The following is a 55,002-nucleotide window of genomic DNA, read 5'->3' as shown; positions in this document are numbered from 1 at the left end:
GCGCGATCCTGATTGATTCGGCCCTGCGGCCTCATTTCGACCCCGCGCCTGCCCGGGTGCGCTGGTGCGAGGCCAGAGCGGCGGCGTGGTCGCCGTTCAGGCATCGCGGCAAAGCAATCAAGCTCTCCGCCAAGGGACCGCCATGCGCATCCTGATGGTCACCGATGCCTGGCGCCCGCAAGTCAACGGCGTCGTCCACACGCTGGAGCGCCTCTCGGAGACCTTGAAATCCTTCGATGTCGAGACGGACTTCCTGACGCCGAACATCTTTCGCACCCTGCCTCTGCCGACCTATCCCGACATCAGGCTGGCGCTGACGACGCCGCACCGCGTGGCGCAGCTGATCGAGGCACGCAAGGCGGATCACATCCATATCGTCACCGAAGGACCGCTCGGCATTATGGCGCGTCGCTACTGCCGCAACGCCGGCCGTCCGTTCACGACCAGCTATCACACACGTTTTCCGGAATATCTGAGCGCGCGTCTGCCGGTGCCAGAAGCATGGGCCTATCGCTGGCTGCGCGATTTCCATAATTCAGGACAGGGCACGCTGGTCGCCACCCAGTCGCTTGCCGACGATCTTGCGGCACGCGGCTTCACCAAGCTTCGGCCATGGACGCGTGGCGTCGATACCGATCATTTTCGGCCGGATAAAAGAAAGGACCTGGGGCTTCCGGGACCGATCTTCCTCTGCGTCGGCCGCGTCGCGATCGAGAAGAACCTGCCGGCTTTCCTCGACCTGGACCTGCCCGGCAGCAAGGTGGTTGTCGGCGAAGGGCCGGAATTGGCGAAGCTGAAGGCCAGATATCCCGATACCCATTTTCTCGGCCATCGCCCGAACGACGAACTGGCCGAGATCTACGCCTCGGCCGACGTCTTCGTCTTCCCCAGCCGCACCGACACATTCGGCAACGTCATTATCGAGTCGTTGGCCAGCGGCACGCCTGTCGCAGCCTATCCCGTCACCGGGCCGATCGATATTGTGGGCGACGGCATAGGCGGCGCAGTCTCGCAAGAGCTGAGGCAAGCAGCGCTCGCCGCGCTTCTCGTCGACCGCACCGAGGCGCGGCAACGTGCTATGCGCTACAGCTGGAAGGCCTGTGCAGAAATGTTCATGGAAACGGTCGAAGGAGCACTGGGTACCACGCGAAAACTGGCCGCCTGAGCAAACCGCAGTTAGAATAACCTGCCGCCGTCCGGCACCTTACGCTCGATCGCGCCGAGGACGACGGCGCCCTCTTCATCGGGAAAACCGAGCGTCAGCACTTCCGACATGAATGGCCCGATTTGACGCGGCGGGAAATTGACCACCGCGAACACCTGCCGGCCGATCAGGCTTTCAGGTGTATAGTATTTCGTGATCTGGGCCGAGGATTTCTTCACCCCGATCACGGGACCGAAATCGATTTTCAACTTGATCGCCGGCTTGCGCGCCTCGGGAAAAGGCTCGGCCTCGACGATCGTGCCGGCGCGGATGTCGACGCGGTCGAAATCGGCGAAGCTGATCTCGGGTTTTCTCGCGTTGCTCGAACTCATCGATGATCAGGCGTTTCCGTAGGTTTCGAACAGCACGCCGGCGAGCGCGTCCTTGGCCGAAGTCCCCGACCAGACGACGAACTGGAAGGCCTGAAAATAGCATTCGCAGGCTTCCAGCGCCGACGACAGCAGCACCTCGACCTGCTGGCTCGACGGCTCAACCCCACCGGCCAGCAGCAGCGACTGGCGGAACATGATGGCGCCTTCCTGCTCCCAGAGGTCGAAATGGCCAAACAGCATCTGCTCGTTGATCAGCGAAAGCAGCCGCATCACCTCGAGCGCGCGCGCCTCAGGCACCTTGATGTCGAAAGCGCAGGCCAGGTGCAGCGCCTCGTAGTCCTCCATCCAGGAGAATGAAACGTGGTAGTCGGTCCAGCTTCCGGCAACCGAGATCGAGATCTCGTCGTCGCCGGCACGCTCGAAGGACCAGTCGTTGTTGTGGGCCACCTGCTCGATAACATCCACCGGATGGATTTCGCGGGAGAATTCGAGTTCGAGAAGTTCCATGAAATGCTTCCTGTCGTTCTGGGAGCGCCACCACACGCTCCGCGGGAGAGGCACACTCGAACAATTCTGCCTAGAACTCGGACGGCCAGGACTTCGTCAACGCAAAGACCCCGGACCGGACCCCACCGCCCGGCGCATGACCCTGCTCCGAATCATGCAACAAATTCAGTCTATTGATCGGGAGTCGCGTGACCAGCCCAATTTTTCGCACTGCGTCATTCGCATGTGGAAAGGCGCTGTCGGAAAGATCCACGCAGTACCGGTAAGCGATTCACGACAAAGCGCTTTTTGCGATCCGGCTTTGTGGAAAAGTTTAACGAATATTTTTATTATTTTTTTGCACGCGGCTTTGCCGAAGCCGCAGGCGCTGCCTGACCGGTCATTTCGGCAAGCTTGGCCTCGAGCGCTTCGATGCGAGCAGCGAGGCGGGTGTTTTCTTCCCTGGCCTTCGCCGCCATGTCGCGAGCGGCCTCGAATTCCTCGCGCTGCACGACGTCCATGGAGTTGAGTATCCGCTCGGCCTGGCCCCTGAAGGCGGTCTCCACCTCGCGCCGCACGCCTTGCGCGGCACCGGCTGCGTCGGTCATCAGCTTGGCGAATTCATCGAGAATGCGGTTCGGTCCGGTCGCCATGGCAAATCCTCGCTTGGTCGAATTGACGTAGTGGCGCACGATGCGGAATGCAAGCATATGCTCGCCTTGACCCTGCCAAAACCCTGCCGCATGGTCCGCGCCCGAACCTGACCGGAACCGGGAGACCCTGTTGAGCGAATATTTGCTGCCGCTGGCTGCCCTGCCCTTCCCCAACATCGATCCGGTCATCGTCCGGATCGGACCGCTGGCGGTGCATTGGTACGGCGTCGGCTACATCGTCGGCATCCTGTTCGCCTGGTGGTATGCCAAGCGCCTCGTCACCAACCCGAAACTCTGGCCCGACGGCACCCTGCCGATGAAGCCCGTGGATCTCGACGACTTCATCGTCTGGGCGGCCATCGGCGTGGTGCTCGGCGGACGCACCGGCTACGTGTTGTTCTACGACCTGCCGCGTTACATCGCCAATCCGCTCGATATCGTCGCCGTCTGGCAGGGCGGCATGTCGTTTCATGGCGGCCTGCTCGGCGTCATTCTCGCCATGACGCTGTTTTCCCGGTCGCGTGGTATCCGCACATGGTCGCTGTTCGACGTTGTTGCCGCCGGCGTGCCGGTGGGGCTTGGCCTCGTTCGCCTGGCAAACTTCATCAATTCCGAACTATGGGGCCGACCGACCGACGTTCCATGGGCATTCGAATTCCCCAATGGCGGCCCATTTGCGCGCCATCCGAGCCAGATCTACGAGGCGCTGCTCGAAGGGCTGGTGTTGTTCCTTGTCCTGCGCTTTCTCACTCATTCGCGGCTCAAGCTGAAGACGCCGCGCTTCGTCGGCGGCGCCTTCATTGCCGGCTATGGCGCCTCGCGCGTCTTCGTCGAATTCTTCCGCGAGCCCGACCAGCAGCTCGGCTATCTCCTTGGCACGAGCTGGCTCACCATGGGCATGGTGCTGTCGCTGCCGATGGTGCTGGCCGGCATCTGGGCGATGGCTACAGCCAAGCCGGTGACAAAACCGCAGCCCGCATGACGCCGCTGAAGACCCGCATCGCCGAGCTGATCGGTGCGGTGGGACCGATCCCCATCAGCGAATACATGGCGCTCTGCCTGTTCGATCCGCAGGACGGCTATTATACGACACGCGAGCCGTTCGGCGCCGCCGGCGACTTCGTCACCGCGCCGGAGATCAGCCAGATGTTTGGCGAGCTGGTCGCCGTCTGGCTCTACCAGGCATGGCTGGCGATCGGCCGGCCGACGCCGGTCGCCATCGCCGAAATAGGCCCCGGCCGCGGCACGCTGATGAGAGATATGCTGCGCACCCTTTCGCGGCTCGATCCGACGCTTACCGCCAGCGCATCATTCGTCTTGATCGAGACCAGTCCGCGGTTGACCGAGGTCCAGAAACGGACGCTTGCCGGGACGTCGGCCACCATCGCCTGGAATGAAACCATCGACACACTACCGCAGGGGCAGCTTCTGATTGTTGGCAACGAGCTGTTTGACGCGGTGCCTATTCGCCAGTTCGTCCGCGCCGGAGCCGGCTGGCGCGAACGGATGATCGGTCTCGACGATGCGAACCAGCTTCGCTTTTTCGTCGGCGCCGGCTCGCTCGACCCGATGCTGCTGCCGGAGGATGCCGAGAATGCGCCGCAAGGTGCGATCGTCGAGGTGGCGCCAGCCCGCGCCGCCCTGATGGCGGCCATCGCCGGGCGACTTGCCGGATTTGGCGGCGCCGGCCTGTTTCTCGACTACGGTCACCTCCAGCCCGGCATCGGCGACACCTTGCAGGCCTTGCGCAAGCACGGTCATGAGGACGTGCTGGCGAATCCGGGGGAGGCCGACCTCACCGCCCATGTCGATTTCGCTGCCCTCGCTGCAACCGTTCGGGCACACAGCCTCGATGCCCACCTCTCCACGCAAGGTGAATTCCTGCTCAAGATGGGGCTTCTCGAACGAGCTGGCCGGCTCGGCGCCAATGCCGATGAGGCAGCTCGTGAAAAGATCGCGGCCGACGTCGAGCGCCTCGCCGGTCAGCAGGCCATGGGCGAGCTCTTCAAGGTGCTTGCCATCCTTCCTCCCGGCATTGCCGTTCCGCCGTTCGCAAGCGCGGATTGACTTTTCGCTGTCGCCTCTACCACTCTCCCCTCTCCGGCTGCGCCCGACATCAACTGCACTCGCCTTCAACTGCGCCCGCCTTCAACTCGCCTACCTTCAACTTGCCTACCTTCAACTCGCCGCCTTCAACGCGCTTGACGAAATCGCCCATACGGACAACAAAGCCGCCATGCTGAATCAGACCAAACCGGATCCCGTTCGGTCGCCCTTGCTGGAAACGGCGCAAGGCATCCGCCACGGCTACTTCACACGCGTCGGCGGCATTTCCAGCGGCATCTACCGGGGCCTCAACATCGGCACCGGATCGAGCGACGACCAGACGCTGGTGCGCGAGAATCGCCGCCGCGTCGCCGAATGGATGGGCGTGGCGGCAAGCCATCTGCTGACTGCTCATCAGGTTCATTCGCCGGACGTCGTCATCGCCAGGGAACCTTTTGCCGGCGAGCGTCCCAAGGCCGACGCCATCGTCACCGACCGGCCGGGCATTGCCATCGGGGCCTCGACCGCCGATTGCGGACCGGTCCTCTTCGCTGACGCCGAGGCGTGCATTATCGGAGCCGCCCATGCCGGCTGGAAAGGCGCTTTCACGGGAGTGCTGGAAAACACCATCGCGGCAATGGAAAGCCTCGGCGCCCGGCGTGACCGCATCGTCGCAGTGCTCGGTCCTTCCATCGGCCCACAGAATTACGAAGTCGGACCGGAATTCGTCGCCCGCTTCGTCGACGCCGATGCCGGTAATGCCCGCTATTTCGCGCCCTCCGCAAATGCCGGACACGCGATGTTCGATCTCAACCGCTACACGGTCGACCGGCTGACCAAGGCTGGCGTCAATGCCGAAGGGCTCGGCCGCTGCACCTATGCCGAGGAAGAGCTTTTCTACTCCTATCGGCGCAGCACGCATCGCAACGAGCCCGACTACGGACGGCAGGTTTCGGCAATCGTTTTGGAGACTGACTGATGGCGCTGCATTTCGAACGCTCGGAATTCGACGCGCGGCGCGATCGACTGATGATCGAGATCGCCGAAAAGAAGCTCGACGCCGTCCTGCTGTTTGCGCAGGAAAGCATGTATTGGCTAACCGGCTACGACACGTTCGGCTTCTGCTTTTTCCAGTGCCTGGTGGTCAAGGCCGACGGCTCGATGGTACTGCTGACGCGTTCGGCCGATTTGCGCCAGGCACGCCACACCTCGATCATCGACAACATCGTTTTGTGGACGGATCGCAACGGCGCCAATCCGGCGGTCGACCTGCGCAATTTGCTCAACGAGCTTGACCTGCTCGGCGCCCGCATCGGCGTCGAATACGACACCCACGGCCTGACGGCATATAATGGCCGGCGCCTCGACGAGCAGTTGCAGACCTTCGGGCAGATCGCAGATGCCTCTGGCATTGTCAGCCGGCTGCGGCTGTTCAAGAGCCCGGCCGAAATCGCCAAGGCGGAAAAAGCCGCAAATCTGGCCGACGACGCGCTGGACGCAGCACTGCCGCTGATCAAGCAGGGCGGCGATGAGGCGCTGATCCTCGCCGCCATGCAAGGCGCGATCTTTGCCGGCGGCGGCGATTATCCGGCCAACGAGTTCATCATCGGCTCGGGCGTCGACGCCCTGCTCTGCCGCTACAAGGCCGGTCGCCGCAAGCTCACCAAGAACGACCAGCTGACACTCGAATGGGCCGGTGTCTTCCACCACTACCATGCGGCAATGATGCGCACGGTGTTGACCGGCAAGGTATCGAAACGCCACCAGGAATTGTTCGATGCCGCCCGCGCCGCGCTACTTGCAGTCGAGAAGGCGATGACACCTGGTAATACGTTCGGCGACGTGTTCGACGCCCATGCCCGCACACTCGAAGCCCACAATTTGACCAAGCACCGGCTCAATGCCTGCGGTTATTCGCTCGGCGCCCGCTTCACCCCGTCCTGGATGGATATGCCGATGTTCTATCAGGGTAATCCCGAACCGATTGCGCCGAACATGACGCTGTTCGCCCATATGATCATCATGGACTCCGAAACCGAAACGGCGATGACCCTTGGCCGCACCTACCTGACGACCGAATCCCAGCCGAAGCCGCTGTCCCGCCATGATCTCGACTTGATCGTGCAGTGAATCCATAATGGAAAAAGTGTGAGGGGCGTTCGTCGCCAAGGAGTTTTCAGGCTAATGAGACGATCGCATGTGACGACCGTGTCATTGCTCGCGGCGCTGGCGCTGGCGGCTTGCACCAATGCGAAGGACGTTCTCGAACCCTCGGCCATCGCCCCGCAATCGACCCAATCCCTGCCCGGAGCCGGCGGCGCCGCAACGCCCCCCTCAACTGCGGCGCCGTCTTCCGGCACCGCGCCAACTGCAGATACAGCGCAGCCTCCGGCGGCAGCAGCCGTGCCGCCCGCCAAAAGCGCCGCTGCCATTGCGCGAACCCGGCTGCAGGTGGCGCCGATCGTCGGCGCCTCGGTAGAAGCCGCGACACCGCTGACCGCCGAGCTTCAGACACGCGCCAGGCAGCGTGGCATCACCTTGGCCGGCAGCACCGACCAGACCCCAACGCACGTGCTCAAGGGCTATTTCTCGACCATGACGGAAGGCAAGGACACCACCGTCATCTATGTCTGGGACATCTATGACCCGGCCGGCAACCGGCTGCATCGCATCAACGGCCAGCAGAAGGCGCCCTCCGTCGGTGGCGGCGAAGGCTGGGCGGCGGTCGCGCCGGCGACCATGCAGGCGATTGCCGACCAGACAATCGACCAGTTCGCCACCTGGCTTGGCGGCGGCGCCGGCTGACCTGGAGCATGATTCCGAAAAGTGGAATCCGGTTTTCGGAAAAGAGCATGCTCAGACTGAAAGATAGAAGCTATCCCGATTCTGTCGGCATCGAAGTGGGCCTATCGCCGCATCGTCAAGCCGTAAGCGATTATTGAGATTAGCCGGCGGATTCCCATTCACGACGCTTGCAATACCGGCGCGGGCCGCTAAAAGCCCGACTAAGAGGCTGGAGTGCTATCGGAGTCTCTCAATCCTTCGCCAGGAACGGTGCATGAAGCTCTTCGCGGGCAATTCCAACAGGGTGCTGGCCGAATCAGTCGCCCGCTACCTCAACATTCCGCTGGGCAAGGCCAGCGTCAGGCGCTTCGCTGACCAGGAAATCTTCGTCGAGATCCAGGAGAACGTGCGAGGCGAGGACGTCTTCATCCTGCAGTCCACCTCGTTCCCAACCAACGATCATCTGATGGAACTGCTCATCATGATCGACGCCTTCATGCGCTCCTCGGCCAAGCGTATCACTGCGGTTATTCCTTATTTCGGCTATGCCAGGCAGGACCGCCGCGCCTCCGGCCGCACACCGATCTCGGCCAAGCTGGTAGCCAACATGATCACGCGGGCGGGCGTCAACCGGGTGCTGACGCTGGATCTGCATGCCGGGCAAATTCAGGGCTTCTTCGACATCCCGACCGACAATCTGTTTTCCGTGCCGGTGATGGCGCGTGACGTGAAGGCGAAATACAAGCAGCTCGCCAATGTCATGGTGGTGTCGCCGGATGTCGGCGGCGTGGTCCGCGCCCGTGCCCTCGCCAAGCGCATCGATGCCCAGTTGGCCATCGTCGACAAGCGTCGCGAGCGCCCCGGCGAATCGGAAGTCATGAACGTCATCGGTGACGTGCGCGGCAAGGATTGCCTGTTGATCGACGACATCATTGATTCGGGCGGCACGCTATGCAATGCGGCCGATGCGCTGCTTGCCGACGGCGCCACCAGTGTCACCGCCTATACTACCCATGGCGTTTTGTCCGGCGGCGCCATCGCCCGCATCGGCGCCTCGAAACTGCAGGAACTGGTCATCACCGATTCCATCCAGCCGACCCAGGCAGTGCTGGACGCCGCCAATATCCGCGTCATCTCCATCGCCGAACTGATGGGCGAGGCGATCTCCCGCACGGCAACCGAGGAATCGGTGTCGAGCCTGTTCGATTAATACATGTCGCGCAAAAGTGAGCAGCGGTTTTGCGACAACGACATGCATAAAACAAGACCCTAAAGCGCGTCGCATGAGACCGGTCGAACGCGACGCGCTTTAGGGCTGCGACTCAGGCCGAGCCGGACCGCTTATTCGCCGCACACCTTCACCAGCATCACGGGCGCCGAGCATGTAACCGCGTGGCGAGGCTCCCAGCATGCGCTTGAACATGGTGATGAACGCCGGCACGCTGTCATAGCCGAGATCGAGCGCCACCCTTGTGATCGGCTCGCCGTCGGCCAGCCGTGGCAGCGCCGCGAACAGACAGGCCTGCTGGCGCCAAGTCGACAGCGACAATCCGGTCTGGCGATGAAAGGCGCGGGTGAAAGAGCGGCGGCTCATGCCGACGATAGCGGCCCATTCATCGATCGTCGCGTGCGGTGACGGTGCCGAGACGAAGCGCCGGCACAGCGCTGCCAGCCTTGCGTCGGACGGGAACGGCAGTCCGAGTGGCCGTTGCGGCAGGTTCGGGATTTCGTGCAGCAGGAGCTTCATGATCAGCCCGCCCCGCCCCTCCAGCTCGGCGCCCTGCGGCAGCTTTTCCGATTCCACGATCAGGCTGTGCATCAGGTCGGTGATGCCGACGACGCGCAACCCGTCCGGCAGGCCGGGAATGGCCTCCGGCATCACATAGACGGAGCGCATGCTGACGTCGCCCAGCATCTCAACCGAGTGTTCGGTGCCGGCTGGGATCCACATCGCGTGGTTGGGGGGCACCATCCAGCGCCCATGCCGCGTCGTCACCAGCACGACACCGACCAGCGCGTGCAGCAACTGGCTGCGGCTGTGATGGTGCCGCGGCACGTGATAGCCGTCCGGATATTCGGTCGGCAGCGCCACCGCCGGCCCGACGGCCTGCTCCAGCCATTGCCAGCGACGCTCATGCAACAGCCCAAGATCGGTATCGCCCGCTCTGAACATTTCCCTGCCATGCGGCATCAGCTATGGCCCACTTGCGAAACTATTGGACCAAACCACGAAAGAAGTCGCGTGACAAGCAACGTATAAGGCAGCCGGCCCATAAGACCGCCTGCGGGAGCGCCCGCCAAAAAGACCACGGAGCCTGCCTTGACCGATACCACAGCAACCGCCGACGCCAAGCCGGCAGCGGCCAGCCACATTTCAGCTCAGGCGACGGCCTTCACCGTCATCCTGGCGGTGAGCTTCTGCCATTGCATCAACGACATCATGCAGTCGCTGCTGTCGGCGATCTATCCGCTGCTGAAGGACAATTACGGTCTCGATTTCTGGCAGATCGGCCTTTTGACTTTCACCTTCCAGGTGACGGCATCCTTGCTGCAGCCGGTGATCGGCATGATTACCGACAAGCGGCCGATGCCGTATTCGCTGCCCTACGGCATGGCCTCTTCGTTGATCGGCCTGGTCGTGCTGGCCTATGCTGGACATTACTCGCTGCTCCTCATCGGCGCCTCGCTGATTGGCATTGGCTCGGCGATCTTCCACCCGGAATCCTCGCGCATCGCGCGCTTCGCCTCTGGTGGCAGGTTCGGCCTGGCACAGTCGCTGTTCCAGGTCGGCGGCAATTTCGGCCAGGCCATGGGGCCGCTGCTGGCAGCCTTCATCGTCGTGCCCTTCGGCCAGACCAGCATCGCCTGGTTCGCCGGCGGCTCGCTGATCGGCATCATCGTGCTGTGGCAGGTCGGCGGCTGGTACAGCCGCCTGCGTGCCGCGCAGAGCACCCGCAAGGCGGCAGGCTTCGTCTCGCCCTTCCCGCGCCGCAAGGTGATGGGAGCGCTGCTGGTGCTGACACTGCTGGTACTGACCAAGAACGCCTATATTTCCAGCCTTGCCAGCTATTACACCTTCTATTCCATCCATAAATTCGGCGTTTCGGTGCAGATGTCGCAAGTCATGCTGTTTCTGTTCCTCGGCGCCTCGGCCCTGGGCATCCTGCTCGGCGGCCCGTTCGGCGACCGCTACGGGCAGAAGGCGATGATCTGGTTCTCGATCGTCGGCGTGCTGCCCTTCACCCTGGCCCTGCCCTATGCCAATTTCGAGTGGACGATGGTTCTCACCGTGCTGATTGGCCTGATCCTGTCCTCGGCCTTCTCGAACGTCGTCGTCTTCGCGCAGGAACTCGTGCCCGGCCGGGTCGGCATGATCGCCGGCATCTTTTTCGGCTTCGCCTTCGGCATGGGCGGCATCGCGGCCGCCGTGCTTGGCGTCGTCGCCGACATGAAAGGCATCGATTTCGTCTTCCAGGTCTGCTCGTATTTGCCGCTACTCGGGCTGCTGACGGTTTTTCTGCCTAATATGAAGGAAGCGAGGAAGGTGACCACGGTCGGGTGAAGCCCGGGTTCGGTTTCTAAGCGAATCCCCTCTTCCGACGCGCCCGTCCAGCCGCCTGCGGTTATTTGGGCCAGGCCCGGCGACGCCGATTTGGCGGCCGTCAGCCGCTTTCGTAGTTCGTTCCCTCTACACCCAGGCCTGCAGCTGCCCACTCGGGCAAGCCGCCTTCGAACCGGCGCGAGGCCCAGCCTCGTGCCCTCAGGATTGCCAAAGCGTCGGCCGACAGAACGCACTGGACCCCACGACAATAGGCGACAACGACCTTCTCTCGTGGAAGCTCCGCAAGCCGCTGCTCCAGCTCATCAGCGGGAATGTTGATCGCACCCGGCAAATGTCCCGTCGCGAATTCGTTCTGCGGCCTGACATCGAGCAGCACGACTTCGTCGTTTCGCATGCGGCGCACGAGTTCCTCGCGCGAGATGTTTTCCAGCCTGTCCGGCTGGCTAATGCTGTCGTTGATAAACTCACGGATCTGCTCGCGTCTATGGTTTGCAAGGCTTCGCAGCGCCGCGAACACGTTTTCGATTGGGCCATCTGCAAGCCGGTACAGAACGCGTTTTCCGTCTCGCCGGGTCTGCACCAGGCCCGCTCGCTTGAGATGTTGAAGATGCTGCGACGTATTCGCCAATGCGATCCCCGAAAGCTGCGTCAGCTGCTCGACGGCCAGTTCGCCATCGGCAATGTGACGCAACAGAACCAGCCGGTGGGCATGCCCCAAGGTGCGGGCGAGATCCGCTACTTCGTCGAAGATCGGGTGGTGAACGTCCGTCCTTTTCATATGACTTGGCTAGCATTAATCAATCAATCAATCAATATGTTGAATGATTGATTCTAATTGGTTAATGTCTGACGGGTGAAACAGGAGAGCAAAAATGTTGGAGTTCGTTGTCCGTGCGGCCGTCATTGGTATCGGCGCGACAGCCCTGATGGACCTTTGGGGATGGTTTCTGAAGCGAATGCTCGCGATTCCATCGCTTGATTACGCCTGGGTCGGCCGCTGGATCGGACACTTTCCGCGTGGCCGTTTCGCGCACGCGAATATCGCGCAAGCTGCTCGCGTTCGCGGCGAAACCGCCATTGGATGGAGCGCACATTACGCGACCGGCATCGTATTTGCCGCGGCGCTGATTGGAGTGTGGAGCCTCGACTGGGCACGGCACCCGACAGTGCTTCCGGCCCTGTTGGTCGGCGTCTGCACCATCGTCGCCCCGTTCTTCGTGATGCAACCGGCTTTTGGGATCGGCATCGCGGCTTCGAAAGTTCCCAATCCGCGCACTGCGCGCCTGCGCAGCCTTATGACCCATCTGTCCTTTGGCGTCGGACTGTACATTGCAGCATTGCTTTCGGCACTGCCGTTTCCGGCCTGACATTGATGGGACACGGTCCGTCCCTGGGCACCTTCCGCCCCGCTTGCACCTCGCGCCGCCTTCCGCTATAGAGCCGCCACCCGCGTAGACACCCTTGGAGGCAACGCGGCGGAAGGCCGCCTTCCCGCATGATCCCGAAAAGTGGATTCCGGTTTTCGGACCAGGTCATGCGTTAGCTATGTCGGCTTTCGACGTTTACGGCCCCGGCACGTTGCCGGCCGCGAACGCTCCAGAACAACGCGAAAGGAAATGCCATGAGCCACGATACTTACGAGCTCAAGGCCGAAGCGCGCGAACAGGTCGGTAAGGGGTCCGCCCGTGCAGTTCGCCGCAACGGTAAAGTGCCTGCAGTGATTTACGGCGACAAGCAGCCTCCCCTGGCGATTGCGCTGACCTATAAGGACATCTACTACAAGATCCATGGCGGCGGGTTTCTGACCACGGTCGCCACGATCGATGTCGACGGGAACAAGATCCAGGTTCTGCCCAAGGACTTCCAGCTCGACCCGGTCAAGGATTTCCCGGTCCACGTCGATTTCCTGCGCATCGGCAAGGACACCGAAGTCAATGTCGACGTGCCCGTGCACTTCATCAATGAAGACAAGTCGCCCGGCATCAAGCGCGGCGGCGTGCTCAACATCGTGCGCCACGAGGTCGAATTCCACTGCCCGGCCAATGCGATCCCGGATTTCATCACCATCGATCTCACCGGCACCGATATTGGCGATTCGATCCACATTTCGGCCGTCACCTTGCCGGCCGGCGTCAAGCCGGTGATCTCCGACCGTGACTTCACTATCGCGACCATTGCCGGCTCCTCGGCGATGAAGCCGGAGGCCGTAGAAGAGACGACTGAAGCGGCTGCGCCCGAAGCGGCTCCTGCCGCCGAAGAGAAGTAACCCCTTCCCGCCCGGAGGCGACGATGCTTGTCTTTGCAGGCCTCGGCAATCCGGGCGCGAAATACGCCAACAACCGGCACAATGTCGGCTTCATGGCGGCGGACGCGATCGCCCGCCGCCATTCCTTTTCGCCCTGGTCGAAGAAATTCCAGGGGCTGATCGCCGAAGGCACGCTTGCCGGCGACAAGGTGATCCTGATCAAGCCGCAGACCTTCATGAACCTGTCCGGCCAATCGGTCGGCGAAGCCTTGCGCTTCTATAAGCTCGGCCCTTCGGCGCTGACTGTCTTTTATGACGAGATCGACCTTGCCGCCGGCAAGGTTCGGGTCAAGGTCGGTGGCGGTTCCGGCGGCCACAACGGTATCCGCTCGCTCGACCAGCACGTCGGCAAGGATTTTCGCCGTGTGCGCATCGGCGTCGGCCACCCCGGCGTCAAGGAAATGGTGCACGGCCATGTGCTCGGCGATTTCGCCAAGGGCGACCGCGAATGGCTGGACGTGCTGCTCGACGCAATCGCCGATGGTGCCGGATTGCTTGCCAAGGGCGACGACAATTCGTTCATGAATCGCGTGACGCTGGCGCTGCGCGAGAAGCTCACGCCGACGGGCGACGACGACCGCCCGCCACCCAAGGCGCCAAAGGTGCAAAGCCATGTCCGCCAGGCGCGGCCGCAGCAGCCAGCGGCCAAGCTGCCCGAAACCGGCCCGATGGCGGCGATGCTGAAGAAGCTTTTTGGCGGCAAGGACTGAGCCATGAATATGGATGACGTCCAGCAATTGGTTCGCCGCGTAAGGCAGAAGTATGTTGATTATTTCGTCGCCGCTGCCGGCGAACTTGCTCGCAACGGCCAAGGATCGCATGCGACCGAGGTCAAGTTTTCGAACGTCGATTCCTTCTATCGAAATCTCATCGCGGTTGATTTCGTCGGCAATGACGGACAGCCAAATCCGCAGTTCATCAATAGCGATACCTATGTGAAATTCTCTCCGGATATTCACGCCGGGATCGGTGGAATGGATGTCCTCATCTCACCGTTCAAGTGGGACGAGGTTCATTTCAAATTCCCCGTAAATGAGCTTGACGGCGATCTCTTCGACGAATGGTTTCGCGGCTGGTTCGATATCGATGGCGAGCGTGAAACATCGGAGACCGTAGGAAGCATCATTCACAGTGCGCAATTGCTCGAGGGGCAACTGACGATCGATTTCGGAACCGCGGATGTCGACGCGTTCTGGCATCTTCTGCAAATACTGAGCAGGTCCGGCGTTCACGCGTTGGCGATAGGCACCGATGACATCGCGCAGCGTCTGAATTGAATTGCGCCTTGACGATCGTCGGCGCTTTCGCCCATAGCCCTGATCAAATTTCGATTTCCCGATAGGACCAGACAAAAATGGGTTTCAAATGCGGCATCGTTGGCTTGCCCAATGTCGGCAAGTCGACGCTCTTCAATGCGTTGACCAGGACGGCGGCGGCACAGGCCGCCAATTATCCGTTCTGCACCATCGAGCCGAACACCGGCGAGGTGGCGGTGCCCGACCCGCGCCTGCAGAAGATCGCCGCGATCGGCAAGTCGAAGGAGATCATCCCGACGCGCATCTCGTTCGTCGACATTGCCGGCCTGGTGCGCGGCGCCTCGAAGGGTGAAGGGCTGGGCAACCAGTTCCTCGCCAACATCCGCGAGGTCGACGCCATCGTCCATGTGCTGCGCTGTTTCGAGGATGACGACATCACCCATGTCGAGGGCCGCATCGATCCTGTCGCCGATGCCGAGACCGTCGAAACCGAATTGATGCTTGCCGACCTCGACAGCCTCGAGCGCCGCATCGTGCAGATCCGCAAGCGTGCCGCCGGCAAGGACAAGGAGGCAGCGACCGTACTTCCCATGATGGAAGCGGCGCTTGAACTACTGCAGGCCGGCAAGCCCGCCCGCATCCTGCTCAACGGCATCTCGGCTGAGGATCTGCGCATCCTGCAGGGACTGAACCTTTTGACGTCGCACCCGGTGCTTTACGTGTGCAACGTCGCCGAAGCCGATGCCGCCATCGGCAACGCCCATACCAGGGCGGTCGAGCAGATGGCGGCCGCGCAAGGTGCCCGCACCGTTGTGATTTCGGCGGCGATCGAGGCCGAGGTCGCCCAGCTCTCGGACGAAGAGGAAATGGAATTCCTGGCAACGCTCGGCCTGGACGAACCCGGCTTGAACAAGGTCATCCGCGCCGGCTACGAGCTGCTGCAGCTCATCACCTACTTTACCGTCGGGCCGAAGGAGACACGCGCCTGGACCGTGAACAAGGGCGCCAGGGCGCCGCAGGCGGCAGGCGTTATCCACACCGATTTCGAGCGCGGCTTCATCCGCGCCCAGACCATCGCCTATGACGACTTCGTCAGGCTGGGCGGCGAAGTGGCGGCTAAGGAGGCCGGCAAGGCGCGCGACGAAGGCAAGGAGTATGTCGTCCAGGACGGCGACATCATGCTGTTCAAGTTCAACACCTGACCAGGCGAGGGAGCCCAGCGGCCACCATTGCCGCCGCTCGATGCCAAACTTCAAAGCAGGGGTCGCGGTGCCTCTTGCGCTGCTTGACGGGCCGTCGTGCGGGGTCTAAGGGGCCTTTGCACCGGCCTCGCGCCTCACCTGCCCGTGTCCGTGCGATCTGACTGACGCGCCCCTCCAACGAACGCTCTTTGGCAACAGCAAGGGAGACCCGGCGATGATCAAGGCCTTCGTCGTCGACAATGATCGCCTGCGCCTGGTCGACGATCTCCTGCAGAACAGCGACACTGTGGTCTGGGTCGACCTCTTCAACCCGACAAAGGAAGAAGAGACGACAATTGAGACCTGGCTCGGCATCGCCGTTCCGACCCGCGAAGAGATGGAAGAGATCGAGATCTCGAGCCGTCTCTACGTCGAGGACGGCGCCTACTTCATGACCGCCATTCTGCCTGCGCAGACCGAGGTGGACGATCCGTTGATGTCGCCGGTTACCTTCGTGCTCGCCGGCAGCAGGCTGATCACCGTGCGGTACCACGAACCGAAGGCGTTTAAGACCTTTCCGCAGCGCGCCGAGAAGGTGGCGACCGGTTGCACCAGCGGCGACACCATCCTGATCGGACTACTGGAGGCGATCGTCGACCGCCTCGCCGACATTCTGGAGCGCGCCGGCCGCGACGTCGAGGCGATCTCGCGCGACATCTTCGAGGCACGCTCGACCAAGGTTTCCAAGCGCAACCGCGACTTCCAGGAGCTGTTGAAAGGCATTGGCCGCAAGGAGGATCTCGCCTCCTCGGTCCGCGACAGCCTGATCTCGCTGCAGCGCCTTGCCGGCTTCCTCGCCCATGCCTCCACGCAGACCAGGATGAGCAAGGATACCCGCGCCCGCATCAAGACCTTGTCGCGCGATGTGCTGTCGCTCGCCGACCACGCCACGTTCCTGTCGCAGAAGATCAGCTTCCTGCTCGACGCGACGCTCGGCATGATCTCGATCGAGCAGAACGCCATCATCAAGATCTTCTCCGTCGCCGCTGTCATCTTCCTGCCGCCGACGCTTGTCGCTTCAATCTACGGCATGAATTTCGACATCATCCCCGAGCTCAAATGGCACTTTGGTTATCCCTTCGCCATCGGCATGATGGTGCTTTCGGCAATCCTGCCCTTCTGGTATTTCCGCCGCCGCGGCTGGCTGTAGGGTCATCAATACCTCCGCTGCGGCTTGGGCGCCGCAGGCTGGCGCACTAGAAATTGCTTGACCAAATGCCGCGCTGCCTGCATCCGGGACCCCGACCCGCAGCGATCGTACAATCCTGAACAGGATTTCCAGACCATGACCGCAAAGACCTGGGCTTATGAGGATTTTGTCGAGGGCGCTTCGCTCGACCTCGGCACCAAGCTGGTAAGCGCCGCCGAAATCATAGAATTCGCCGGCGAGTTCGATGCCCAGGCGATGCATCTCGACGAGGCTGCGGGTAAGGCCAGCATCCTCGGCGGGCTGGCGGCTTCGGGTTGGCACACCTGCGCCATGTTCATGCGCATGCTGTGCGATGCCTTCCTGCTCGACTCGACCTCCCAGGGCGCGCCAGGCGTCGACCAGGTCAAATGGAAACGGCCGGTCCTGGCCGGCGACCTGTTGAGCGGCAGCACCACCGTCCTTGCCAAGCGCCTGTCTAGATCGAAGCCCCGGCTTGGCCTGGTGACCATGCGCAGCGAGTTATTCAACCAGCGCGGCGAAGGTGTTTTCGAGCTCGAAAACGCCGTCATGTTCCTCACCCGCGAGGGCAGTGCGTGAGCCTCGACGAATTCTTCTGCATCGGTATCACCGTCACGCTCGGTTCGCATCGATTCGAACCGGAGGCGATCAAGGCGTTCGCCCGCAAATACGATCCGCAAGTTTTCCACATCGATGAAGAGGCGGCGAGGAACAGCATATTCGGCGGGCTCTGCGCCTCGGGCTGGCACACCGCCGCCACCTGGATGAAATTGAACCTCCAGGCTGGCATAGAGGCAGAGGTCGCCCGCTGGCCCGGCCCCGGGCCGGTGCCGGAATTCGGCCCCTCGCCCGGCTTCAAGAACCTCAAATGGCCCAAACCTGTCTATGCCGGGGAAACCGTGACTTTCACCCGCACGGCGCTGGCCCACCGCCCCATTGCCTCGCGACCGGGCTGGCGGCTGCTGACGCTCCGCTCAGAGGCCTTCGATTCGACGGGCGACAAGGTGATCGAATTCGAAAGTGCCGTGCTGGTGAAGGTGGGGTGAGCGGAATTCTTCCCTTCTGCCACGGGGGAGAAGGAAGAAACGCTCAATGCCCCTCAAACCCGATCAGCGTCCTCACCGGCACGCCGAGCCCCTCTAACCTCTCGCGGCCGCCAAGGTCCGGCAGGTCGATGACGAAGCAGGCGGCGAGAATGTCGGCGCCGATCTGCCGCAATAGCTTGACGGCCGCCTCCGCCGTGCCGCCGGTGGCGATCAAATCGTCGACGAGGATTACCTTCTCGCCCGGAGAAACACCGTCCTTGTGCATCTCCATCTCGTCCAGCCCGTATTCCAGGCTGTAGGCGACGCGCACCGTCTCGTAAGGCAACTTGCCCTTCTTGCGGATCGGCACGAAGCCGGCTGAGAGCTGGTGGGCGATGGCGCCGCCGAGGATGAAGCCGCGCGCCTCGATGCCGGCGATCTTGTCGATCTTCAGGCCGGCATAGGGATGCACCAGTTCGTCGATCGCGCGGCGGAAGGCCCGCGCATTGCCGAGCAGCGTGGTGATGTCGCGAAACAGGATGCCCGGCTTGGGATAATCCGGAATGGTGCGGATCGCGGCAAGCAGCGTCTCTTCGAGCGAGGACTTCATCAAGCGGCTCTCCGGGCCATTCAGATTCGGCTAAAGACGTGAAAGGAATTGGCCAATCGTAACCCGGTGCAGCCAAGTCCGGCTACCGCCATGTGACGCCTGACGGAAAATTGTCCGGCAAAGGGCCTTGTTCAGCGCCGGCTGCGATGAATCGACATGCCTGCAATGAAAAGGGCGCCTTTCGACGCCCTCGCATTCTCTTATATCGCAGGGCTCAGTGCGCCACGCCGGCCCACACCTTGCGCTTGGTCAGGTAGACCAGTGCGCCGAACAGCAGCAGGAAGACCAGTACGCGAAAGCCGGTCTTCTTGCGGTCCTCGAGGTGCGGTTCTGCCGCCCACATCAGGAAGGCCGACACGTCGCGAGAATACTGGTCGACCGTCTGCGGCGCCCCGTCATCATAGGTAACCTGGCCGTCGGAGAGCGGCTTCGGCATCTTCAGCGACACGCCGGACAGGAAGTACGGATTGTAGTGCGTGCCTTCTGGTATGACCATGCCCGCCGGCGGCTGTTGGTCGTAGCCGGTCAGCAGCGAGTGGATGTAGTCGGGGCCGCCCTGGGCATATTGCGTAAAGATGTCGAACACGAAGCGCGGGAAGCCGCGCTCGACGCCGCGCGCCTTGGCCAGCAGCGACATGTCGGGCGGTGCTGCACCGCCATTGGCCGCCGCCGCCGCTTCCTCGTTGGGGAACGGCGGCGGAAAATGGTCGGACGGCTTGCCGGGACGATCGAACATGTCGCCGGCATCGTTCGGGCCGTCATGGATCGTATATTCGGCCGCCAGCGTCTTGATCTGCGCATCCGAATAGCCAAGGCCTTCCAGCGTACGGAACGCCACCAAATTCATCGAATGGCAGGCCGAGCAGACTTCCTTGTAGACCTTGAGCCCGCGCTGCAGCTGGGCCTTGTCGTAGGTGCCGAATGGCCCGGCGAAGCTCCAGTCCATTTCCTTCGGTTCGTCAATCGGGAAATGCGTCGGCGCCGCCTCATTGTGCGCCTCTTCCTGGGCGCTCGCTCCAGTGCCTGTGGCCCCAATGCCCGCGGCCACCAGGCCAAGCAGCGCCAACGAGGCGAGAATCTTCTTCATGCCATATCCCCTTGAGATTCTCTGACGCGCGGTCATCGTCCCGAGCATGATCTTGTCCGAAAACCGGTTTCCACTTTTCGGGATCATGCTCAGCCTTTGGTTTCCGGCGCGGCCGTGGCGCCGGCAGGATGTCCACCGCCACCCTTGTTCTTCTCGAGCACCGCCTCGGTGATCGAATTCGGCAGCCGCCGCGGCGTCTCGATCAGCCCAAGCACCGGCAGCGCTACCAGGAAGAAGGCGAAGTAGAACAGCGTCGCCATCTGCGCCATGAACACATAGCTGCCCTCGGCCGGCTGCGAGCCAAGCCAGCCGAGCAGGATGGCGTCGGCCATGAACAGCCAGAAGAACAGCTTGTACCAGGGCCGGTAGACAGCCGAGCGCACCTTCGAGGTGTCGAGCCACGGCACCAGGAACAGCATTACAATCGCGCCGAACATGCAGAGCACGCCGCCGAGTTTGGAGTTGATGGGCCCGATATTGAAGGTGATGGCGCGCAGGATCGCGTAGAACGGCAGGAAGTACCATTCCGGCACGATGTGGGCCGGCGTCTTCAGCGGGTTGGCCACGGTGTAATTGTCCGGATGGCCGAGATAGTTCGGCAGGTAGAACACGAAATAGGCGAAGACGAACAGGAACACGATCATGCCGAACCCGTCCTTGATGGTCGCGTAAGGCGTGAAGGCGAGCGTGTCGGTCTTCGATTTGACTTCGATGCCGGTCGGATTGTTCTGGCCGACGACGTGAAGCGCCCAGATGTGCAGCACGACGACGCCGGCGATCATGAACGGCAGCAGGTAATGCAGCGCAAAGAAGCGGTTCAACGTCGGATTGTCGACCGCGAAGCCGCCGAGGAGAAGCTGCTGGATCCAGTCGCCAACCAGCGGTATGGCGGTGAAGAAGCCGGTGATGACGGTGGCGCCCCAGAAGCTCATCTGGCCCCAAGGCAGCACATAGCCCATGAACCCGGTCGCCATCATCAGCAGGTAGATGATGCAGCCGAAGATCCACAGCAGCTCGCGCGGCGCCTTGTAGGAGCCGTAGTAGAGGCCACGGAAGATATGGATGTAGACGGCGACGAAGAAGAACGACGCGCCGTTCGAATGCAGGTAGCGCAGCAGCCAGCCCGAATTCACGTCGCGCATGATCTTCTCGACCGAATCGAAGGCGAGAGTGCTGTCGGCCGCGTAGTGCATGGCCAGCACGATACCCGTCAGGATCTGCGCCGCCAGCATGAGCGCGAGGATGCCGCCGAAGGTCCAGGCATAATTCAAATTGCGCGGCACCGGATAGGCGATGAAGCTGTCATAGACCAGCCGCGGCAGGGGCATGCGCGAATCGAACCAGCGTCCGATGCCGGTCTTGGGCGTATAGGTCGAGTGTCCCTCGCTCATCGAAATATCCCTTGCCTCAGCCGATACGGATCTTGGTGTCGGAAATAAACTGGAACACCGGTACCGCCATGTTCTCGGGTGCCGGCCCCTTCCGGATGCGGCCGGCGGTGTCGTATACGGAACCGTGGCACGGGCAGAACCAGCCGCCGAAATCGCCTTCCTGGCCGAGCGGGATGCAGCCGAGATGGGTGCAGACCTGGACCATCACCATCCACGCTTCCTTGCCCGGCGTGGTGCGGTTGGCGTCGGTCGCCGGCGCGTCGGCCGGCAAATTGGCATTGCGGGCAATTGGATCCTTGAGCTCGGCGAGATTGACCGCCTCGCCGTCCTTCATCTCTTGCTCAGTGCGGTTGCGCACGACCACCGGCTTGCCCCGCCACTTCACAACGAGCGACATTCCTGGCGTCAGCGAAGAGACGTCGACCTCAACCGAGGCAAGGGCCAGCGTCGAGGCATCCGGACGCATCTGATCGATGAACGGCCAAGCGACGGCGCCCGCGCCGACCACCGCGGCCATGCCGGTGGCGACGTAGAGAAAATCACGACGGTTGGGATCCTGGGTGTCGGTTGCGCTCACGGGTGCCTGATCCTTTCGCCTCTTCCATGCCGGCGGCCGAGCCTTGTTCCCGCTCAATCGCGCCGGCCCGACAGCGCATGGCGAACAGGCTAGCGAATTCCTCCGGCATTTGGGACTTGGGTTTATGCGTGAAGCCTGTTTTTGTCCAGACGGGTGAAGGCACAAGGGCAGATTGTCGCGGGGACGTAATTTGCCCGATGGAATGATTGGAAAATCGCAGGAAAACCAAACGACTGCGTTCGCCTCGACAGCGGGCGCTGGCGCGGTTTATCCTCGCCCTATGGCGCATGTTATAGACCGCGACAAATGGGCCGAAGCGCCCGACCACTGGCAGGGCGAGTTGCAGTGCGGCGCCTACGGCTCCAACAGCTGCCTGATCTTCAACTACCTGCCTGAGATCGGCGGCGGCCCCAGGCTGCACAGCCATCCCTATTGCGAGATTTTTATCATCCGGACCGGGACCGGCCTGTTCACCGTCGGCGACCGGCAGATCGAGGCCACATCCGGCCAGATCCTGATCGTACCGCCGGACACGCCACACAAATTCACCAATCTCGGGCCAGGCCCGCTGGAAACCACCGACATACACGAGAACGGCAGCTTCATCACCGAGTGGCTGGAATAACGCCTCCCAAACCGATTCCGGTTCGGATCATACGCTGGCGCCGAGCCTGGCCAGCACGGCCTTGGGAATATTGTATTCCCGGATCACCGCGTCGTGCTTGCGCAGGCCGCAGAGTTCGCGCTGGATGAAATAGCCGTGCACCGCTTCGGCTGCGTCCTTGAGCAGCTGGGCTCGATCGTCGCTGTCGCCATTCTCGCGCAGCCTCGTCAGTGTTTCCTCGACGCGCCGGCCGGCGCGGCCGAGCGCTGCCGCCTTTTCGCCGAGGATTTCGTGGCCAAGCAGATCCAACGCGCTCTCCTGCGCGCCGGACCGTCCGAAATTCGATGGCATTCTCACCGCCATGGCTCACTCCGGTTTATGGAAAACTACTCCGCCGGCCGGGTCTCGGCCAACGCGCTCTCTTCGTTGAACAGGAAGCCGCCGGACTGCCGTTTCCACAGCCGTGCATAGAGCCCGTCGAGCGTAACCAGTTCGTCATGCGTGCCTTGTTCGACGATGCGGCCCTCGTCGAGCACCACCAGCCGGTCGAGTGCCGCGATGGTCGACAGCCGGTGCGCGATGGCGATGACTGTCTTGCCTTCCATCAGCCTTGCCAGATTCTCCTGGATTGCCGCCTCGATGTCGGAATCGAGCGCCGAGGTCGCCTCATCGAGCACCAGGATCGGTGCGTCCTTGAGGAAGACGCGGGCGATCGCCACGCGCTGGCGCTGGCCGCCCGAGAGCTTGACGCCGCGCTCGCCGACAAAGGCTTCATAGCCAGTACGATCGCGACTGTCGCGCAGGCCGAGGATGAACTCCTGCGCCTCGGCCTTCTCCGCTGCCGCGATCACCTCGGCGTCGGTTGCTTCCGACATGCCGAGCTTGATGTTGTCGCGCAAGGAACGGTGGAAAAGTGCCGTATCCTGGCTGACGACGCCGATATTAGCGCGCAGCGAATTCTGCGTGACCCTGGAGACGTCCTGCCCGTCAATGGTGATCTTGCCGCTCTCGAGGTCGTAGAGGCGCAGGATCAGGTTGACCAGCGTCGTCTTGCCTGCGCCGGACGGCCCGACCAGTCCGACCTTTTCACCCGGCCGCACCACGAGGTCGATGCCGTTGAGCACGCCGGACCCCTTGCCGTAATGGAACTCGACGTTTCTGACGTCGATGCGCCCACCGCCAACGAGAAGCTCTTTCGCGTCGGGCGCATCGGTCAGGCCGAGCGGCTTCGAGATCAGCGCCTTCGAGTTTTCCAGCACGCCGAGGTTCCGCAAAATACTGTTGAGCTGCATCATCAGCCGGCCGAGCAGCATGTTCAGCCGCAGCACCAAGGACAGCGTGAAGGCGACGGCGCCGACGGTGATCGAGCCTTCGACCCAGAGATAGACGGCAAAGCAGGCGATCGCCGTGATCATGATCCCCGACAGCATGGTCAGCGCCATGCGCACGCCGGTCAGCCGGCGGGTGAACGGGCGCAGCGCGTCGAGATAGATGTCGAAGCCGTTCCTGATATAGCGGTCGTCGCCATCGGGCGAGAACAGCTTCAGCGTCTGCACGTTCGAATAGGAATCGACGATGCGGCCGGTGATCATCGAGCCGGCTTCGGCGGTGGCCTCGGCATGCTTGCGGATCGCCGGCAAATAGCGTCTGGCCAGCAGGCCGAAGGCTGAGATCCAGATCACCACCAGCACCGCCAGCCTGAGATCGAGCCCGGCGACCAGCGCCAGCGTCGTCACCGTATAGACGACCATGAACCAGACGACCTCGATGAAGCTTTCCATCAGATCGCCGGTCGCCTGCCCCGCCTGCCAGACCTTGGTCGCGATACGTCCGGCAAAATCGTTCTGGAAGAAGGCGTAGGACTGGCGCGACACATGGCGATGCGCCTGCCAGCGCACCAGATTATAGAAACCCGGCGTGATCGTCTGCTCGTCGACCAGCGCCGACAGGCCGACGACGATGGTGCGGATGACCAGCACCACGGCGATCATGAAGACAAGTTCGGGGCCGGCGGCAGTCCACAAGGCATGCCAGCTACGTTCGCCAGGAAGCTGGTCGAGGATGTCGACCAGCCGCCCGACGAAGTAGAACAGTCCGGCCTCGACCAACGGCGCGATGCCGCCGATCACCAGCATGGCGAAGAAAGCGATCTTCGCCTGCCCGACATAGTGCCAGAGGAAACCCCTGACGCCGGCAGGTGGCCGAAGGTCCGCGGGCTCCCGGAACGGATAGACCCAGTTCTCGAACCAGCGGTAGATGGCAGTCATCATTCGGCGGCTTCACCCTTGGCGAGTGCATCGTTGGCGGCTGCATCGTTGGCAGAGGGGCCGTCGTCGAGCAGGAAGCCGCCCGACTGGCGCTGCCAGAGCTGGGCGTAGAGCCCGCCGCTGGCAACGAGTTCCTCATGCGAACCTTCTTCGATGACGCGGCCCTTGTCCATGACGACGAGCCGGTCCATGGCGGCGATCGTCGACAGCCGGTGCGCGATGGCGATGACGGTCTTGCCTTGCATCAGTTTGTAGAGGTTCTCCTGGATGGCCGCCTCGGCCTCGGAATCGAGCGCGGACGTCGCCTCGTCGAGAATGAGGATCGGCGCGTCCTTCAGCATAACGCGGGCAATGGCAATGCGTTGCCGCTGGCCGCCGGACAATTTGACGCCGCGATCGCCGACATGCGCGTCGAAATTCTTGCGGCCACCGGCGTCCGAAAGCCCTGATATGAAATCAAGCGCTTCGGCGCGGCGTGCCGCCTCGACCAGCATCTCGTCACTGGCGTCCGGCCGGCCATAGAGGATGTTCTCGCGCACCGAACGATGCAGCAGCGAGGTGTCCTGCGTGACCATGCCGATCTGGGCGCGCAGCGAGTCCTGCGTCACCGCCGCGATGTCCTGGCCGTCGATCAGGATCTTGCCGCTTTCAAGGTCGTAGAAGCGCAACAGAAGATTGACCAGCGTCGACTTGCCGGCACCCGAACGGCCGACGATGCCGACCTTCTCGCCCGGCTTCACCGTCAGCGACAGGCTTTCGATCACGCCCTTCTGCTTGCCGTAGTGGAAGCGGATGTCCTCAAAACGGATCTCGCCCTTGGTCACGGCAATATCCTTGGCCCCAGGCCTGTCTTCGACGAGGCGGGGCAGCGAGATCGAGCTGATGCCGTCTTGCACCGTGCCGATATTCTCGAACAGCGTGGACATCTCCCACATGATCCATTGCGACATGCCCCACAGCCGAAGCACGAGGCCGATGACTAGGGCGACGGCGCCGATCGTCACGGCCTGGCCGAGCCACAGCCACAGCGAGATCGCCGTGACCGAAAACAACAGCAGCGAATTCAGGATGTAGAGCAGGCCGTAGAGCTGCGTCACCAGCCGCATCGACCGATAGACGGTATCGAGAAAGCCGGCCATGCCTTCCCGGGCGAAGGACGCTTCGCGCCGCGCATGCGAGAACAGCTTGACCGTCTGGATGTTGGAGTAGCTGTCGACGACACGGCCGGTCATGGTCGAGCGCGCATTGGCCTGCTCCTCACCGACCTTGCCCAGCCGCGGGATAAAATAGCGCAAGAGCAGGACATAGCCGGCAAGCCAGACGGCAAGCGGCGCCGCCAGCCGCCAGTCTGCCGAGCCGACGATGAACAGCATGCCGAGAAAATAGACGACGATATAATTGAGCACGTCGATGAGCTTGATGACGCATTCGCGCACCGCGAGCGCAGTCTGCATCAGCTTGGTCGCGATGCGTCCGGCGAACTCGTCCTGATAGAAGCTCATCGACTGCTTGAGCAGATAGCGATGCACCTGCCAGCGGATACGCATCGGATAGTTGCCCATCAGCGTCTGCTGGTTGAGGAGCGAATGGAACCAGACCGTCGCCGGCAGCGCGAAAACCACGATGAAGGCCATGCCGGCCAGCTTCAAGCCTTCGGTCTGCAGGAACGTCTCGCGATTCTGCGCCGACAGCCAGTCGACGATCCGGCCCATGAAGCCGAACATCCACACCTCAGCCAGCGCGATGGCCGTCACCAGCACCGCATCGAGAGCGATGTAGGGCCACGCGCCGCGCGTATAATGCACGCAGAAGGCGATCAGCGTCCTCGGCGGCTCGACCGGTTCCGCAGCCGGAAACGGATCGAGCCTTTTTTCAAACCAGCTAAACATAGTGATGCTCACAATATTGTTTCCGCTCACGCGGCACGGGAACGGACGACGTGCCCAGACCGCATGGCGTCAAGGACCGGCGATACGGAATCGTCCGCCTCGCCGGTCCTGCTTCGCGCTATATAGGTTGTCGCGGGCCTTTCGCCGACAGTTTCGTTTGACGATGCTGACGACGTTTTGACGATCCGGATTTTCGCGCCGGTTTTTGCACCAGGCCGGATGAGCCTGATGATCCGGCGCACCAGCGACGGCCGGCTATAGTCCGGAACGGCATGCGAGAAATCGACGTCCGGCAGCATGCCGCGATGCGGACGCTGGCGGGTCTCGGCGTGAACCGCCGACGAGTAGGTCTCGCCGATTAAAAGCGCCCAAGTCGCGGTTTTGCGGTCGTGCAGGCTTCTTGAGCCGGGTATTCTACAGGGATCGAACATCGGTCCGTCCTCCAGTTGAAGATGCAGATAGAAGGGTGAACCAACCCGGACCGTGGGCACGCGCCGCGCGGCAAGGGTGATATCGGTCGAAGCACGTTCAGGTGGGGCGTTCAGCCCCTTCGACAGCTTGAAAAACATCGCCGGATTCCTTCGAAGGCCGAAAAAGGTTTCGGCGGGAATCGGTGCGATTGAAGTCTAGAAGTTCAGGAGAATCGTCGTACCGAAACCGCCGTCGGGCTGGTAAGCCCACGAGAGGGGTGGTGGATGTGCATGGCCATCATGAATTACCCCTTCATCGGTTCGGGTTGACAATGCTGGCCGTATAACCGACTTCGCAGAAAATGACCACCCGCCAGTCCAGGAATTTCCAAAACCGCGAGAGCTCTGTGGCTGATCTGCCACTTATTAGAAAGACGCGGAAATGAACGACCGTCTCCGCATTGCGCTCTACCAGCCGGATATCGCCGGCAATACCGGGACTATCCTGCGCTTCGCCGCTTGCCTCGGCCTTGGGGTCGACATCATCGAACCGACCGGCTTCCCGCTCTCCGACCGGGCGCTGAAACGGGCCGGCATGGACTATCTCGAAATGGCGGCGCTGACCCGGCATGTCGACTGGCACGCCTTCGAGGACTGGCGCAAAGGCGAAGCGCGGCGGCTGGTGCTGCTGTCGACCAAAGCCGCGAGCGCCTATACGGATTTCGTCTTCACCGGCGCCGACGTTCTTCTGTTCGGCCGCGAATCCGCAGGCGTTCCGGATCATGTCCACGAGGCGGCGGATGCGCGACTTACCATCCCGATGCAGGGCACCGCGCGCAGCATCAACGTCGCGCTTTCCGTCGCCATGGTGGCCGGCGAGGCGATGCGGCAGCTTGGATAGGATTTGCAGACCGTCGGCGCGCGCGGCGAGTACGGCCGCTTTCTGGTCGACGACTGCGCCCTCGCTTGTCATTCTAACCCAGGCGCACATCGCCTTCTCCTGCGGTTTGCCTATCCAGAATTTCTTCGTTACAAGCTCAACTTAACTTGAGGTCAAGCGGAAAATCGGAGATGGCTGCGGCAACGGAATTAACAGTCGGCCAGGTGGCGATGCGCAGCGGCGTCGCGGTGTCGGCGCTGCATTTCTACGAAGCGCGCGGGCTGATCCGCAGCCACCGTACCGCCGGTAATCAGCGGCGCTACGGCCGCGACGTGCTGAGGCGTGTGGCGATCATAAAGGTGGCGCAGGAGGTCGGCATTTCGTTGGCCGAGATCGGCACAGCACTTCGATCACTGCCTGAAGGCCGAACGCCGACGCGCGAGGACTGGAATCTGCTGTCGACGGCTTGGCGCGACGAACTCGACCAGAAGATTGCCCAGCTCAAGAAGCTGCGCGACGGGCTGACCGACTGCATCGGCTGCGGCTGCATGTCGATTGACAAATGCCCGCTGCGGAACAAGGGCGACCGGCTGAGTACCCGGGGGCCGGGAGCGAGACGGCTGTTGATCGAGCGTTAATCCGCCGCCGGCAGCCGCCTGATGGTGAATTCGATGACGTCGCCCGGCCGCTCGAACCAGCTTTCGATCTCGGTCCAATAGGCCTGCTTGGGAAAACGCTCGAACCACTCTTTCGCCTTGAGGCGCGCGTCGGAGCGCGGCAGCACAAAGGTCTCGCGCAGGAAGCCGTCGCGCGGCATGCGCGCGTTCTCGGCGCGCGAACGGTCGAGCCTCTTCTTCAGGCCATCCAGCGGCGGTCTTGCCGGGGTGCGCACGAAAGAACTCCATTCACACTTGACCCTTGCACCTAAGAGATTAGGGATCGCGGCCGGAAAAGACGAGTCATTTGTCGGGGTACGCCCCGCAACCGGAGACAGCATTTGCAACGACCCGAGATACCGGCGGGGCTGCCAGCCGACATCGAACAGAAGAAGACGAAGGCACGGCTGTGGTTCGAGACGTTGCGCGAGCGCATCTGCGCCAGCTTCGAGCAGATCGAGCAGGACCTGCAGGGGCCGCAGGCCAGCTGGTCGCCCGGCCGCTTCGAAAAGACGCCGTGGCAACGCGATGCCGGCAACGGTGGCGGCGGTATCATGTCGATGATGCATGGCCGCGTCTTCGAAAAGGTCGGCGTCCACACCTCGACCGTTCATGGCGAATTCTCGCCCGAGTTCAGGAAGCAGATGCCGGGCGCCGACGACGACCCGTCCTTCTGGGCGAGCGGCATTTCGCTGATCGCCCATCCGTGGAACCCCAACGTGCCGGCCGTGCATATGAACACGCGCATGGTCGTCACATCGCGCCTGTGGTTCGGCGGCGGCGCCGACCTGACACCGGTGCTCGATCGCCGCCGCAGCCAGGACGACCCCGACACGATCGCCTTCCACAGGGCGATGCAATTTGCCTGCGAGAAGAACGCGGCGATCGCCAACTTCGCGAAATTCAAGGCCTGGTGCGACGAGTACTTTTACCTGCCGCACCGCGACGAGCCACGCGGCACCGGCGGTATCTTCTTCGACTGGCTGCATTCGGGCGAGGACAAAGGCGGCTGGGACGCCGATTTCAACTTCGTCCAGGATGTCGGGCGATCCTTTCTCGTCGTCTACGGGCATCTGGTGCGCGCCAACTTCAACGACAACTGGACCGATGGCGACCGTGACGAGCAGCTCATCCGCCGCGGCCGCTATGTCGAATTCAACTTGCTTCACGATCGCGGCACCATCTTCGGGCTGAAGACCGGCGGCAATGTCGCCTCGATCCTGTCCAGCCTGCCGCCAGAGGTGAAATGGCCGTAAAATCTCGGTGAGCGCGACGTGAGCCGCAATCGGGTCCAAATCCCGAGAATTTGACGGCGAATGTGGCGCAAGGCGCGCCAGAAAATATCTTTTTCGTCTAATATACTATTGAAAATATTGGGCTATTTGTCGCGTCGGGCCGGGAAACGCCGGCGGTTCTTACCCCCCGAGAGCTGCGACCCGACGTGACCGGACGGCCCATGATTAAGTGGGGTACCTCTCCCAAGCAGGTGCCCGCATTTTCCAGGAGAGCATGCCATGCGCAAGCTTATTATGACCGCAGCCGCTGCTGCCGTTCTCGCCTCTGGTACCGCCGCATTCGCCGCGGTCAAGCACACCACCGGCACGATCAAAAGCTTTGATGGAACGGCGATGAGCCTAGTTCTGGATAACGGAGCCACCTTTACGTTGCCCCAGACCTTCAAGGATCCTGGCCTGAAGGTCGGCGAAAAGGTCCGCGTCACGTGGGATATGAGCGGCAAGGACAAAATTGCCGAGGCAGTCAAGATCGTGAAGTGATGGCCTGCCCGCTGGAGCAAGACAACGTCTTGCCTCGGAGGTAGCGTAGAGGGCGGAGCAGCGATGCTCCGCCTTTTCGCAAACCCGTACACTAGAACGCCGCTTGTCGGCTTGGACGCGCGGCGCTCTAAGGCAACCAAAACCGTTCGATCGTGTTATGCTTAGCTGGCCAGCGTATAACCCGAATGCCGGAACCCGGTTTCGAGATCATGCGCGAGATCAAAGGTCTGGAGCTTCCGTGTCAGTGCGCTGCGCGGCGCTCCAAGGAGGAAATGAGGAGAAGCCGATGAAGGAATTCCATTGCGGGTCGCTCGTACCCGGCTGCGAGTGGCACACACGCGCCGAGGAGGAGGCAGAGGTCATGCGTCGTGCCGTCGAGCATCTGCGCGAGACGCATGGCGAGACGGTGATCCGCGAGACGATGATCGAGGCGATCCGCTCGCGCATCGAAAAGGTCCGCGACGCAGCGTGATGGTTAGGATTGGAGTGCCTCTGCGGCGCGCTTGAGCAGCGCGCCGCGATCAAGCGCAAAACCGGACTCGACCCATTCCTTTTCAAGATTCTTCAACGTTGCACCAAGCTTCGGCCCCGGTGAGGCGCCAAGTGTCGTCAGATCGGCGCCCTTGACCGGAAAAACAGGGCTTTGCCATTTTGCGGCGAAGGCAAGCAGGCGCGAGAAGCCGCCGGCTTCGAGCAGTGCGTCATTGTCTTCGACCGCGCGGGCTCGAGCGGAAGCGAGCGACAGCCGCAACCGATCGACAAAGCCTTGGCGGTCGCCAGAATAGAGCTTTTTCGCCAACTCTCCTTCGGTTGTTTTCGGATCGATGGCAGCTGTCATCGCCCAGTACCGCAGGCGGCTTGCCTCGCTCACGGAAAGCCTCAATCTCTCGGCAAGCGTTTTCATGCGCGCGGCATCCGGCGGCACGATGGCTTCCAGCCTGAGCAGCGGGTCCGGCGCCCAGGCCAGATCCTTCTCGGTCTTGGTCAGCCCGTGGATGGCATCAATGCCCCATTTCTCGCTTTCCGGCAAAACGCCGGTCAGAACGCCGGCCTGGCGCATCCACAGCAGCGCCCGCGACGGATCTGGCGCTGACAGCAATTTCTTCAACTCCCACCAGACGCGCTCGACCGAGAGCTGGTCGAGCCCCTGCTTCAGCCGGGCGCAAGCCTTCAACCCTTCGGCATCCGGCCTGCCGTCCCCATACCAGGCGAAAAAGCGGAAGAAACGCAGGATGCGCAGATAATCCTCGCGGATGCGCGCTTCCGGATCGCCGATGAAGCGCAGCCGCCGCGCTTCGATATCGGCGATACCGCCGACCAGATCGACGACAGTTCCGTCAGCTTCGGCGTAGAGTGCATTGATGGTGAAATCGCGCCGCTCCGCGTCGGCTTTCCAGTCGCGGCCGAACGACACTTTGGCGCGGCGGCCGTCGGTTTCGATATCGGCACGAAGCGTGGTGATTTCATAGGCCTTGCCGTGGGCGACCGCGGTGACGGTGCCATGCTCGATGCCGGTCGGCACCGTCTTGAAGCCTGCCGCCTCGGCGCGCCGGATGGTTTCCTCGGGCACTGTGGTGGTGGCGATGTCGATGTCGGCAACCGGCTGTCCGATAAGCGCATTGCGCACGGCACCGCCGGCGACACGCGCCTCCTCGCCACCGTCAGTCAGCGCGGCGAGCAAGCGCTGCAAGTGGCTTTCGCCGAGCCAGCCGGCCTTGCCCGCGATCGACACCGGATCGCTCACGAATAGAGCCTTTCATAAAGCGTTCGGATGATGCCCGCAGTAACGCCCCAGATGCGCTGGCCGCCATAGGGCATCTCGTAAAAGAACCATTCGAGGTCGTTCCACATGCGGCTGTCCCTGGTGTGGTTGGCGGGGTCCATCAGAAAGCCCAGCGGCACCTCGAAGACGGCATCGACTTCGTCGGAATTCAGCGTCAGGCTGAAACCGGGCCGCACAATCCCGAGCACCGGGGCGATGCGATAGCCGCTGCCGGAGACGTAGTCCGGCATGCGGCCGAGGATCTCGATATAATCCCCATCGAGACCGATCTCCTCGAACGTCTCGCGCAATGCCGCCGCTTCCGGGCTCACATCGGTTGGATCGATGGTTCCGCCGGGGAAAGCCACCTGCCCTGAATGGTTGCGCAGCTTTTCCGCCCGCCGGGTCAAAAGGACCGTGGCCTCGTGGCCATGGTCGACCACCGGGATCAGCACGGCGGCATCGCGCAGCGCCTTGGCCAGCTTCAGCCTGGGATGACCCGGATTGAAGCGGTGGTCGCCAAAATCGTCACCGGCATGCGCCTGCGGCTGCGCCACGACGCGCTGGCGAAACTCGGCGGCGGAAAATGGCACCGGCGTCACCTGATCCATCATAGGCGGTCCATCATGCGCTCAGCCGTTTCAGTTTCTCAGCCGGCATGATCGGATAGACCTCGCCTTTGGAACGGACGGCAAACATCGTCTTGCCGCCGATGTCGATCTCTTCGCCGTGCTCGACCAGCTCGTACATCACTGGCCGCGCCACCAGCGCTTCCAGCCGCCCGCGCACCAGCACATAGGGCTTCAGGCCACCTGTCTCGTCCTCGTCGACGAATCGCAGCGGATGCTCCGCCCCAGCCTCGACCACATCGCCGACATTGGTACGAAAGGTGATGATTTGCCCGTCGCCGGCGCCCGACACATCCATCTCGACGGCGATGAAGGGCGCGTCGGCGACGCGGATGCCGACCTTTTCCACCGGCGTCACCAGATAGGTCTTGCCGTCGTCGTCCTTGCGCAGCACCGAGGAGAAAAGCTGCACCAGCGGCATCCGGCCGATCGGCGTTCCCAGATAGAACCAGGTGCCGTCCTGCTTGATCTCCATGTCGAGATCGCCGCAAAATGCCGGATTCCAGCGTTCCACCGGCGCCGGCCCCTTGCCGGCGCGCGTCGCGCGCGAGACCAGCGCCTCTAGCCCACGCGCCTCGGTCGCGGCCGTCAGGCTCTCTTCACGATGCTCGGCGGCTTCTGTCATGGTCACGAAATAGTCACTGTTGTTCCGCTTGTCAGCCTAAGTCTGTGATTTAAGTTCTTTGCAGGCGCCATGCGAGGCCGAATCGCGGCATTCTGCGGCCCCCAAGGTGCCAAGCGGTATTTCCAACCAGAAGGATCGATGCTGCATGAGCGTTATGATCAAGGAAAGCCCGATCAGCGAAAAGGACATGGTGGCGCAGGCCGAGAAGGCGCTGGCTGACATTTCGAGGGTCCGCGACGGCGTCGGCCGGGTCATCTTCGGCCAGGAAAGCGTCGTCGAGCGCACGCTCGTCGCATTGCTGGCAGGCGGCCATGCACTGCTGGTCGGGGTGCCCGGCCTTGCCAAGACCAAGCTGGTCGAAACGCTGGGCATCGTGCTCGGCCTCGATTCGCGCCGCATCCAGTTCACGCCCGACCTGATGCCATCCGACATTCTCGGCTCAGAGGTGATGGAGCAGGATGAATTCGGCAAGCGTTCGTTCCGCTTCATTTCCGGACCGATCTTCGCGCAACTGCTGATGGCCGACGAGATCAACCGCGCCTCGCCGCGCACCCAGTCGGCGCTGCTGCAGTCGATGCAGGAATACCACGTCACCATTGCCGGCGTGCGCCATGACCTGCCGGCGCCGTTCCATGTTCTGGCGACGCAGAACCCGCTGGAGCAGGAGGGCACCTATCCGCTGCCCGAGGCTCAGCTCGACCGCTTCCTGATGCAGGTCGACATCCTTTACCCCGAGATCGAGGCGGAGCGCCGCATCCTGCTGGAAACCACCGGCATCGAGGATGCCAAGGCCGAAAACGTGCTGCAGCCGACGCGGCTGAAGGACATCCAGACGCTCATCCGCCGCATGCCGGTGCCTGAAAGCGTCGTCGAGGCGATCCTCAAGCTGGTGCGCTCGGCGCGTCCCGGCCAGGGCAACGCCGATACCGACAAGCACGTCGCCTGGGGCCCGGGCCCGCGCGCCAGTCAGGCGCTGACGCTGTGCGCCCGCGCCCGCGCCCTCTATGACGGCCGGCTGGCGCCGTCGGTCGACGATGTCCGCGCACTGGCCGAGCCGGTGCTGCAGCACCGCATGGCGCTGACCTTCGCCGCCCGCGCCGAGGGCACCACGGTACGCGACGTCGTGGCGAAGCTCGCGAAAGGGATTTGATGGCGCGCATCGGTGAAGCGCAGGCACCGACAGCGACGCGCGATGCGCTCGCCAGAGGCCGGTTGCGGGCTTCCCTGGTGCCGGACCTGCTGGTCGAGGCGCGCCGCATCGTCAACACGGTGATTGCCGGCTGGCATGGCCGTCGCAAGCGCGGCATCGGCGAGAATTTCTGGCAGTTCCGGCCCTATGTCGAAGGCGATTCCTCGCGCATCGACTGGCGCCGCTCGGCGCGCGACGACCACACCTATGTCCGCGACCGCGAATGGGAGGCCGCCCATACGGTGTGGCTGTGGGCCGACCCCTCGCCTTCCATGCTCTACAAATCGACCGGAGCCAGCGTTTCCAAGGAGTCGCGCGCTCTGGTGCTGGCGCTGGCCATGGCCGAGCTTTTGTCGCGCAGCGGCGAGCGCATTGCCTGGCCGGGCCTGACCGACCCGTTCACCGCCCGCAATGGCGCCGAGCGCATCGCGGCGCAACTGATGCACGCCGCCGACCTGCCGGCAAAGCCCGACCTGTCCGGCATCCGCCGCTTCTGCGACATCGTCATCGTCAGCGATTTCCTCGACCCGGTTGAGGACACCATAGCCTGGCTGGACGTGCCCGCCCGCCACGGCGTGCGCGCCCATCTGATCGAGGTCGCCGATCCGGCCGAGGAAAGCTTCCCCTATGCGGGGCGCACCGAATTCACCGATCCTGAGACCGGCGACAAGCTGACCGCCGGCCGCGCCGAAATGCTGGGCGAAGAATATCGCCTGCTTTATGCCGCCCGCCGCCAGGAACTGGCCGCGTGGTGCAAACGGCTTGGCTGGAGCTTTACCGTCAATCATACCGACCGCCTTGCCTCCGAGGCGCTGGTGCGCATCCACATGGCGATGACCGCCGAGGGCGCCTTTGCTGGGAGGGCTCGCGCATGAGTTGGCTGCCGCTCTCCTTCGGGGCGCCGATGGTGCTGTGGGGCCTGCTGGCGCTGCCGGTGATCTGGTGGCTTCTGCGGCTGACCCCGCCCAGGCCGCAAACCGAGGTGTTTCCGCCGCTCAGGATTCTCGCCCGCGTGCTGAGGCGCGAAGAAACGCCGCAGCAGAGCCCGTGGTGGCTGACGTTGCTCAGGCTGCTGATGGCCGCGCTTATCGTGGCAGCACTTGCCGAGCCCGTCTTCAACCCGCGCGAAAAGCTGCCGGCCGAGGGCGCTGCCCTGGCGCTGGTGATCGACAATGACTGGGCAAGTGCCGCCGACTGGGGTAAGCGCGTCGCCACCGCCGAGCGGCTGATCGCCGATGCCAATTCGAACGGTGTGCCGGTGCTCATCGCTTTCACCGCCGAGAAGCCGAATGCCGAGATCGGTCCCTTCGATGCCGCTGCCGCGCTCAACCGGCTGCGCGCGGCAAAGCCGCGCCCGATCCCGACTGACCGCCCCGCCGTCTATGCCCGCGTCGCATCAGCACTGGAGTCGCTGCCGGGCACCAGCGTTGCCGTGCTCGCCGATGGCCTGGCGGCGCAAGGCGACGAAGCCGCCTTCAACACGCTGTTGTCGAAGAACGCGGCACGCGTCGTCTGGGCCGTCTCCGACCGGCTGTCGCTGACCGGCCTGACCGGCGCCGATAACCAGGTCGACGGCTTCGCCCTGACCGCCATCCGCGCACCGGGCGATCCGGCACCTGCACAGGTGACGGCCGGCGCCTTCGACGACAAGGGCCGCCGCATCGCCGACGCGACACTGACCTTTGCCCCGGGCGTAACCACCGCCACCGCCACGATGGCGGTGCCGTTCGAACTCCGCAACGACTTCGCCTACATCGCGCTCGATGGCGAACGCCAGGCCGGTGCCGTCCGCGTGCTCGATGAGAGCTCGAAACGCCGCCGCGTCGGGCTGCTGTCGCAGGCCGAGGCCGACCAGGCGCAACCGCTGCTGTCGCCGCTCTACTACATCCGCCGCGCCCTGCAGCCCTTCGCCGATCTCGTCGAGCCGTCCAGCGTCGATCTCGCCGATGCCATCCCGCAACTGCTCGATCAGAAACCGGCGATGATCGTCATGGCCGATGTCGGCACCATTCCGGAACAGGCCCGGGAAAGGCTGGTCGACTGGGTCGACAAGGGCGGCACGCTGGTGCGTTTTGCCGGTTCGCGGCTGGCCGCTGCCGGCAATGACGACGACCTGCTGCCGGTCCGGCTCCGCACAGGCGAGCGCTCGCTGGGCGGCGCGCTGTCATGGACGGCGCCGCAGCCGGTCACCGAATTCCCGAAAACCGGCCCCTTCGCCGACCTCGCGCCGCCCACCGAGGTCACCGTCACCAGGCAGGTGCTGGCCGAACCGACGCCCGATATTGTCGAGCGCACCTGGGCCACCCTTGCCGACGGTACGCCGCTGGTGACCGGGATGAAGAAGGACAAGGGTACGCTCGTGCTGTTCCACGTCACCCCCGAGGCGACATGGTCCAACCTGCCGATCTCCGGCAGCTTCGTCGAGATGCTGCGGCGCATCGTGCAACTGTCGCGCAACCAGGGAGCGGCGGTCGCCAATGCCGAAGCCGCCGCCACGTCGCTGGCACCCTATCGCATGATCGCCGCCGACGGCACGCTGGTCCCGCCGACGCCGGATGCCAGGCCGCTGGTGCCCGGCGCCGGCCCGCTGCCGGTGACGCTGGAAAACCCGCCCGGCCTCTACGGCTCCGAGACGGGGGTATTCGCTCACAATCTGCTCGGTGGCGACAGCGCATTCACGCCCCTGGCCCGGCCTGAGATCACCCTGCCGGTCACCACCGTCCAGTATGCCTTCGACGAGCAGCGCAACCTCAAAGGTCCGCTGGTCACGGCGGCCTTGGTGCTGATGGTGCTCGACACGCTTGCCGTATTCTGGATGGGCGGCCTGTTGTCGCGCCGGCCGCGCCGTCCCGGTGCTGCGGCGACGGCAGCCATCCTGCTGATTGCGCTCGGCGCCTTGATTGGCCACGCGGACGTCGCGCGTGCCGACGACGCCAAACCGGGAGATACGGAGGCGATCGGGGACATTTCAAAGACCCGGATCGCCTATGTGCTGACCGGCGAGCCGGGTGTCGACTCGATCAGCCGCGCCGGGCTCGAAGGCCTGACCCGCTTTCTCATCGAAAAAACCGCGCTCGAACCCGGAGCACCGGCCGGCGTCGACATCTCGAAGGACGAACTGTCCTTCTACCCGCTGATCTACTGGCCGATCGATCCCGCCGCCCCGATGCCGAGCGAGGCCGCCATCGCCCGTATCGACGCCTACATGCAGCAGGGCGGAACGGTCTTGTTCGACACCCGCGACCAGTTCGCCAACGGCATTGGTGCGGATTCGACCAGCCCCGCAACGGAGCGGCTGCGCGACATCCTCGGCAACCTCAACGTGCCACCGCTAGAACCGGTGCCGTCGGACCACGTGCTGACCAAATCCTTCTATATCCTTCCAGAGTTTCCCGGCCGCTTTGCCGGCAGCCCGCTTTGGGTCGAGGCATCGCTCGAAGCCAGCAACACCGAGAACCGCCCGGTGCGCACCGGCGACGGCGTGTCCCCGATCATGATCACCGCCAATGATTTCGCCGGCGCCTGGGCGGTCGACGAGAATGGCGACCCGCTATTGCCGACCGTGCCGTCGGATCCGATGCAGCGCATCTATGCGCTGCGCGCCGGCGTCAACATCATGATGTACATGCTGACCGGCAACTACAAATCCGACCAAGTGCACGTCCCGGTGCTGCTCGAACGGCTGGGGCAATAGACCATGAATTGGTCGCTCGCCTTCGAACCGCTCATCACTTGGCCGCTGCTCGCCGTGGTTCTGGTGCCGCTGCTGCTGCTGGCGCTGGTCGGCCTTTGGTTTCGCCAGCGCGGCGCGGTCTTCCGCTTGGCAGCCCTGATTGCGCTGGCTGCGGCGTTGCTCAATCCGGTATTCCTCGATGAAGAGCGCGAGCCGCTGAAAAGCATCGTCGCCGTCGTCGTCGATCGCAGCCAGAGCCAGGATATCGGCGACCGCACCAAGCAGACCGACGCGGCATTGGCCGGGCTTCAGCAGCGTCTCGGCCGCTTCAAGCAGTTCGACGTCCGTGTCGTCGAAGCCGGCAAGTCCGAAGCCGCCGAAGAGCGCACAGAGACGCGGTTGTTTTCCTCGCTCGAAAATGCTTTCCGCGACGTGCCGCCATCGCGCATTGGCGGCGCCATCATGATCACCGACGGCGAGGTGCATGACGCGCCGCTTGGCGCACCCGACTTCAATGCCCCTCTGCATGCGCTGATTACCGGCAACGACCATGAAAAGGACCGTCGCATCCGCTTCGAGAATGCGCCGCGCTTCGGCCTCGTCGGCAAGCCGCTCGACATGACCTATCGCGTCATCGCCACCAACAACGAAACCGGCCCGGTCGATGTCCGCGTATCGGTCAACGGCGAGCAGGTATCGGTCGAGCACGCCAACATCGGCCAGGCGATGCCGCTGCAGGTGACCATTCCCAGCGCCGGGCGCAACATCGTCGAACTCGCCATCGACCACGAACCGGGCGAACTCACCGATACCAACAACCGCGCCATCGCGCTGATCGACGGCATCCGCGAAAATCTGCGCGTGCTGCTCGTGTCCGGCGAACCACATGCCGGCGAGCGCACCTGGCGCAATTTGCTGAAATCCGACGCTTCGGTCGACCTCGTGCACTTCACCATCCTGCGCCCACCGGAAAAGCAGGACGGCACGCCGATCAACGAGTTGTCGCTGATCGCCTTCCCGACACGCGAGTTGTTCGTCGAGAAGATCAAGGATTTCGACCTGATCATCTTCGACCGCTATCAGCACCGCGACGTGCTGCCGATCCTCTATTACGACTACATTTCCGAATATGTCGAAAAAGGCGGCGCGCTGCTAATCGCGGCAGGCCCCGAATATGCCGGCGAAAGCTCGATCGCCCGCACGCCGCTGATGTCGGCGCTGCCGGCAATGCCGACCGGCGAGGTCATCGACAAGGCCTTCTACCCACGTCTCACCGATACCGGCCAGCGCCATCCGGTCACGCGCGGGCTCGACGGCTCCGCAACCGAGCCGCCGCACTGGAGCCGCTGGTTCCGCACCATCGGCGTCGAGAACCCCGAGGGCGAGGTGGTGATGAAGGGCGCCGACAACCGGCCGCTGCTGCTGCTCGACCGCAAGGGCGAAGGCCGCGTCGGCATGCTTTTGTCCGATCAGGGCTGGCTATGGGCGCGCGGCTTCGAGGGCGGCGGCCCGCATGTCCAGCTCTACCGACGCATCGCCCACTGGCTGATGAAGGAGCCCGAACTCGAGGAGGAGCGGCTGACCGCCGACGGCCGCGGCATGGTGCTTGAAATTCGCCGCCAGACGATGAGCGACGACCCCGGCCCGGCGCAGGTCATCACGCCGTCCGGCAAGGCACTGATCGTCAGGCTCGAGAAATCCGAGCCAGGCGTCTTCCTCGGCAGCGTCGAGACCAGCGAAATCGGTCTCTATCAGGTCGGCAATGGCGACCTGACGGCATTGGCCCATGTCGGGCCTGTCAACGCGCCGGAATTCACCGACGTCGTCTCCACCGAGAACCGGCTGAAACCGCCGGCTGAGGCAACCGGCGGCAGCGTTCGCCGGCTGGCGCCGGCCTCGGCGATTGGCAATCTCACCAGCACTGTCACGCTGCCCTCCATCGTCCCGGTTCGTGCCTCGGGCGCTGCCTCCGGCAACGACTGGATCGGCCTGCGCACCACCGACGACAGCGTGCTCAAGGCCGTCTCGCGCGTGCCGCTGTTCGGCGGCTTCCTCGGCCTCGGCCTGCTGCTTCTGGCGATGGGCTCGATGTGGTACCGCGAAGGACGGTAGTTCCCTTCTCTCTCCCTGCAAACGGGGCGAGGGAGGAGCTCTATTCCTCCGGCTCCGTCGTGAACATCAGCGGGTAGCCCTTAGCCTTGCCGGCATCGGTTGCCCGCGCCGCCTTGGTCTCGGCGACATCCCTGGTGAAGACGGCGACGACACAGACGCCGCGCCGGTGAGCGGTGATCATAACCCTATGTGCCTGGTCTTCACTGAGCTTGAACTCGGCCTTTAGCACCGTCACGACGAATTCGCGCGGCGTGAAGTCGTCATTGACCAGGATGACCTTGTAGAGCTTCGGCCGTTCGACCTTCGGCTTCGTGCTGGTACGGGGTTTTGTCGTGATTTCAGGCATTGGACCGGCAATTGCGTACGACAGCTTTGCGGTCATTTTGACATGGGCAAAAGCGGTCGTCCATTCAACCGCGCGCGATCGGCTTCCCGGCGAGCGCAGTTCACAAATCCATGCCTATGTGGGAACTGCCGTTTGGCGTTCAACCGGCGGTGTGGGCCGGGACCGGCCGTACTGTCTGCACGCCAACAAAAGATGACCGCTCCAGGCAAATCGCAACTGGAGCGGTCTTCTCATACGGCAGAAGATGTCGCTTGATCAGGCCTTCGGAGCTGCCTTGACCGCGTGCTTCTTGTGCTTCTTGACGGTCTTCTTGGCAGCGACCTTCTTCACGGCCTTGGCCGGCGCAGCGGTCGTCGTTGTCGTCGCAGCCGGGGTGGTGGTCGCGGCATTGGCGCTGCTGGCGCCGAGAACCGGCATCGAGAGGGCCAGCGCGATGGCGAGACCGAGGGCGGAGAGGAGGGACTTTTTCATGGCTTCACTTCCTTTTTGTGCAGATCGGATTGAGTGTCACTGAACGGGATCGATCGGTGTCACTCCAAGCAGCTTCAAAGCGTTCGCGAGCATCCGGATTCCCTGTGCCTGTTTCTTGTTGGCGCAGAACCGGTTTCCCTTTCTTTGAAGTGCTTTCGCCGCGGTGACCTGCGTTGCCGCGGCATGGGTTTCGAGGGCTTCGTCAAACTGGCGGTTCAGATCGATGCAACGCTCGCTGCGGGTGGTCGCCACCTTTGCATCGGCCGCCCTTGAATTGGCCGCCTTTGCATCGGCCAGCTTTGCATCGGCATGTTCGACCGCAGCCGTGACGAGCGAAATGGAAAGCAACGCACCCATCAGACTGATCGAGAACCTTTGCATTGGTCTGTCCGTAATCCCGTAACCCGTGTCGCAGCCGATGACCTGACCGCCACGGCACCACTTATGCCTTTGTTTTTTTCGGCAGTTTTTCCGGATTGTAGAATTTTGTTTCTGGATTGTTTCTGGGCGGCCCGGATCGAGCTGCCGATCTCCACTGGCCAACTTATGGCCTGAATTCTATCGTCTGGCTGACGGCCGAAGCACCGCTTGGGCGATCCACAAATGACAGGTTTCCTGTGAAATCCGACCCCCACATACTGATCGTCGACGACGACAAGGGCATTCGCGACCTGCTTCAGGAATTTTTCCAGAAGCGAGGGCTGCATACATCGGTCGCCGCCGACGGCACCGAGATGGAGACCGTGCTGCGCCGCGCCCAGGTCGACCTGATCGTTCTGGACGTCATGCTGCCCGGCAAGAGCGGCCTGGAGCTCTGCCGCGAGTTGCGCGCCAATTATTCGACACCGATCATCATGCTGACCGCGGTCACCGAGACCACCGACCGCGTCGTCGGCCTGGAGATGGGCGCCGACGACTACGTGCCGAAACCCTTCGATCCGCGCGAGCTGCTCGCACGCATTCGTGCCGTCTTGAGGCGTAATGGCACCGCCGAACCGCGACGTGCCGCTTCGCGGCAGATCTACCATTTCGCCGGCTGGACGATGGACTGTTCGCGCCGCCGGTTGATGGCGCCCGGCGACGTCAGGATCGAGCTAACGATGGCCGAATTCAATCTCCTGCAGACCTTCGTCAAGAGCGCGCAACGCGTACTGAGCCGCGAGCAGCTCATCGAGCTGTCCGGCGGCGACAGCGGCTACAGCTTCGACCGCAGCGTCGACATTCTGGTCAGCCGGCTGCGGCGCAAGATGGAGGACGACCCGAAAACGCCGAAGCTGATCCTGACGGTGCGCAGCGGCGGCTATCAGTTCCTGCCTGAGACGACCTCCGAATGAGACGCATTCTGCCGCAAACGCTGCCGGCCTGGGTGCTGCTCATCGTCATCGCCGGCCTGCTGATCAGCCAGATCGCGACCCTCTACATCGTTTCGCGCGACCGTGCCGCCGCCAATGAAGTCGTCGATCTCTACCGGCTCAACGACCGCGCCTTCTCGCTGGTACAGCTGATGCATGATGCTACGCCGGAACAGCGCAAGGCGACGGCCTCCGGCCTGTTCAACGCCACTTACGCGCTCACCGTCTCCGGCACGCCCGCCGTCACTTCGTCGATAGCCGGCGACGACGAGCTGGCCGAATTGGAGGACATATTGGTCGGTCGGCTATCGAAGTTCGGCATCACCGACGCGCGGGTCCGCCGCGACCCGGCAACGCACGAAGCCGACGCTCCCGGTGGGACGGTCGCCGGTCCCGATGTTGGCCAGGTCGAGCGCGACCTGCTGGTGCTGGCCGCCGATTTCGCCCAGAGCGACAAGCTGACCGCTTCGCTTCGCTTTGCCGACGGCCAATGGCTGAACTTCACCGAACCGAACACGCCGGCCGGGCCGATACTGAGCTTCGATAGCCTGCCGCTCTATGCCTTGATCGCCGGGCTGGTGGTGGCTTCCTCGATCTGGTCGCTGCGCCGGCTGACGGCGCCCTACCGGATGATGGAGACCGCGGTGAAGCGGATCGGCGAGGACCTGAAGAGCCCGCCGATCGCCGAGAGCGGCAGCCGCGAGGTGCGTACCGCGGCGAAGGCGGTCAATGCCATGCAGGCAAGGCTGCGCGCCTATGTCGAGGACCGCGAGCACCTCGCTGCGGCGCTCGCGCACGACCTGCGCACGCCACTGACCAGGATGCGGCTGCGCCTCGAACTGCTCAGGAATTCGACCATTCGCGCCGCACTGGGGCACGACCTCGCCGACATCGAAGGCATTGCCAGCTCGGTCATCGACTTCGCCACTTTCGAGGTGACCGAGGAGAAGAGCGAGAGGATCGATTTCTGGTCGCTCGTCGAATCGGTCGCCGACGGCTACAAAGAGGTTTCGTTCGACAATGACGATGCGCGCTCGCGCGGCCTGATCTGCATAGCGCGCCCAGTCGCGCTCCGGCGCTGCGTCACCAATCTCGTCCAGAACGCGGTGACCTATGGCAAGAAGGCGCATCTCAACCTGCGCCAATCGGACAGGATCATCGCGCTGGCGATCCGCGACGAGGGGCCGGGCATACCGCAGGCCGAGCTCGACGCCGTGTTCGGCTCGTTCGTACGCCTGGACCAGTCGCGCAACCGCCAGACCGGCGGCCTCGGCCTCGGCCTGACCATAGCCCGCAATATCGCCCGCGGCGCCGGCGGCGAAGTCAGCCTGTCCAACCATCCCGATGGCGGCCTGTTGACGGAGCTGCGCCTGCCGCTGGCGGTTTAGCTTGCGGTATCGGGCTAAGCTGGCGTTCCTTCGCGCCCCCCTCTGTCCTGCCGGACATCTCCCCCACAGGTGGGAGATTGGCTGTCGTCGCCGATTTCGCCAACTACAAACGTTGGAGTGTGAGAGCCGTCTGCGAAACCGCCGATCTCCCCCAAGTGGGGGAGATGTCCGGCAGGACAGAGGGGGGCGCGACAGAACTCGGCGTTGGTCTTGGTTCTCTCCCCAAGGAGAAAAACTACCGCCGCAACACCGCGCTCAGCACATCCCTGACGCCGATGGCGCCGACGAAGCGCGATTGGTCGTCGAATAGCGCCACGGGTGCTGTCTGTGAGCGATGCATGGCCAGCATCACCGTCTTCAGCGAGGTGCCGGGATTGGCCCAGAACACCTGCGCCGTCTCCTCCGGCTGAGCCTCGACGTCGGCGCAGGAGACCCACACCGCCGGCTTGCCGTCGCGCTCGGCCGCCGCCACCAGCCCATGCTCGTCGATCTTGAAGCGCGTCGTCTTGCGGCGGTCGAGCCACACCCAGCCGTTTTCGCCATGTTCGAGGTCGCGGCGGTCGCGCATGACGTTCCAGGCGGTCAGCACCGAGAGCGGGTTCACATTGGCGATGAAGTCGCGGACATAGTCGTTGGCAGGCCGCAGCACGATGTCTTCCGGCGCGCCGGTCTGCACGATGCGCCCGCCCTCCATGATGGTGATGTGGGTGCCGATCTTCAGCGCCTCCTCGAGGTCGTGGCTGACGAAGATGATGGTCTTCTTCAGTTCGGCCTGAAGCTGCAGCAGCTCGTCCTGCAGCTTGGTCCGGATCAGCGGATCGAGCGCCGAGAACGGCTCGTCCATCAGCAGGATCGGCGCCTCGGTGGCGAAGGCGCGCGCCAGGCCGACGCGCTGCTGCATGCCGCCGGAAAGCTCATGCGCGTATTTCTTCGACCACTGGTCGAGATGAACCAGCTTCAGCTGTTTGCTCACCCGCTCCTTGCGCTCGGCTTCCGGTACGCCGGCGAGCTCGAGGCCAAGGCCGACATTTTCCTCCACTGTGCGCCAAGGCAGCAGGCCGAACTGCTGGAACACCATTGCCACCTGCTTTTGCCGCAACCGCCGAAGCGTCGCCTCGTCGCAGGTGACGACGTCGACCGTACCATCGCCGTCCTTGACCAGCACCTGGCCGCGCGAGACGACGTTCAGCCGGTTGACGGCCCTGAGCAGCGTCGACTTGCCGGAGCCGGACAGGCCCATCAGCACCGAAATCTCACCCTCGTGCACGGTGAGGCTGGCACCGGCACAGCCCAGCACGTTACCGGTCTGTTCGAGGATCTCGGCACGGGTGGCGCCGCTGTCGATCAGCGCCAGCGAACCGGCCTGGTCGGCGCCAAAGACGATGTCGACATTCCTGAAATCGACGGCGACGGTCATTTCTTGCCTCCCACGCCGATGCGCGTCATTCGATCAAGCACGATGGCGAGCACGACGATGGCCAGACCTGCCTCAAGCCCGAGGTCGATCCGGCGCGACCCGAGCGCCCGGTTGATCTCTGTGCCGAGGCCGCCGGCGCCGATCAGGGCGGCGAACACCACCATCGACAGCGACAACATGATCGATTGGGTCAGCCCAGCCATGATGGTCGGCAGTGCCGAAGGCAGCTCGACCTTCCACAGCAGCTGGCGCTTGGTGGCGCCGAACGCTTCGCCCGCCTCGACGATCGATTTCGGCACCGAGGTGACGCCGAGATGGGTGAGCCGAACCGAGGTCGGGATGACGAAGATGATGGTGACGATCAGGCCGGGCGCGTTGCCGAGGCCGAACAGGGTCAGCACCGGGATCAGGTAGACGAAGGTCGGCAGCGTCTGCATCAGGTCGAGCACCGGCAGCATGACGCGATAGATCTTCGGCTTGTGCGCGGCCCAGATGCCGAGCGGCACGCCAATGGCCATCGAGACGGCGGCGGCGGCAACGACCAGCACCAGCGTCTCCACTGTCTGCTTCCACAGGTTCTGGTTGAGGATGAACAGCAACCCGATGAACACCGCCAAAGCAAGGCCTTTCGAACGCTGCAGGAAATAGGCGAGCAAAGCGATCAGGGCGATCAGCAGAACCGGCGGCAGCAACAGCAACCCGTCGACGATGCCATCGAGCAGGAAGTTGAGGCTGTTGGAGAAAGCCCTGAAGACGGTGTCGAAATTGTCGGTGAGAAAGCCGAAAAACGCCTTCCCCCACGCGCCAATGGGGATCTTGTAGCTGACCAGGAATTTGGAGATCGGATCCATCTAGCCCCTCTTCTGCCGGCGCCGTCCTTTGCCGGACGGTCATCTTGTCACAGGATATGAAAAAGGGCAGCCATTTCTACCGTGGCTGCCCCTCGTCTTGTCGTGCAAGCGGTCAGGTCAGCTTCCGAGCGCTGTTTTCACCGCTGCCGCCGCGTCGCCGCCGTCGAAGGTGGTGACGCCGGCGATCCAGGGAGCAACCGCGTCCGGGTGCTTCTTCAGCCAGTCGGTCGCGACCGTATTGGCGTCGCCACCCTTCAGGATCGCGTCCATCATCTCGCCTTCCATGTCCAGGTTGAACTTCAGGTTGGTGATGAACTTGCCGGCATTCGGGCACTCGGTCGTATAGCCCTTGCGCACGATCGTATGCACGGTGGCGGCGCCGAAGCCAGTGTCGCCCATGCCGTCGAGATAGGTGATCTTCATGGCGCCCATCACCGGATGCGGCGTCCAGCCGAGGAAAGCGATCCATTCATTGTTTTTGATCGACTGCTCGGCCTGGGTGAGCATGCCGGCTTCGGAGGATTCGACCAGCTCGAAGCCTTCGAGATTGTCGGCCGGGTTCTTGATCATGTCGAGGATGATGCGGTTGCCGTCATTGCCGGCCTCGATGCCGTAGATCTTGCCGTCGAACTTGTCCTTGAACTTGCCGAGATCTGTCAGCGTTTTGACGCCGGCGTCGGCGACATAGGTCGGCACGACGATGCCGTAGCCGGCACCGCTCAAATTCTCGCTCACGGTCTCGATGGAGCCTTCTGCGGTGTAGTCCTTGATGTCGTTGGTCATCGACGGCATCCAGTTGCCGAGGAAGACATCGAGGTCCTTGTTCTTCAGCGACGCCATCGTCACCGGCACCGAAAGCTGGATCACCTGCGGCTCGTAGCCGAGCGCGGTGAGCAGCACCGAGGCTATACCGGTTGTCGCCTGGATGTCGGTCCAGCCGACATCCGACAGACGAACCGCCTTGCAGCTTTCCGGATCGCCGGCGAAGGCCGCAGTCGTGGATAGAAAAGCCGCCAGGCCGAGACCGGCGACGAATGAATTCATGCGCGACATAGAAATTCTCCCATTTCAGTTCTCGGTGAAGCGAAGTGGCGGTTTTATCTCCACCTTTGTTCCGTCAGCCAAACACCATTCTGCTGCGGTTTCAAGCACTAAGGCAACCACGATCAACGGCGCAGGCTGGTCGATCAACGACACGCCCGCCGCTTTCCGGATGGAAGTCGTCTTTCCCGGTGGAATGTAGGCGCTCCCCCTCCCCGCTTTGTTGCAACTCGGCTTAAAAGGACGGCATGGCCAAGCTGTACTTCCACTATGCGACGATGAATGCCGGCAAGACGACGATGTTGTTGCAGGCCTCGTATAATTACCGCGAGCGCGGCATGACGACGATGCTGTTCAACGCCGGCCACTATCGCAAGGGCGATACCGGGCTGATCTCGTCGCGTATCGGCCTGGAGACGGAAGCCGAGATGTTCCGCGACGGCGACGACCTATTCGCCCGGGTCGCCGAGCATCATGACCACGCCACGGTCCATTGTGTCTTTATCGATGAGGCGCAGTTCCTCGAAGAGGAGCAGGTCTGGCAACTCGCCCGCATCGCCGACCGGCTGAACATCCCGGTCATGTGCTACGGCCTGCGCACCGATTTCCAAGGCAAGCTGTTTTCCGGCTCGCGCGCCCTGCTGGCGATCGCCGACGACCTGCGCGAGGTGCGCACCATCTGCCGCTGCGGCCGCAAGGCGACGGTGGTGGTGCGCCTCGGCGCCGACGGCAAGGTGGCCAAACAGGGCGAACAGGTGGCGATCGGCAAGGACGTCTATGTCTCGCTCTGCCGCCGCCATTGGGAAGAGGAAATGGGCCGCGCCGCCCCAGACGATTTCATCGGCTTCACCAAAGCCTAAACCAGCGCTATTGCTTTCATCCGACCTCCCGGCTGACATTCGTTCCGCAATCGCGCCATTGCAGCCTTTGTTGAGCGTGCCGCCTATTTTGATCCACTGCCAGAGCCGTCGGGAGTTCCCATGCTTCGAGTAATTTCGTCTGCAACTGCTTTCCTCATCGCCGGCGTTGTTGCCGCGCATGCCGACGGCGATGCTGCTCTCGGCAAAAAGGTCTTCAACAGATGCATGGTCTGTCACGAGGCAACGAGCGACCGCGACAAGGTCGGCCCGCATCTGCTGGGTGTCGTCGGCCGCACCGCCGGCACCGCGGACAGTTATCTCAGCCGTTACTCGCAGGCGATGAAGGATGCCGGCGCCGCCGGTTTGGTCTGGGACCAAGCAAACCTTGCCGAATACCTGCGCGCACCCCGGCAGAAGGTCCCCGGCAACAAAATGGCCTTCTCCGGCCTGACCAGCGACGATGACATCGCCAACGTCATCGCCTACCTCAAAGCCGATCCCAAGCCCTGAGCGTCGCTCCCGCGCAAAAGTCCAGCCGAGGTCGAAGCGGTGCCTGACCGGCCGGCAGTTACAGCGTAATCATGGCTTGATTATCCTGCAGTCGCCTCCTGAAATTCTTTGTTTTCCTGTAATCCCATGTCTTCCGTCTTTCATTCGCCAAACCCGGCACATATATTCGCGGCGGTTTGCGAAACGAAACCGATGCCGAAGCGGGAGGCCCCAATGGCGACATTGCAGAATTTCGATGCCGAGATTGTCAAGACCAAGCAGGTCGTGCAGGACATGCGCACCAAGATTGAGCAGTCCGGTGCCGTGCTCGACACGCTCGCCACCGCCGACAAGAGGATCGGCGACGCCAATTTCGACATCGAGAATGCCCGCATCGAGGATGTGCTGAAGCAGCAGAAGGTGATGGAAGGCAATATCGCCGACCTGATCATCGGCCTCGAGGACGCCACCAACGTCTTCGGCGCCGAATTCGAGAGCATGAAGAACTACACCGGCTGGGAAAGTCTCGTCGGCGTCTTCTCCAGCCAGCGCAAGCAGCGCATGCGCACCGACCGCGTCCGCAACATGTCGCTGGCCGGCAATTTGCAGGAACTGCTGGCGAAGTCCGACACCATCGTCGGCATCCTCAAGGCGCAGAAGCAGGTTCTCGACACGCGCTACAAAACCTCCGAGGCCAGCCTGTCGCAGGTGATCGAGCGCCGCAAGACCACCATGTCCAATCTCGAGACCGTGCAGAAGCGCATCGAGGAACTCAACCCGATGCTGCTCGACATCGAGAACAAGATCGCCGCCTCGACCAGCCAGAAGGAGCGCACGCAGCTTGAAGGCGAACGCTCGAAACTGGCCACGGAATACAACGAGAAGCAGGCCAAGGAGCAGGAATTGCTGGCCGAAAGCCAGACGCTGGAGCGCTACACCTCGATGTTCCAGACCTTCGTCGATTCACTCAACAACCAGATCGCGGCGCAATCGACGCTGATCAACAAGCTGACCATCGATACCGAGCAGCGCATCGTGCTGTACAAGGCCCTGGAAGATTCGCTGAAGACCGCCGCCCAACAGGATGTCGCCCACAAGATCAACACGCTGGGCAGCCAGGTCGACAACACCGCCGAAGAGACCATGTCCGGCATTGGTGCTGCCTCGCAGAAGCACATTGGCGATCTGCTTGAAATGCACGAGAAGAACATGGTCGCCACCGCCGACATCCAGCGCCGCAAGAAGCTCGCCGACGATGCCTTCGCCCGCCGCTTCGACGACGTGATGAAGAAGCACAATTCGGCAAATTACGTGCAGTCGTAATTGCTGCACGTGCACTGCTCCCAAGGGCTGGCAGCATGACCCCCGAAAACGAAGCGGCGGCGCGCTATTTCTCGGCGATCGCGGCGGCACTTGGCGGCCTCGAAGTGTTCATGCGCGACGATCGCTCGCCGCTCTACCGGCATGGCATCGTCGCCAAGATCGTCGCCGAATACATCGCGCGGCTCGACAAGTCGTTCTCGTGTTGGCGCAACCGGCTGGGCTTCACCGAGACGTTCCGCATCTCGCGCGCCGAAAGCGGTTTTCCGGTCTTCCAGAACCTGCTCGAGCTGGAAAACGACCGCCGCCAGGCCGATGCGCGCCTCGCCAACCTCCCGTTGGCCGACGAGCTGCGCGAGGAAATGGCGGACTTCATCCTGCGCCACAAGGAATTCCCCGAAGCGCTGCAGAAGTCGATGGCCGAGCGGCTCTACCTCGAAGACGTCAAGAGCGAGACCACCTTTGGCCCGTTCACGCTGGCCCAGACGGCCAAGGTTTCGGTCAATCCGAAGACGTTGCGGCCCTATTATCTGGTCCACTGGGCCTGCTTCGACGGCAGCGCCAACCTGCCGCTGGTCTATATGCTGACGGTCGAGGATTCCTCCGACGACATGATCCGGCAGCTGGTCGACTCCGGCGGCAAGCTTAATGAGAGGGTCGACATTCCGCTGCCGGTCGACGGCTTGCTCAATCCCGAGCTCGCCCACCGTTTCGACGATTTCACCGAGAAGAATTCCGCCTACACGCTGTCGCCGGCGACCATCGCGGTCAACCTCGACAAGGATTTCGAACCGCTGCATCCCAAGCAGCTGCGTCGCGTCGTGCTCGGCCCGTTCTATTCTGCAGGGATTACCGACAACAATTCGACGGTAAGCGAAGTGCTGGCCAAGGTGCGCAAGCCGGAAAACGCCTGGCTGCTGACCTGGACCATCCAGGAGGTCTTTTCCAAGGCCGAGAAGCCAGGCCGCAAGGGGCTGTTCTCGAGCGAAAAGACGACGCAGGAATTCTTCATCAATACCGACGATCTCGAGGCTGCGCGCCAGGGCGTGTCGAGCTATGAGAACCATGCGCTGATCCCGCACGAGGCCTATCAGGCGCTCTATGCCGCCGGCGAGGCGCAGAAGATCTTTTCGGGCTACAAGGTCCACATCCTGTCCAAAGGGCAGGTCATCAGCGACGTCTGACCGTCAAATCGCGGAGCATCTTCCATGGACACCGGCCTGACCACCATCCCGGAAGCGGCAATTGAAAAGCACCGCGCCACTGCGCAAAGTTTCATCACCCGCATCGTCGTGCTGGAAGACCCATCGCGTGAGTCCGGCACAGCGCTTGCGGGCACCAACCGCCGCTTCGTCTCGACCGTCTCGGTCGGCTCGGTTCGCCGCACGCGCGAGGTCGAGCTCGCCAAAACCGTCGCCGCCGTCCATCCCGACGACCAATTGCTGACCATACCGCAGCACATGCTGTTGTTTCGCGCTCGGCGCGGGGCGGCAATAGCGCTAGCCATATCGGATGTCTTCGCCGAAGGCTCGGACCTCGAAAGCCTGCAGGCGAAAAACGCCCGCGCGCCGCTCGAAGGCGACGAAGCTGCCACCTTCAAGAAGCTGCTGTCGGCCTCTGCCTACATCTCCGCCTTCAGCCTCGCCTCCTATTTGTTCCAGCTGATCGACAGCGACGGCGAGGCGCCGAACGACACGCCCGAGCCGGACTTTCTGTTCGACACCCCGCAGGATGCGGTGAAGTCGATCGTGGCCGGGCTCGACAGGGCGATAGCAGGTTCGAAGGACGACGCCGACCTGATGACCCGCGCCCGCGCCTTTGCCCGCGTAGCCATCGACGGGCTGTTGGCGCGAAAGGGCCGCTTCGACGGCATCGGCCCGTTCGAGAACGCCCATATCCGCATCGACGTCGACGATTTTACCCTCGATGGTTTCGACGTCGCCCCTGGCAAGCGGGCAAAACCGCTGGTGATGACCTTCAAGAAACCGGAAGAGGTCGTCGGCAACCACATCGCCAAGTACCAGTCGGTAAAGCTCGCCAAGATGCTGATGGCGTACGACTTCGAGCGCGAGCTGAACCCATTCGTCGAGCTTGGCGGCTTCCTGTTCACGTTTATCGGCGACGGCGCGCCCGGCACCGGCAAGACGACGCTGATCCAGATGATCGCCGGCCTTCTCAACGGCTACTGCCAAGTCGCCGGCTATCCCTTCGCCTACGAAAATTTCGGCGTCGACCAGATCTCCTCCTACCAGGGCAAGTCCGGCCAGAACTGCCGCCAGTTCATCAACAATGTGCTGAACCCGCGCGTCATCGGCTTCGGCACCATCGACGATATCGACCAGGTCGCCGCACGCCGCTCAGACGACCGCGCCTCGGCCGGCCAGCAGGAAATCACCGGTGTGCTGATGGACGCATTTGCCGGCGCGGCAACCGTGGTGCGCGGCAATTGCTCGTTCGGCATGTTTTCCAACTATCCCGAAAACGTTGACGACGCATTGCGCCAGCGCGCCGGCGCCCGCTGGCTGGTCGACGGCCCGCAGAGCCGCGACGACTACATCGACATCTTCGTCCTGCTCGCCGGCAAGAACCACAAGATCCCGCTCGGCGACCACAAGCTCTATGCCGCTCAGGAAATCCAGCGCGCGGTGATGGAGGCTTACGAGGAGCATGAGAAGCCGCAGGAAGACGGGCTGATGAAGGTCTATGAGCGCTACATGAAGGAGAACGGCGCGCCGAAGTCGATGGCCGATATCGGCACCTATCTGCACTTGATCAAGGATGCCGAGCCGCGTTTCACCGGACGCGCCATCAAGAACGTCACCGACGCGATCAAGATGCGCGCCATGGACATCGAATTGCCCGACGAGTGGTTCGAGAAGCCGGAAGCCTTCATGCACAAAAGCTACGACGACAAGAAGGCGATGATCGAGGAACTGCGAGGGCCGTTCTCGATGGACATGGTCATGCAGGAGATCAACCGCTATGCGGATTCCGAATTCCGCTATTCCGACAAGTCGGACGATGCGGCGGTGACCAAGATGATCCGCGACACCCGTCTGCGGGAGCGTGCCGTCCGCGAGATCGAGGAGTTGAAGAAGAAGGGAATGTGGAATGCGTGATCTTCCTTCTCACCGGATAGCACTGTTTCCGGTGCGATGCATAAGCTCCCACAGCAACGCTGAAAGACGTGGCTCCAACGCTGACGCCCCCCTCTCCCCGTTCTTCACGGGGAGAGGGTAAGGGTGAGGGGCAGCGCATGCGTGGGCCAGAAATAGACACAACCAAGCGCGCAAGGCGCCTGCGTCAATCCGACAACGATGCAGAAACCGCGCTCTGGCTGGAATTGCGCGACCGCAGACTGAACGGCCATAAATTCGTACGGCAGTTGCCGATAGGCTCTTACTTCGTCGATTTCGCCTGCAGAGACTGCCAGCTCGTCGTCGAAGTCGATGGCAGTCAGCATGTCGGCAGCCAATATGATCGAATCCGAGATCGCTTCATCGTCTCCGATGGCTGGTCTATCCTTCGCTTTTGGAACGTAGACGTATTGAAGGAGCGGGAAGCAGTCCTTGAAACAGTGGTGGCTGCGATCGAAGGGCGCCTCGAACGCCATATCGAAACGCGTGATCTTCGATTTGTCGCCGCCAAAGGCTATGGAGAGACATGTCCTTGACCGTTTGCGCTGCCCCTCACCCTTACCCTCTCCCCGTGAAGAACGGGGAGAGGGGGGCGTCAGCGTTGGAGCTCGGTCATCCAGCGCAAGATCCGTTGGGACTACGCGCATGAGTCCTGCCAAGAAACCCGACCTGCTACGCGACAACGAGCTGATCTACGGCCGGCTGCTGACGGTCGACGAGCCGCATCTGATCCAGCGCTACAACAAGGCGATGGTCGCCTTCGGGCTGAAGCCGACCAAGCTGAAAAGCTTCGAGATCGACCGTACCGGCTTTTCGCCGCAGGTCGCCGAGGAATGCGGCGACTACAGCTACCTCGATCCGAACGAGGTCAACCGCCGCTTCATCATCCTGACGCCGTCGCAGATCGACCTGCCGGTGGTGCACACGGCTTTCTCCAACACCTCGCTGTTGATGTACGAGTTCATGTCGAAGAACCAGCGCGCCATCGATGCGCTGACAATCAAGGACGTCATCTACGGCGAGATCGAGGATTCAGTCCCCAAGGTCGACGACATCGAGGATCTGCTGTCGATCAACCAGGTCGAGTTCAAGGTGCTGTCGGCCGAGGACGTGCTGGGCAAGGCCGCCGAGCTCGGCAAGCTGGTCGACCGGCTGAAGCAGGAACCGGATGCCTGGCGCGACAATGCCATGCTTGCACACATGGTCGAGCTGGCGAAGGTCTGCGGCGACATCCGCGAGAATGCGCTGGTGCCGGACCAGGTGATCTTCCGCCACAACGCCTATTGGACCAGCCATTTCGGCGGGCTCTATGTGTTCGTCGATCCCGACGTGACGACGGTGATCAGCGACCCGGCAGCGCCGGGTTTCCGCCGTTCGCGGCCGTGGCAGGTGAGCTACCTCTCGATCCACGACGCCGACAAGGTGTTCAAGTTCCTCGCTTCGACCGGCCGCATCGAGCTGCCGCGCGCCTCATGGATCGAAACCTCCGGCTATCTCGAGCATCGCGCCGAAATGGTGGTGCGCGCGCTGATCCGCGACGCCGAGCCCGACCGCAATCTGACCGACGTCGACAAGGTCTGGCTGCAGACCTGGATCCACGGCCATGCCGATCTGATCGCCAGGGATGGCAATTTTCCCTTCCTCAACGCCGCCAAGCGCGAGATCGCTCAGCTCGGCCATCTCAAGATAGAGGATGTGTTCCCGCAGCAGCGCTTCCTGGTGATCCGCGCCAAGCCGGACCATCAAGACGCCTGGCTGACCAACCAGCTGATCTCGGACTTCGTGCCGCAGGACTTCGTTTCGCGTTACGTCTTCAACAAGCCGGGCTTCTACAGGGATTATGACGGCTTCAGCGACGCTTGGCGATCGCATGTTGTGGACGTTCTGAAAACCACATATTTGAAGGACAAGGTGGCGTTTCGCACACGCCTCTACGGCTTGACTGACTGAGGGGGTGACATCGCCATGCTTGATCCGATCGTGAATTTCTTCACCCGGATTTTCCAGTGGATTGGCCGCGGCATCGGCTTGCTCATCGGCGCGATCCTGTGGCCGTTCCTGTGGGCGGGGCGCTGGTACACGCAACGCGGCTGGATCCTGAAGGCGGTGCTCGGCCTGGCTGTCGTCGTGCT

60 protein-coding genes (1 of these 60 only partly in view) are annotated in these 55,002 nt (G+C 62.8%); 37 read left to right on the top strand and 23 right to left on the bottom strand.

Annotated features, from left to right (window positions below):
* Positions 1–142: 142 nt before the first annotated feature.
* On the top strand, positions 143–1,165 hold the full coding sequence (locus NKJ93_RS25175; protein ID WP_023719185.1) for a glycosyltransferase family 4 protein: 1,023 nt from the start codon (positions 143–145) through the stop codon (positions 1,163–1,165).
* Between the two features lie 11 nt (positions 1,166–1,176).
* On the opposite strand, the gene NKJ93_RS25170 is transcribed toward NKJ93_RS25175, so the two are convergent.
* The 3 genes from NKJ93_RS25170 to NKJ93_RS25160 form a co-directional block, all read right to left on the bottom strand.
* Entirely contained in the window at positions 1,177–1,536 is a 360-nt protein-coding gene (locus NKJ93_RS25170; RefSeq protein ID WP_023719186.1) for a tRNA-binding protein, read from the bottom strand.
* A gap of 6 nt (positions 1,537–1,542) precedes the next feature.
* Positions 1,543–2,043, bottom strand: coding sequence for a type III secretion system chaperone family protein (locus NKJ93_RS25165; protein ID WP_023678420.1), 501 nt, complete (start codon positions 2,041–2,043; stop codon positions 1,543–1,545).
* Positions 2,044–2,372: 329 nt separating this feature from the next.
* Positions 2,373–2,675: an accessory factor UbiK family protein gene (locus tag NKJ93_RS25160; protein ID WP_023719187.1), complete on the bottom strand. Its 303-nt coding sequence runs from the start codon at positions 2,673–2,675 to the stop codon at positions 2,373–2,375.
* A 130-nt stretch (positions 2,676–2,805) separates the two neighbouring features.
* Between NKJ93_RS25160 and lgt the strand changes: the two genes are divergently transcribed.
* The 6 genes from lgt (at position 2,806) to NKJ93_RS25130 (ending at position 8,715) form a co-directional block, all read left to right on the top strand.
* Positions 2,806–3,657 carry a prolipoprotein diacylglyceryl transferase gene (gene lgt / locus NKJ93_RS25155; RefSeq protein ID WP_352496092.1) on the top strand — a complete coding sequence of 284 codons (852 nt, stop codon included), beginning with the start codon at positions 2,806–2,808 and terminating at the stop codon, positions 3,655–3,657.
* Entirely contained in the window at positions 3,654–4,742 is a 1,089-nt protein-coding gene (locus tag NKJ93_RS25150; RefSeq protein ID WP_352591750.1) for a class I SAM-dependent methyltransferase, read from the top strand. Before lgt ends, NKJ93_RS25150 begins: the two co-directional genes overlap by 4 nt.
* A gap of 169 nt (positions 4,743–4,911) precedes the next feature.
* Positions 4,912–5,700, top strand: coding sequence for a peptidoglycan editing factor PgeF (gene pgeF / locus NKJ93_RS25145; protein ID WP_023719190.1), 789 nt, complete (start codon positions 4,912–4,914; stop codon positions 5,698–5,700).
* Positions 5,700–6,851 (top strand): M24 family metallopeptidase, encoded by a 1,152-nt coding sequence (locus NKJ93_RS25140; RefSeq protein WP_023678425.1) that lies wholly within the window; start codon positions 5,700–5,702, stop codon positions 6,849–6,851. The genes pgeF and NKJ93_RS25140 overlap by 1 nt, the downstream gene beginning before the upstream one ends.
* A gap of 54 nt (positions 6,852–6,905) precedes the next feature.
* On the top strand, positions 6,906–7,526 hold the full coding sequence (locus NKJ93_RS25135) for a hypothetical protein (protein ID WP_352591747.1): 621 nt from the start codon (positions 6,906–6,908) through the stop codon (positions 7,524–7,526).
* 253 nt (positions 7,527–7,779) lie between these two features.
* Positions 7,780–8,715 (top strand): ribose-phosphate pyrophosphokinase, encoded by a 936-nt coding sequence (locus NKJ93_RS25130; RefSeq protein ID WP_023678427.1) that lies wholly within the window; start codon positions 7,780–7,782, stop codon positions 8,713–8,715.
* A 99-nt stretch (positions 8,716–8,814) separates the two neighbouring features.
* Here the strand turns inward: NKJ93_RS25130 and NKJ93_RS25125 are convergent, their stop codons facing one another.
* The gene (locus NKJ93_RS25125) at positions 8,815–9,696 is read right to left on the bottom strand and encodes an AraC family transcriptional regulator (protein ID WP_352591744.1); all 882 of its coding nucleotides are present in this window, start codon (positions 9,694–9,696) and stop codon (positions 8,815–8,817) included.
* Positions 9,697–9,825: 129 nt separating this feature from the next.
* Here NKJ93_RS25125 and NKJ93_RS25120 point away from each other — a divergent pair, with 129 nt between their 5' ends.
* A complete protein-coding gene (locus tag NKJ93_RS25120) occupies positions 9,826–11,067 on the top strand; it encodes an MFS transporter (RefSeq protein ID WP_352496090.1) in 1,242 nt (413 codons plus the stop codon).
* 100 nt (positions 11,068–11,167) lie between these two features.
* Here NKJ93_RS25120 and NKJ93_RS25115 read toward each other — a convergent pair whose 3' ends face one another.
* Positions 11,168–11,845 (bottom strand): ArsR/SmtB family transcription factor, encoded by a 678-nt coding sequence (locus NKJ93_RS25115; protein ID WP_023719194.1) that lies wholly within the window; start codon positions 11,843–11,845, stop codon positions 11,168–11,170.
* Between the two features lie 94 nt (positions 11,846–11,939).
* Here NKJ93_RS25115 and NKJ93_RS25110 point away from each other — a divergent pair, with 94 nt between their 5' ends.
* From NKJ93_RS25110 to NKJ93_RS25075, 8 genes are all read left to right on the top strand, one after another.
* Positions 11,940–12,434 (top strand): DUF2938 domain-containing protein, encoded by a 495-nt coding sequence (locus tag NKJ93_RS25110; protein WP_023719195.1) that lies wholly within the window; start codon positions 11,940–11,942, stop codon positions 12,432–12,434.
* Positions 12,435–12,688: 254 nt separating this feature from the next.
* Positions 12,689–13,333, top strand: coding sequence for a 50S ribosomal protein L25/general stress protein Ctc (locus NKJ93_RS25105; RefSeq protein WP_023719196.1), 645 nt, complete (start codon positions 12,689–12,691; stop codon positions 13,331–13,333).
* A 23-nt stretch (positions 13,334–13,356) separates the two neighbouring features.
* Positions 13,357–14,082 carry an aminoacyl-tRNA hydrolase gene (gene pth, locus NKJ93_RS25100; protein ID WP_352496088.1) on the top strand — a complete coding sequence of 242 codons (726 nt, stop codon included), beginning with the start codon at positions 13,357–13,359 and terminating at the stop codon, positions 14,080–14,082.
* Positions 14,083–14,085: 3 nt separating this feature from the next.
* Positions 14,086–14,649: a hypothetical protein gene (locus NKJ93_RS25095; protein WP_352482088.1), complete on the top strand. Its 564-nt coding sequence runs from the start codon at positions 14,086–14,088 to the stop codon at positions 14,647–14,649.
* A gap of 77 nt (positions 14,650–14,726) precedes the next feature.
* Positions 14,727–15,830, top strand: a complete 1,104-nt coding sequence (gene ychF / locus NKJ93_RS25090; RefSeq protein WP_023719199.1) for a redox-regulated ATPase YchF — start codon at positions 14,727–14,729, stop codon at positions 15,828–15,830.
* Between the two features lie 214 nt (positions 15,831–16,044).
* Positions 16,045–17,019, top strand: coding sequence for a magnesium/cobalt transporter CorA (corA, locus tag NKJ93_RS25085; RefSeq protein ID WP_023719200.1), 975 nt, complete (start codon positions 16,045–16,047; stop codon positions 17,017–17,019).
* 135 nt (positions 17,020–17,154) lie between these two features.
* Positions 17,155–17,616, top strand: coding sequence for a MaoC family dehydratase (locus NKJ93_RS25080; RefSeq protein ID WP_023719201.1), 462 nt, complete (start codon positions 17,155–17,157; stop codon positions 17,614–17,616).
* A complete protein-coding gene (locus NKJ93_RS25075; RefSeq protein ID WP_023719202.1) occupies positions 17,613–18,083 on the top strand; it encodes a MaoC family dehydratase in 471 nt (156 codons plus the stop codon). The genes NKJ93_RS25080 and NKJ93_RS25075 overlap by 4 nt, the downstream gene beginning before the upstream one ends.
* A gap of 43 nt (positions 18,084–18,126) precedes the next feature.
* Here the strand turns inward: NKJ93_RS25075 and NKJ93_RS25070 are convergent, their stop codons facing one another.
* From NKJ93_RS25070 to petA, 4 genes are all read right to left on the bottom strand, one after another.
* Positions 18,127–18,672, bottom strand: a complete 546-nt coding sequence (locus NKJ93_RS25070; RefSeq protein WP_023719203.1) for an adenine phosphoribosyltransferase — start codon at positions 18,670–18,672, stop codon at positions 18,127–18,129.
* 214 nt (positions 18,673–18,886) lie between these two features.
* Positions 18,887–19,759, bottom strand: a complete 873-nt coding sequence (locus tag NKJ93_RS25065; RefSeq protein WP_023719204.1) for a cytochrome c1 — start codon at positions 19,757–19,759, stop codon at positions 18,887–18,889.
* Between the two features lie 89 nt (positions 19,760–19,848).
* The gene (locus tag NKJ93_RS25060; RefSeq protein WP_352591741.1) at positions 19,849–21,150 is read right to left on the bottom strand and encodes a cytochrome b; all 1,302 of its coding nucleotides are present in this window, start codon (positions 21,148–21,150) and stop codon (positions 19,849–19,851) included.
* Positions 21,151–21,166: 16 nt separating this feature from the next.
* A complete protein-coding gene (gene petA, locus NKJ93_RS25055; RefSeq protein WP_023719206.1) occupies positions 21,167–21,727 on the bottom strand; it encodes a ubiquinol-cytochrome c reductase iron-sulfur subunit in 561 nt (186 codons plus the stop codon).
* Positions 21,728–22,007: 280 nt separating this feature from the next.
* Here petA and NKJ93_RS25050 point away from each other — a divergent pair, with 280 nt between their 5' ends.
* A complete protein-coding gene (locus tag NKJ93_RS25050; RefSeq protein ID WP_023719207.1) occupies positions 22,008–22,352 on the top strand; it encodes a cupin domain-containing protein in 345 nt (114 codons plus the stop codon).
* A 27-nt stretch (positions 22,353–22,379) separates the two neighbouring features.
* On the opposite strand, the gene NKJ93_RS25045 is transcribed toward NKJ93_RS25050, so the two are convergent.
* The 4 genes from NKJ93_RS25045 to NKJ93_RS25030 are packed head-to-tail and all read right to left on the bottom strand — an operon-like array spanning position 22,380 to position 27,056.
* A complete protein-coding gene (locus NKJ93_RS25045; protein ID WP_023719208.1) occupies positions 22,380–22,694 on the bottom strand; it encodes a DUF6665 family protein in 315 nt (104 codons plus the stop codon).
* 23 nt (positions 22,695–22,717) lie between these two features.
* A complete protein-coding gene (locus tag NKJ93_RS25040; RefSeq protein ID WP_352591738.1) occupies positions 22,718–24,601 on the bottom strand; it encodes an ABC transporter ATP-binding protein in 1,884 nt (627 codons plus the stop codon).
* Positions 24,598–26,487, bottom strand: coding sequence for an ABC transporter ATP-binding protein (locus tag NKJ93_RS25035; RefSeq protein ID WP_352482081.1), 1,890 nt, complete (start codon positions 26,485–26,487; stop codon positions 24,598–24,600). Before NKJ93_RS25035 ends, NKJ93_RS25040 begins: the two co-directional genes overlap by 4 nt.
* A 26-nt stretch (positions 26,488–26,513) precedes the next feature.
* Complete coding sequence (locus NKJ93_RS25030) at positions 26,514–27,056, bottom strand: hypothetical protein (RefSeq protein ID WP_031194085.1); 543 nt, start codon at positions 27,054–27,056, stop codon at positions 26,514–26,516.
* A 283-nt stretch (positions 27,057–27,339) separates the two neighbouring features.
* Between NKJ93_RS25030 and NKJ93_RS25025 the strand changes: the two genes are divergently transcribed.
* Positions 27,340–27,798, top strand: coding sequence for a tRNA (cytidine(34)-2'-O)-methyltransferase (locus NKJ93_RS25025; RefSeq protein WP_023719212.1), 459 nt, complete (start codon positions 27,340–27,342; stop codon positions 27,796–27,798).
* Positions 27,799–27,968: 170 nt separating this feature from the next.
* A complete protein-coding gene (gene soxR / locus NKJ93_RS25020; RefSeq protein WP_023719213.1) occupies positions 27,969–28,415 on the top strand; it encodes a redox-sensitive transcriptional activator SoxR in 447 nt (148 codons plus the stop codon).
* On the opposite strand, the gene NKJ93_RS25015 is transcribed toward soxR, so the two are convergent.
* Complete coding sequence (locus NKJ93_RS25015; RefSeq protein WP_023679487.1) at positions 28,412–28,669, bottom strand: hypothetical protein; 258 nt, start codon at positions 28,667–28,669, stop codon at positions 28,412–28,414. The two genes, soxR and NKJ93_RS25015, sit on opposite strands and share 4 nt — an antisense overlap.
* 105 nt (positions 28,670–28,774) lie before the next feature.
* Here NKJ93_RS25015 and hemF point away from each other — a divergent pair, with 105 nt between their 5' ends.
* From hemF to NKJ93_RS25000, 3 genes are all read left to right on the top strand, one after another.
* Positions 28,775–29,689, top strand: a complete 915-nt coding sequence (gene hemF / locus NKJ93_RS25010) for an oxygen-dependent coproporphyrinogen oxidase (RefSeq protein ID WP_352591735.1) — start codon at positions 28,775–28,777, stop codon at positions 29,687–29,689.
* 258 nt (positions 29,690–29,947) lie between these two features.
* Positions 29,948–30,208 carry a DUF1344 domain-containing protein gene (locus NKJ93_RS25005; RefSeq protein ID WP_023679489.1) on the top strand — a complete coding sequence of 87 codons (261 nt, stop codon included), beginning with the start codon at positions 29,948–29,950 and terminating at the stop codon, positions 30,206–30,208.
* A 286-nt stretch (positions 30,209–30,494) separates the two neighbouring features.
* A complete protein-coding gene (locus NKJ93_RS25000) occupies positions 30,495–30,680 on the top strand; it encodes a DUF1059 domain-containing protein (RefSeq protein ID WP_023679490.1) in 186 nt (61 codons plus the stop codon).
* A 3-nt stretch (positions 30,681–30,683) separates the two neighbouring features.
* Here NKJ93_RS25000 and NKJ93_RS24995 read toward each other — a convergent pair whose 3' ends face one another.
* The 3 genes from NKJ93_RS24995 to NKJ93_RS24985 are packed head-to-tail and all read right to left on the bottom strand — an operon-like array spanning position 30,684 to position 33,224.
* Positions 30,684–31,952: a CCA tRNA nucleotidyltransferase gene (locus tag NKJ93_RS24995; protein WP_352496082.1), complete on the bottom strand. Its 1,269-nt coding sequence runs from the start codon at positions 31,950–31,952 to the stop codon at positions 30,684–30,686.
* Complete coding sequence (locus NKJ93_RS24990; RefSeq protein WP_352496081.1) at positions 31,949–32,581, bottom strand: CoA pyrophosphatase; 633 nt, start codon at positions 32,579–32,581, stop codon at positions 31,949–31,951. The genes NKJ93_RS24995 and NKJ93_RS24990 overlap by 4 nt, the downstream gene beginning before the upstream one ends.
* Before the next feature lie 13 nt (positions 32,582–32,594).
* Positions 32,595–33,224: a DUF1285 domain-containing protein gene (locus NKJ93_RS24985; RefSeq protein ID WP_023719218.1), complete on the bottom strand. Its 630-nt coding sequence runs from the start codon at positions 33,222–33,224 to the stop codon at positions 32,595–32,597.
* Between the two features lie 145 nt (positions 33,225–33,369).
* Here NKJ93_RS24985 and NKJ93_RS24980 point away from each other — a divergent pair, with 145 nt between their 5' ends.
* Genes NKJ93_RS24980 through NKJ93_RS24965 form a run of 4 tightly spaced genes read left to right on the top strand, consistent with a single transcriptional unit; the run spans position 33,370 to position 40,198 of the window.
* The gene (locus NKJ93_RS24980) at positions 33,370–34,374 is read left to right on the top strand and encodes an AAA family ATPase (RefSeq protein ID WP_023719219.1); all 1,005 of its coding nucleotides are present in this window, start codon (positions 33,370–33,372) and stop codon (positions 34,372–34,374) included.
* On the top strand, positions 34,374–35,288 hold the full coding sequence (locus NKJ93_RS24975; RefSeq protein WP_352496080.1) for a DUF58 domain-containing protein: 915 nt from the start codon (positions 34,374–34,376) through the stop codon (positions 35,286–35,288). The genes NKJ93_RS24980 and NKJ93_RS24975 overlap by 1 nt, the downstream gene beginning before the upstream one ends.
* Positions 35,285–38,107 (top strand): DUF4159 domain-containing protein, encoded by a 2,823-nt coding sequence (locus tag NKJ93_RS24970; RefSeq protein WP_352591733.1) that lies wholly within the window; start codon positions 35,285–35,287, stop codon positions 38,105–38,107. The genes NKJ93_RS24975 and NKJ93_RS24970 overlap by 4 nt, the downstream gene beginning before the upstream one ends.
* Before the next feature lie 3 nt (positions 38,108–38,110).
* A complete protein-coding gene (locus tag NKJ93_RS24965) occupies positions 38,111–40,198 on the top strand; it encodes a hypothetical protein (RefSeq protein ID WP_352591730.1) in 2,088 nt (695 codons plus the stop codon).
* 40 nt (positions 40,199–40,238) lie between these two features.
* Here NKJ93_RS24965 and clpS read toward each other — a convergent pair whose 3' ends face one another.
* The 3 genes from clpS to NKJ93_RS24950 form a co-directional block, all read right to left on the bottom strand.
* Positions 40,239–40,544 (bottom strand): ATP-dependent Clp protease adapter ClpS, encoded by a 306-nt coding sequence (gene clpS / locus NKJ93_RS24960; protein ID WP_023719223.1) that lies wholly within the window; start codon positions 40,542–40,544, stop codon positions 40,239–40,241.
* A 255-nt stretch (positions 40,545–40,799) separates the two neighbouring features.
* Positions 40,800–41,015, bottom strand: a complete 216-nt coding sequence (locus NKJ93_RS24955; RefSeq protein WP_023719224.1) for a hypothetical protein — start codon at positions 41,013–41,015, stop codon at positions 40,800–40,802.
* Positions 41,016–41,051: 36 nt separating this feature from the next.
* On the bottom strand, positions 41,052–41,396 hold the full coding sequence (locus NKJ93_RS24950) for a hypothetical protein (RefSeq protein ID WP_352591728.1): 345 nt from the start codon (positions 41,394–41,396) through the stop codon (positions 41,052–41,054).
* A gap of 236 nt (positions 41,397–41,632) precedes the next feature.
* Here NKJ93_RS24950 and NKJ93_RS24945 point away from each other — a divergent pair, with 236 nt between their 5' ends.
* Positions 41,633–42,349 (top strand): response regulator, encoded by a 717-nt coding sequence (locus NKJ93_RS24945; RefSeq protein WP_023719226.1) that lies wholly within the window; start codon positions 41,633–41,635, stop codon positions 42,347–42,349.
* Positions 42,346–43,755, top strand: a complete 1,410-nt coding sequence (locus tag NKJ93_RS24940; protein WP_352496078.1) for an ATP-binding protein — start codon at positions 42,346–42,348, stop codon at positions 43,753–43,755. Before NKJ93_RS24945 ends, NKJ93_RS24940 begins: the two co-directional genes overlap by 4 nt.
* A 235-nt stretch (positions 43,756–43,990) precedes the next feature.
* Here the strand turns inward: NKJ93_RS24940 and choV are convergent, their stop codons facing one another.
* The 3 genes from choV to choX all read right to left on the bottom strand — a co-directional run bounded on the left by choV (position 43,991) and on the right by choX (position 47,076).
* Positions 43,991–45,172 (bottom strand): choline ABC transporter ATP-binding protein, encoded by a 1,182-nt coding sequence (choV, locus tag NKJ93_RS24935; protein ID WP_023719229.1) that lies wholly within the window; start codon positions 45,170–45,172, stop codon positions 43,991–43,993.
* Complete coding sequence (choW, locus tag NKJ93_RS24930; RefSeq protein ID WP_023719230.1) at positions 45,169–46,023, bottom strand: choline ABC transporter permease subunit; 855 nt, start codon at positions 46,021–46,023, stop codon at positions 45,169–45,171. Before choW ends, choV begins: the two co-directional genes overlap by 4 nt.
* A 117-nt stretch (positions 46,024–46,140) precedes the next feature.
* Positions 46,141–47,076, bottom strand: coding sequence for a choline ABC transporter substrate-binding protein (gene choX / locus NKJ93_RS24925; RefSeq protein WP_352591725.1), 936 nt, complete (start codon positions 47,074–47,076; stop codon positions 46,141–46,143).
* Between choX and NKJ93_RS24920 the strand changes: the two genes are divergently transcribed.
* The 9 genes from NKJ93_RS24920 to NKJ93_RS24880 all read left to right on the top strand — a co-directional run.
* Positions 47,066–47,266, top strand: coding sequence for a hypothetical protein (locus tag NKJ93_RS24920; protein ID WP_352591722.1), 201 nt, complete (start codon positions 47,066–47,068; stop codon positions 47,264–47,266). The genes choX and NKJ93_RS24920 overlap by 11 nt on opposite strands.
* Before the next feature lie 46 nt (positions 47,267–47,312).
* Positions 47,313–47,924 carry a thymidine kinase gene (locus tag NKJ93_RS24915; protein WP_352591719.1) on the top strand — a complete coding sequence of 204 codons (612 nt, stop codon included), beginning with the start codon at positions 47,313–47,315 and terminating at the stop codon, positions 47,922–47,924.
* Between the two features lie 120 nt (positions 47,925–48,044).
* Positions 48,045–48,434 (top strand): c-type cytochrome, encoded by a 390-nt coding sequence (locus NKJ93_RS24910; protein WP_352591716.1) that lies wholly within the window; start codon positions 48,045–48,047, stop codon positions 48,432–48,434.
* A gap of 213 nt (positions 48,435–48,647) precedes the next feature.
* On the top strand, positions 48,648–49,736 hold the full coding sequence (locus tag NKJ93_RS24905) for a hypothetical protein (RefSeq protein WP_352591713.1): 1,089 nt from the start codon (positions 48,648–48,650) through the stop codon (positions 49,734–49,736).
* 35 nt (positions 49,737–49,771) lie between these two features.
* On the top strand, positions 49,772–50,917 hold the full coding sequence (locus NKJ93_RS24900; RefSeq protein WP_352591710.1) for a hypothetical protein: 1,146 nt from the start codon (positions 49,772–49,774) through the stop codon (positions 50,915–50,917).
* Between the two features lie 24 nt (positions 50,918–50,941).
* The gene (locus tag NKJ93_RS24895; protein WP_352591707.1) at positions 50,942–52,852 is read left to right on the top strand and encodes an AAA family ATPase; all 1,911 of its coding nucleotides are present in this window, start codon (positions 50,942–50,944) and stop codon (positions 52,850–52,852) included.
* A gap of 137 nt (positions 52,853–52,989) precedes the next feature.
* A complete protein-coding gene (locus NKJ93_RS24890) occupies positions 52,990–53,406 on the top strand; it encodes an endonuclease domain-containing protein (protein WP_084642682.1) in 417 nt (138 codons plus the stop codon).
* Positions 53,407–53,515: 109 nt separating this feature from the next.
* On the top strand, positions 53,516–54,820 hold the full coding sequence (locus tag NKJ93_RS24885; RefSeq protein WP_352494784.1) for a DUF6638 family protein: 1,305 nt from the start codon (positions 53,516–53,518) through the stop codon (positions 54,818–54,820).
* Between the two features lie 15 nt (positions 54,821–54,835).
* Positions 54,836–55,002: the beginning of a DUF2333 family protein gene (locus tag NKJ93_RS24880; protein ID WP_023719239.1), read on the top strand. The gene runs 958 nt beyond the window's last position; only the first 167 of its 1,125 coding nucleotides appear in the window; its start codon is at positions 54,836–54,838; the stop codon falls past the right edge of the window.

It is taken from the genome of Mesorhizobium sp. M0028 (genome assembly GCF_040323855.1).
Lineage (GTDB): Bacteria > Pseudomonadota > Alphaproteobacteria > Rhizobiales > Rhizobiaceae > Mesorhizobium.
The sequence above is the reverse complement of the archived record's forward strand: the minus strand, read 5'-3'. Positions and strand labels throughout refer to the sequence as shown.

Coding starts and splice junctions, on each gene's coding strand:
- NKJ93_RS25175 (WP_023719185.1), top strand. CDS start 143: ATGCGCATCCTGATGGTCACCGATGCCTGGCGCCCGCAAGTCAACGGC.
- NKJ93_RS25170 (WP_023719186.1), bottom strand. CDS start 1,536: ATGAGTTCGAGCAACGCGAGAAAACCCGAGATCAGCTTCGCCGATTTC.
- NKJ93_RS25165 (WP_023678420.1), bottom strand. CDS start 2,043: ATGGAACTTCTCGAACTCGAATTCTCCCGCGAAATCCATCCGGTGGAT.
- NKJ93_RS25160 (WP_023719187.1), bottom strand. CDS start 2,675: ATGGCGACCGGACCGAACCGCATTCTCGATGAATTCGCCAAGCTGATG.
- NKJ93_RS25150 (WP_352591750.1), top strand. CDS start 3,654: ATGACGCCGCTGAAGACCCGCATCGCCGAGCTGATCGGTGCGGTGGGA.
- pgeF (WP_023719190.1), top strand. CDS start 4,912: ATGCTGAATCAGACCAAACCGGATCCCGTTCGGTCGCCCTTGCTGGAA.
- NKJ93_RS25140 (WP_023678425.1), top strand. CDS start 5,700: ATGGCGCTGCATTTCGAACGCTCGGAATTCGACGCGCGGCGCGATCGA.
- NKJ93_RS25135 (WP_352591747.1), top strand. CDS start 6,906: ATGAGACGATCGCATGTGACGACCGTGTCATTGCTCGCGGCGCTGGCG.
- NKJ93_RS25130 (WP_023678427.1), top strand. CDS start 7,780: ATGAAGCTCTTCGCGGGCAATTCCAACAGGGTGCTGGCCGAATCAGTC.
- NKJ93_RS25125 (WP_352591744.1), bottom strand. CDS start 9,696: ATGCCGCATGGCAGGGAAATGTTCAGAGCGGGCGATACCGATCTTGGG.
- NKJ93_RS25115 (WP_023719194.1), bottom strand. CDS start 11,845: ATGAAAAGGACGGACGTTCACCACCCGATCTTCGACGAAGTAGCGGAT.
- NKJ93_RS25110 (WP_023719195.1), top strand. CDS start 11,940: ATGTTGGAGTTCGTTGTCCGTGCGGCCGTCATTGGTATCGGCGCGACA.
- NKJ93_RS25105 (WP_023719196.1), top strand. CDS start 12,689: ATGAGCCACGATACTTACGAGCTCAAGGCCGAAGCGCGCGAACAGGTC.
- pth (WP_352496088.1), top strand. CDS start 13,357: ATGCTTGTCTTTGCAGGCCTCGGCAATCCGGGCGCGAAATACGCCAAC.
- NKJ93_RS25095 (WP_352482088.1), top strand. CDS start 14,086: ATGAATATGGATGACGTCCAGCAATTGGTTCGCCGCGTAAGGCAGAAG.
- ychF (WP_023719199.1), top strand. CDS start 14,727: ATGGGTTTCAAATGCGGCATCGTTGGCTTGCCCAATGTCGGCAAGTCG.
- corA (WP_023719200.1), top strand. CDS start 16,045: ATGATCAAGGCCTTCGTCGTCGACAATGATCGCCTGCGCCTGGTCGAC.
- NKJ93_RS25080 (WP_023719201.1), top strand. CDS start 17,155: ATGACCGCAAAGACCTGGGCTTATGAGGATTTTGTCGAGGGCGCTTCG.
- NKJ93_RS25070 (WP_023719203.1), bottom strand. CDS start 18,672: ATGAAGTCCTCGCTCGAAGAGACGCTGCTTGCCGCGATCCGCACCATT.
- NKJ93_RS25065 (WP_023719204.1), bottom strand. CDS start 19,759: ATGAAGAAGATTCTCGCCTCGTTGGCGCTGCTTGGCCTGGTGGCCGCG.
- NKJ93_RS25060 (WP_352591741.1), bottom strand. CDS start 21,150: ATGAGCGAGGGACACTCGACCTATACGCCCAAGACCGGCATCGGACGC.
- NKJ93_RS25050 (WP_023719207.1), top strand. CDS start 22,008: ATGGCGCATGTTATAGACCGCGACAAATGGGCCGAAGCGCCCGACCAC.
- NKJ93_RS25045 (WP_023719208.1), bottom strand. CDS start 22,694: ATGGCGGTGAGAATGCCATCGAATTTCGGACGGTCCGGCGCGCAGGAG.
- NKJ93_RS25040 (WP_352591738.1), bottom strand. CDS start 24,601: ATGATGACTGCCATCTACCGCTGGTTCGAGAACTGGGTCTATCCGTTC.
- NKJ93_RS25035 (WP_352482081.1), bottom strand. CDS start 26,487: ATGTTTAGCTGGTTTGAAAAAAGGCTCGATCCGTTTCCGGCTGCGGAA.
- NKJ93_RS25030 (WP_031194085.1), bottom strand. CDS start 27,056: ATGTTTTTCAAGCTGTCGAAGGGGCTGAACGCCCCACCTGAACGTGCT.
- NKJ93_RS25025 (WP_023719212.1), top strand. CDS start 27,340: ATGAACGACCGTCTCCGCATTGCGCTCTACCAGCCGGATATCGCCGGC.
- soxR (WP_023719213.1), top strand. CDS start 27,969: ATGGCTGCGGCAACGGAATTAACAGTCGGCCAGGTGGCGATGCGCAGC.
- NKJ93_RS25005 (WP_023679489.1), top strand. CDS start 29,948: ATGCGCAAGCTTATTATGACCGCAGCCGCTGCTGCCGTTCTCGCCTCT.
- NKJ93_RS25000 (WP_023679490.1), top strand. CDS start 30,495: ATGAAGGAATTCCATTGCGGGTCGCTCGTACCCGGCTGCGAGTGGCAC.
- NKJ93_RS24990 (WP_352496081.1), bottom strand. CDS start 32,581: ATGGATCAGGTGACGCCGGTGCCATTTTCCGCCGCCGAGTTTCGCCAG.
- NKJ93_RS24985 (WP_023719218.1), bottom strand. CDS start 33,224: ATGACAGAAGCCGCCGAGCATCGTGAAGAGAGCCTGACGGCCGCGACC.
- NKJ93_RS24980 (WP_023719219.1), top strand. CDS start 33,370: ATGAGCGTTATGATCAAGGAAAGCCCGATCAGCGAAAAGGACATGGTG.
- NKJ93_RS24975 (WP_352496080.1), top strand. CDS start 34,374: ATGGCGCGCATCGGTGAAGCGCAGGCACCGACAGCGACGCGCGATGCG.
- NKJ93_RS24970 (WP_352591733.1), top strand. CDS start 35,285: ATGAGTTGGCTGCCGCTCTCCTTCGGGGCGCCGATGGTGCTGTGGGGC.
- NKJ93_RS24965 (WP_352591730.1), top strand. CDS start 38,111: ATGAATTGGTCGCTCGCCTTCGAACCGCTCATCACTTGGCCGCTGCTC.
- clpS (WP_023719223.1), bottom strand. CDS start 40,544: ATGCCTGAAATCACGACAAAACCCCGTACCAGCACGAAGCCGAAGGTC.
- NKJ93_RS24955 (WP_023719224.1), bottom strand. CDS start 41,015: ATGAAAAAGTCCCTCCTCTCCGCCCTCGGTCTCGCCATCGCGCTGGCC.
- NKJ93_RS24950 (WP_352591728.1), bottom strand. CDS start 41,396: ATGCAAAGGTTCTCGATCAGTCTGATGGGTGCGTTGCTTTCCATTTCG.
- NKJ93_RS24940 (WP_352496078.1), top strand. CDS start 42,346: ATGAGACGCATTCTGCCGCAAACGCTGCCGGCCTGGGTGCTGCTCATC.
- choV (WP_023719229.1), bottom strand. CDS start 45,172: ATGACCGTCGCCGTCGATTTCAGGAATGTCGACATCGTCTTTGGCGCC.
- choW (WP_023719230.1), bottom strand. CDS start 46,023: ATGGATCCGATCTCCAAATTCCTGGTCAGCTACAAGATCCCCATTGGC.
- NKJ93_RS24920 (WP_352591722.1), top strand. CDS start 47,066: ATGCGCGACATAGAAATTCTCCCATTTCAGTTCTCGGTGAAGCGAAGT.
- choX (WP_352591725.1), bottom strand. CDS start 47,076: ATGTCGCGCATGAATTCATTCGTCGCCGGTCTCGGCCTGGCGGCTTTT.
- NKJ93_RS24915 (WP_352591719.1), top strand. CDS start 47,313: ATGGCCAAGCTGTACTTCCACTATGCGACGATGAATGCCGGCAAGACG.
- NKJ93_RS24910 (WP_352591716.1), top strand. CDS start 48,045: ATGCTTCGAGTAATTTCGTCTGCAACTGCTTTCCTCATCGCCGGCGTT.
- NKJ93_RS24905 (WP_352591713.1), top strand. CDS start 48,648: ATGGCGACATTGCAGAATTTCGATGCCGAGATTGTCAAGACCAAGCAG.
- NKJ93_RS24900 (WP_352591710.1), top strand. CDS start 49,772: ATGACCCCCGAAAACGAAGCGGCGGCGCGCTATTTCTCGGCGATCGCG.
- NKJ93_RS24895 (WP_352591707.1), top strand. CDS start 50,942: ATGGACACCGGCCTGACCACCATCCCGGAAGCGGCAATTGAAAAGCAC.
- NKJ93_RS24890 (WP_084642682.1), top strand. CDS start 52,990: ATGCGTGGGCCAGAAATAGACACAACCAAGCGCGCAAGGCGCCTGCGT.
- NKJ93_RS24885 (WP_352494784.1), top strand. CDS start 53,516: ATGAGTCCTGCCAAGAAACCCGACCTGCTACGCGACAACGAGCTGATC.